Below are 55,483 nucleotides of genomic sequence, written 5' to 3' on the forward strand. Positions count from 1 at the left end.
TGGCGGCGGCCCGCGTGCGCCTCTCCGCCGGGTGGGGCCGGACCGATCCCGCCTTTGCGCGTGTCGTCGGCGACCTCTCCGTCGTTGCCCCGCCGCCGCCGCTGGCGGAACTCGAAGCCTTCGTCGAGCGCAACCCTGACGTGGCTCGGTGGAACGCCGAGATGGCCCTTCGCCGCGCCGATGTGGCCCTTGAAAAGGCGCGCCGCATCCCCAATCCGAGTCTGCTCCTGGGCGTTCGCCGGCTCCGCGATCTGGGCGAGACGGCCCTGACCGCCGGCGTCTCGATCCCCCTCTCGATCTTCGATCGCAATCAGGGGTCGATTCGCGAGACCGAGTACCGGCTCCGGCAGGGGGAGGAGCTCCGGCGCTCCGAAGAGACGCGCGCGCGGCGCATGCTCGCCGAAGCCTACGCGTTGCTGGCCGCCGGTTACGACGAGGTTCGCTCGCTTCGGGAAGCGGTCTTGCCCGCGGCGCGGGAGAACTTTGCCGCCACGCAGGAAGGCTACCGCGAAGGCAAGTTCGACCTCCTCACGGTGCTCGATGCCCAGCGCATCCTCTTTGAAACCACGAACCGGTACGTCGACGCGCTGGCCGTCTATCACGCGGCCCGCGCCGAAGTCGAACGCCTCATCGGCACGCCCCTCTCCGACGTCACAAACCGATAAAAACCCATGAATATGTACGATAGATTGAAGCGGGCGTTTATGCGGCCCTTACTGGCATTCCTGATCCTGAGCGTCGTCGCGCTGACCGGCTGCGGCGGCGACGAACCCCCGCCCGGCGACACCCATGAAGAAGCCGAAGGCGATCACGACGAGACGCCGGTCGTGCGGATGCCGCCCGAAGCGCTGTCGGAGTTTGACATCGAGGTGGCGACGGCGGGCCCCGGAGCGCTCCACCTGACGCTGACGTTTCCCGGTGAGGTAAAGGTCAACGAGGACCATTTCGCCCACATCGTGCCGCGCGTCTCCGGCGTGGTGCATTCGGTGTTCAAGTCCATCGGCGACCGGGTGCGCGCCGGCGACGTGCTGGCCGTCCTTGACAGCCGCGAACTGGCCGATCTGAAGGCGATGTATCTGGCGAACCTCGAACGGCTGGCCATCGCCGAATCGAATTTCCGGAGAGAGGAAACGCTTTTCGGGAAGAAGATCACCTCCGAACAGGAATACCTGGAAGCCCGGCAGGCCCTCGCCGAAGCGCGCATCGCGTTGCGTTCGGTCCGGCAGAAGCTCCTCGCGCTCGGGTTCTCGCAGGCGTACATCGACGCGCTGCCCGAACAGCCGGAACACGCGCTGGTGCACTACGAACTCACGGCGCCGATCTCCGGCGTGGTGGTCGAGAAGCACGTCAGCCGGGGCGAGGCGCTCAATGCCGACGCCGACGCTTTCGCCATCGCCGATCTTAGCACGGTGTGGGTGGACCTGAACGTGTTTCAGAAGGACCTCGACTTCATCCGGGAAGGGCAGCAGGTGGATCTCGTCACCACCGGGGGGCAACTGCGCGCGCAGGGTACGATCTCGTACGTCCGCCCCATTGTGGGGGAGGAGACGCGGACGGCCATCGCCCGCATCGTGCTGCCCAACCCCGACGGGCGGTGGCGGCCCGGCATGTTCGTCAACGGGACGATCACGGTGGACGCCGTGGACGTGCCGTTGTTGACGCCGAAGTCCGCCGTCATCACGATGGGCGGGGAGACCGTCATCTTCGTCGAGACGCCCGAAGGCTTCGTTGCGCGTCCGGTCACCCTCGGGCGGGAGAACGGGACGCACGTGGAAATCACCTCGGGTCTTAAGCCGGGTGAGCAGTACGTCGCGCGCGGCGGTTTTGCGCTCAAGGCCGAACTCGAAAAAGATCAGCTGGGCGAAGGTCACGCCCATTAAGCGAGGAGCACAGGATCATGAACAAACTCATAGAACTATCCTTACGGAGCCGGTTGCTCGTCCTCGTGCTGGCGGTGCTGGTCATGGCGGCGGGCTGGCTCAGTTACCGGCAGTTGCCCGTCGATGCGTTTCCGGACGTGTCGCCTTCGCTCGTGCAGGTCTTTACCCTCACCAGCGGGCTCGCGCCCGAGGAGATCGAGCAGTACGTCACGTATCCCATCGAGACGGCCATGAACGGTCTGCCGAACCTGGAACGGATCCGTTCGGTGTCGAACTTCGGCCTCTCGGTGGTCAACATCTACTTCGAGGACGGAACGGACATCTACTTCGCGCGACAGCTCGTGGGCGAGCGCCTGCAGGAAGCGCGCGACCAGATCCCCGAGGGCTTCGGCGAGCCCGAGATGGGGCCGATCTCCACCGGCATGGGGCTCGTGCTCTTCTATTACCTCGACGACACCACCGGGCAGTATAGCCTCGAAGAACTGCGCACGATGCAGGACTGGATCGTCAAGTACAACCTTCAGACCGTGCCGGGGGTGACGGAGGTGCTCGGCATCGGCGGCTTCGAGAAACAGTTTCAGGTGCAGGTCGACCCCGCGGCGCTCTTGCAGTACGGCGTGACCATCCAGGAACTGCTGGAGATCATCGAGGCGAACAACCTGAACGTGGGCGCGCAGTTCATCGAGCAGAACAGCGAGGAGTTCATCGTGCGCTCGGTGGGCCTGGCGACGGGGCGTTCGGATCTCGAAAACATCGTCGTCAAAACGGTCGACGGCACGCCGGTCTTCGTGCGGGATCTGGCCGAGGTGACCATCGGCGGGGCCATCCGGCGCGGCGTGGAGACGATGGACGGCCGCGGCGAGATCGTAGCCGGCATGGTGATCAAGCTCTTCGGCTCGAACGCCTCGACGGTCATCGGCCGCGTGGAAGAGAAGGTGCGGGAGATCAACGACATTCTGCCCGAGGGGGTGCGGATCGTGCCCTATTACGAGCAAAAGACACTCGTCGAGTCCGCCGTGTCCACGGTCACGAATGCGCTGTGGCAGGGCATCGTGCTGGTGGTGCTGGTGCTGTTCGTCTTCCTCGGCAGCTTCCGCCCGAGCGTGGTGGTGGCGCTGGCGATCCCGTTCTCGGTGCTCTTCGCCATGATCTGGATGAAGCAGTTCGGCATCTCGGCCAACCTGATGTCGCTCGGAGGGTTGGCCATCGCCATCGGCATGATGGTGGACGGGGCCATCGTGATGGTCGAGAACGTGGATCGGATGCTGCGGGAGTCGGCCCCGGGCGAGCCGCGCGTGCACGTGGTGGCGCGGGCGTGCAAGGAGGTCGCCCGGCCCGTGGCCTTCGCCATCCTGATCATCGTCGTGGTCTTTTTGCCGCTGTTCACGCTGCAGGGCGTCGAGGGCAAGACGTTTCGCCCGCTGGCCTATACCGTGGCGCTGGCAATGTTCGGCTCGCTCATCTTCGCCCTGTTCGTGGCGCCGGTGCTTTCGGACATCCTGATGCGTCGCGCGGCGCGGCAGGCCGACGGCTCGAAGCAGAAGCCGGGTCTGGCCGAGCGCGCCCTGGCCTGGGCCATGGAGGCCTACCGCCCGCTGGTGAGCTTCTTCGTGCGCTCGCGGAAGTGGGCCGTCGCGCTGGCGGTGGCGCTGCTCGTGCTCGGCATGGCGATCTTCCCGTTCCTGGGCTCCGAGTTCACTCCCACGCTTCAGGAGGGGACGCTCGTGCTCCGGCTGACGATGGCCCCCTCGATCTCGCTCCGGGAGAGCACCGAGACGACGCTTCGGGTGGAACGCCGTCTGATGCAGATCCCGGAGATCCGCCACGTCGTCAGCCGCATCGGGCGGGGCGAGGTCGGCGCGCACACCGACCCGATCAACAGCGCCGAGATGTACCTCATCCTCGAACCCGAGGACACCTGGCGCTTTGATGACCAGGAAGCGCTGCTCGAAGGCATCCGCCGGGACGTCGGCGAGATCCCCGGCGTGCTGACGAATTTCACGCAGCCCATCCAGATGACGGTGGACGAACTGCTCGAAGGCGTGCGCGCCGAACTGGCGATCAAGCTCTTCGGCGACGACCTCGACGTGCTCAAGGAGAAGGCGGACGAGATCGTGGCCGTCGTGCAGGGGACGTCCGGCGCCGCCGACGTGCAGGCCGACCAGATCAGCGGCACGCCGCAACTCCGCATCCGGGTGGACCGCCAGGCCATCGCCCGCTACGGCGCGAGCGTGGCCGACGTGCAACAGACCATCCGCGCCGCCATCGGCGGCGAGACGGCCGGGCAGATCTTCGAGGGCATCCGGCGCTTCGACATCTACGTGCGCCTCAAGCCCGAGTATCGCGCCACGCCGGAAGCCATCGCGGGTCTGCTCATCCCCACCCCCGGCGGCGCACTCGTGCCCCTGAGCGACCTCGCCGAGATCAACGAAATCATCGGCCCGCGCCAGATCACGCGCGAGAACAACCAGCGCTTCATCACCATCCAGCTCAACGTTGAGGGGCGCGACATCGGCTCTTTCGTCGAGGAAGCGCAGGAGCTGATCCGGCAACGGGTGGATCTGCCGACGGGCTACTTCACGACGTGGGGCGGGCAGTTCCGGCTTCAGCAGGAAGCGAACAAACGGCTGGCCGTGGTCGTGCCGATCACGCTGTTGTTGCTGTTCCTGTTGCTCTACGCCAGTTTCAACTCACTCCGAAACGCGGCGCTGATCGTGCTCAACATACCGCTGGCCCTCGTGGGCGGCATCGTGGCGCTCTTCATTACCGGGCAGAACCTTTCGGTGCCGGCTTCGGTGGGGTTCATCGCGCTCTTCGGCATTGCGCTCGAAAACGGGATGGTGCTCGTGACGTACCTCAACCAACTCATCGAGGACGGCGTGGAAATGAACCGCGCGTCGGTGGAAGGGGCGCTCCTTCGCCTGCGTCCGGTGCTCATGACGGCCCTTACCACGGCGCTCGGGCTCATCCCGCTGCTCTTTTCTTCGGGCACGGGTTCGGAAGTGCAACGGCCCCTGGCGACCGTGGTGGTCGGCGGCCTCGTCACCTCGACGGTCCTTACGCTGCTGGTGCTCCCGGCCTTCTATAAGTGGTTCTCCATCGAGCCGGAACGCGCCCTTCCGGCACACCCGGCCTCCGCCGAATCGGATGCATCGACCGAACCGGACGTTTCCGACGCCTGATCTTCGGAACCCGCGCAGCCGCCCGGCATCCGGTCGGGCGGCTGCGAGGTTCGTTTTATATTCTCGACCAGAAGGTATTCTTTATGAAAGCAATCATTGCCTACATTAAACCGCACAAGCTGGAGGCGGTGACGCTCGCGTTGCATCACGTGGAAGAACTCTCCGGCGTGAGTGTGTCCGACGGCCGAGGCTTCGGGCGCGGTCGCGGCGCCGGCGTCGTTCATGCGATCAAGGAAGGACCGGCGGATTTCATTCCGCACGTGCGTCTCGAGATCGTCTGCCGCGACGCGCTCGTCGAGCCGCTCGTCGAGACCATCCGCCGGGAAGCGCACACCGGACTGCGAGGCGATGGGAAGATTTTTGTGTGGCCGGTGGAAGAAGCCGTGCGGATCTCGACGGGCGAACGGGGAGAGGAAGCGGTCTGAGGGGCTCGCCGGTGGGCTGCGTCGTCATGGGTTCGCCCTTCGTCTCGCCTCAAAGGGCCGACTTCGCGTCATTTTTACACCCATACACCCCTGCAAAACATCCATCCTCCCCCTCCCGTTCGCCAACGGTGAAACGCCTCAAGGTTCAAACGCGATAACGCTCCGATCTCATGCCATCAACGCTCGAACGCATCCCGCACGAAACGCTGGAGGTCCGTGTAGGCGGCCTCGACTGTGAACACGACGCTGCTGCGATCCGGCGCGGGCTGAAGGATACGCCCGGACTGGAGGCCGTCGAGGTCTTTCCGAAGTCGGCGCGGGTGCGGCTCATGTATGATCCGGGGCGAACGACCGGGGAACGGCTGCTCGAGCGGCTCTCGGCGCTCGGGTTCGCGCCGGCGAAAGGGATGGAGACGCCCGCCATGCCGAGCCCGTGGCGCAATCCCAAGGTGTTGTTTTCCCTGGCTTCCGGGGCGTTTCTCCTCGCGGGGTGGCTCGTGGGCTTCACTGCCGCGCCGCCCCTCGTCTCGCACGTGCTGTACGTCGCCTCGCTGCTATCCGGCGGATATTTCTTCGGGCGCGAAGCCGTCGAGGACCTGATTTTCGAGCGTCGTGTGGGAATCGAGCTGTTGATGAGCGTGGCGGCGGTGGTGGCCTCCCTCATGGGCGCCCTGGCCGAGGGGGCGATGCTCGCCTTCCTGTACTCGATCTCGGAGGCTGCCGAAGGGTACACCGAGGAGCGAACCCGTTCGGCCGTTCGGGCGCTCATGGACCTCGCGCCGAAGACGGCCCTCGTGCTCGGAGACGGGCGCGAAGTGGAAACGCCCGTCGAGGAAATCGCCGTCGGCGACGTGTTCCTCGTCCGCCCGGGGGAGGCCGTGCCCACGGACGGACGTGTGAGAGCGGGCCGGAGCAGCGTCAACGAAGCGCCGGTGACGGGCGAGAGCGTGCCGGTGGAGAAAGCGCCCGGGGACGCGGTTTATGCCGGGTCCGTCAACGGGGAAGGGGCGCTGGAGGTAGAAGCGACGAAGGTCTTCGCAGACAACACCATCTCGCGCATCATTCGCATGGTGGAGGAGGCGCAGGAACGGAAGGGCCGGAGCGAGCGCTTCATCGAACGGTTCGGACGAAGGTACAGCCCGGCGGTGCTGCTGCTTGGCATGCTTATCGCCGTGGGGCCGCCCGCGCTCTTCGCCGCCTCGTGGTCCGTGTGGATCCTGCGGGCGACGGTCTTCATTGTGGCGGCGGCGCCGTGCGCGCTCGTCATCTCCATCCCCATCACCATGGTGGCTACCCTGGGGCGCGCCGCAAGGGACGGTGTGCTCGTCAAAGGGGGGATCTACGTCGAGGAGTTGGCGAAGGTGCGCGTGGTGGCTTTCGACAAGACGGGCACGCTGACCTCCGGACGGCCGGAGGTGACCGACGTGCGGGCGTGGGCGGCACATACGGAGCGGGAGGCGCTGGCGCTGGCCGCCGCCGTGGAGCGGCACAGCGAGCATCCGCTGGCGCGGGCCGTCGCACGCCGCGCCGAAGCGGAAGGGGTCGCGCCGACGCCGACCGAAGACTTCCGGGCCCTCACCGGCGCAGGGGCCACGGCGCGCGTGGACGGAAGACGCGTCTTCGTCGGCAGCCCCTCGCTCTTCGCCGAAAGCCTCCGGCTCGACCTCTCCGCCGCCGAGTCGGAGATCCGTCGGCTCCAGGAAGAGGGCAAGACCGTCGTGCTCGTGGGGACGGAGACGGAGCTGTACGGTCTGATCGCCCTCCGTGACAACCTGCGTCCGGATGCGCCGCGCGTCGTCGGGGAGCTCCGACGGCAGGGCATCCGCGTGGCCATGCTCACCGGCGACCACCGGCGCACTGCCGAGGCTATCGCAAGCGAACTGGCCCTCGATGAGGTGTATGCCGGGCTGAAGCCGGATGAGAAGGCGCTGCAGGTGCGGCGCCTGCACGAGCGGTACGGCCACGTCGCCATGGTGGGCGACGGCGTCAACGACGCGCCCGCGCTGGCCGAGGCGACGGTCGGCGTCGCTATGGGCGCCATCGGCACGGACGTGGCGATGGAGACGGCGGACGTGGTGCTCATGGCCGACGACCTCGAAAAGCTCCTCTACGCGCTAAAACTGGCGCGGAAGAACGGCCGCGTCGTGCGGCAAAACCTGTGGCTCTCCGCCCTCGTCATCGGCGCGCTGGTCGTGGGCGCCGTCGCCGGGGTCTTTACCTTGCCGGTGGCCGTCGTCGGCCACGAGCTGAGCGAGTTCGCCGTCATCGGCAGCGGCCTCCGGATGCTCCGCGCGTGAGCATCACACGCTCCGGCATCAACGCGCGTGACGGCTGCCGCCGCCCTCTCCGGGCCTCCCGAGACTGAGGAAGAAGCCTTTCTGAGGCGTCTCCCTCATCGTTCGGCCCGGGCCACACCGATGCCCGAGTCGCCCATGCCGAAGTAGAGCAACCACCGGTTCCGAAAGGACACGAGTCCCTCGATGAAGACCACGTTGGGCGCCTGACCTTCCTGTTCCAGCCGGGTCGAGGGCGCCATGAAGGGCGCCTCGGAGCGCTTGAGAAGACGGGTCGGGTCGGCGGGGTCGAAGAGGGCCTGCGCGTTGACGTAGACGAGGTCGTCGTCGGCGCCGTTGTAGAGCAACAGAATGCCGTCGTCGGTGCGCACCGGCGGAGGACCGGGCTCGACGAGGCGGCCGTCGAACCGCCCGGGTCGGCGACGCAGCACCGGCTCCTCGACGGCGGTCCAGTGCAGCAGGTCCGGTGAATGAGCGGCCCGGATGTCGGTGTCCCCGAAGTACATCCAGTATTCCCCGTTGACGGGGGTGTCGAGGATGGCGCCGGACTTGGTCCAGCCGCGTTCGGGGAAGACCGGGCCGTGTTTTTGCCAGGAGTGGAGGTCCGTCGAGGTCGCCAGAGCCAGGCGGGCCGTCCGACCGTCATAGGCGGTATAGGTGAGATAGAAGGTGTCTCCGATTTTCACGAGGCGGGGGTCTTCGCAACCGCCGGGTCGTTCCCAGTCCTCGGTGGGTTCGAGGACCGGCGCGGGTTCGCGCTCAAAGTGCAGCCCGTCGCGGCTCGCGGCCAGGCCGATGCGCGAGACGCCGTTCCACAGGCCCGCGCCGGTGGTGTCCTCGGCGCGGTAGAGCATCCACACCGTCTCGCCGTCGGTCCACACGGCGGGATTGAAAACATCCTTGGCCTCCCACGTCGTTCCCCGGGGGGCGAGGATGGGGTTTCCGTCGTATTTCTCGAAGGGGCCGATCTGCCAGTCGCCCCGAGACGCCTCACGGCATCCGAGGTTGCTCGAGAGCAGGGCGCCCGAGCAAAAAAGGAGGGCAAGTATACGCATCGGCATCAGAGGTAAGCGGAGAGGGGTCGGTGGGGGCGCGCTCGTTTCGTGCCGCCGCATCCGGGATGCGGAGCCGAAGCTCCGGCCGGCGCACAAAGATAGCCGTTGCACCCGTGAGACGAAACCGCGACGAGGGCATGGCGCCCGCTCGGTTCCCCCTCATCGACTCGGATCGACGCCGTTTCGCCAGGCTTTTCCGCAGAACGCCCTTGCAAAAGGAAGGTCGCTTGCCGGATATTATCCTATATCCGCGATAAGCGATAGGTGATAAGAATATGCAAGCGAAATCCGATCTCTTTACTCCGTCGCTCGCGCATCTGGCGGAACAGGCGAAAGCGCTGGCGCATCCGGCGCGGCTGGCCATTTTGCAGGTGCTTGCCGAGCGGGGCGTATGCATCTGCGGCGAACTGGTGGAGGAACTGCCGCTGGCGCAGGCGTCGGTCTCCCGTCACCTCAAGACGCTGAAGGCGGCGGGCCTCATCCGGGGTGAAGTCGAAGGCCCACGCTCGTGTTATTGCCTCGACCCGGACGCCGTCGCAGCCCTTCGCACGGCGCTGAATGCTTTCTTCGAAGGATTGCCCGCTCCGTCTTCCGAACCGAGCTGCTGCTGAGCCGCCGCGCATATGAATCCCACGACTCCCGTTTTTCGCGCCTATCTGGCGGAGGTCATCGGCGCCTTTGCGCTCGTCTTCGCCGGGACCGGCGCCGTGATCGTCGATGATCTTTTCGGCGGCGGCGTCACGCCGGTGGGGATCGCCGTCACCTTCGGCCTCGTGGTGTTGGCGGTGGTCTGTGCCGTCGGTGAAGTCTCGGGCGCGCACATCAACCCGGCGGTGACGTTTGGCTTCTGGGTGTCCGGGCGATTCTCCGGGCGGCACGTGGGGCCGTACGTGCTCGCGCAGACCCTCGGGGCCGTGGGGGCGAGCCTTTTGCTCAAAGGGCTCTTCCCCGGGCATGAGACGCTCGGGGGGACGCACCCGGCGGGTTCGGCCGGGCAGAGTTTTGCGCTGGAGACCGTGCTCACGTTCCTGCTGATGTTCGTCATCCTTTGCGTCGCCATCGGGGCGAAGGAGAAAGGGCTGATGGCCGGGGTCGCCGTAGGCGCGACCGTGTGCTTCGCGGCGCTCTTTGGGGGTCCCGTCTCCGGCGCTTCGATGAACCCGGCCCGCTCGCTGGCCCCGGCGCTTGTCTCGGGAGCTCTCACGGCGCAGTGGATCTACATCGTCGCGCCGCTCCTCGGGGCCGCGCTCGCCGTGCTCGCCTACCGGGGCGTCTACGGGCGCGCGACCCGCCGGCCCGCTTCCGTTTCCGAAGAACCCCATCCGTGAACCGACATGACCCTTGCCTTTTTCAGCGACGTCCACGCCAACCTCCCGGCGCTCGAAGCCGTCTTTGCCGACCTCGACGCGGATCCGCCGGACATGCTCTTTTGCCTCGGCGATCTCGTGGGCTACGCCCCGTGGCCGAACGAGGTCGTCGCCGCCGTGCGCGCCCGGCGCATCCCGACGATCGCGGGCAACTATGACGAGGGCGTGGGGCTGCGCTCGCCGGACTGCGGGTGCGCATACAAGACGCCGGAGGACGAGGCCCGGGGCGCGCAGTCCATCGCCTTCACGAACGAGGTCGTCACCGGGGAGACGCGGGCCTATCTTCGCGATCTGCCCCGGCATCTCCGCCTCACGTTTCAGCCGCCGCGCCAACCCCGCGCCCCGGAGACGCGTCTCCTCATGGTCCACGGCAGTCCGCGCCGGATCAACCAGTACCTCTTCGAGGATTTTCCCGAGAAGCATTTGCTCCGGATGATGGCCGAGGCGGGTGCGGACGTGATGCTCTTCGGGCACACGCACAGGCCGTATCACCGCGTCCTCCGGTACGAAGCCGACGGCGAGCGGCGGTATCGCCACGCGATCAACATCGGCTCGGTGGGCAAGCCGAAGGACGGCGACCCGCGCGCATGCTACGTGCGCCTCGATCTCGCCGCCGATGCCTCGATGACCGACCCCGAAAGCGTGCGGGTCCGCTTTGTCCGTGTGGCGTACGACGTGGCGCGCGCCGCCCGCGCCGTCGAAGCGAGCCCGCTTCCCGACGCCTTCGCCGAGATGCTTCGGAACGGGGGGTAGTAGCGCCGGGATCAGCCGCCGCCCGGATCCGGCGCGCCTTCGTCCGGGGCGGATCCAACAATAAGCGGGTCTCCGACCATGAGACGGAGACCCGCACAATTGTGTCATGGAAGCGCCGTCGCCGGAAGGGGAACTCCGGGAAGGGCCGACTGCTTGGGAGCGCTTACTTCTTGTCGTTCTTCTGGGCCAGCGCCCGGAGGTACCGGACCAGTTCGTGTACCTGGGATTCGTTCAACTGGCCCTTGAAGCTGGGCATGGCCCCTTTCCCTTCGAGAATCACCTTGAACAGATCCTCATCGCTCCGCGATTTCTGGAATTCGGGGTCCACGAGATTCCGAGGTTTGGGTTGGAGCGCCTTGGCGACGGGTCCGTCGCCTTTTCCCTCATTGCCGTGGCAGGTGGCGCAAAAGGAGGAATAGAGTTTGGCTGGATCTTCCGAACGAAGGACTTCCTGGGTCACCTCAGGGTCCGATGCGGCCAGAAAAGTATCTGCCTTCCGTTCAGAGGCATCCGCCAGTTTCCGCGCCCCGCTCTCCAGAAATTCTTTCACGGCCATCATCTCCTCGTCGGTGAGCCGGGCGGTAATGGTCATGTGCATGACAATCGATTCCCACTGGTCGGCTGTGTACCGAACGGGGGGTTGGGCCGTGTGGCAGTTTCCGCAGGACTGAGACCAGATCTCCACGCCGGTGCGTTCCTGAGCTCGTAGGGTCGACGCCGTCAGGGCAAGCAGGGCAGTCAGGGACAAGATGGAAAAAAAGCGTTTCATGTCAACACCTCCATGCATTAAAAGACGACGTTGAACTGGGTCAGGATGGCATCGTTGTCAACCTTGAAACCCGAGCGTTCGATGTTGTGCTGAAAATCCAGCCGAATTGACGAAGCGGAGGAGAGGTAAAAGTTGATGCCCGCCGCGATGCGCGAGCGATCTCCCGACCGTCCGGGCATATCGACGTAGCCGATCCGCACCACGGGTTCCCAGCGCTGATTGATGCGGTAGGCCGTTTGAAAGTATCCGCCGGTGCGCTTGAGCGTCTTTCCGGTCGTTTCCTGACTGGCATGAACGATCTCTCCGCGCAGTTCGAGTCCGTCGCGGTGGTAGGAAGTATCGAAGCCGAGCAGGGTCAGCTTCAGGTCCAGGCTCGGATCGTTCGAATACCGGCCGTGGTAGACGGAGCCGCCGATATCGAAGCCTTCCGGCGCAAACTCCAGCCCGACGCGCCCGCCGACGGCCTTGTTGTTGTCGGTGCCGCCCGTCTCATACGAATCGTCGATATTGTCGCGCAATCCACGGATATCGCCTCCGGGGTCTCCCATCAGCCCGTTGACTACGAAGACGTCGAAGGTGGCCCTACGGCCGTCGTTGAGGGGGAGGCCGGAGGAAACCCACAGCCCGACGTCGTTATATCCCACCGGCATGACGTGCGTGAATCCCAACGGCCGCCCAACCATCTTGTTGATCCACGTTGGGTGAAGGTCCTTGTTGAAACGACCAAAGGGGACAAGGAATTTGCCGGCCATGATCCGGACGTTCTTCAGGCCGGTGTACGCCAGAAAACCGTATTCGAGCGCAATCTCATCTCCGGCATGTTCGTATTCGACCTCAGCGTTGACGAAGAGGTCCTCATACACTTTGCCGAGCGCAATGAAATTGAAATGGTGGTTGTCGAAAAAGAATTCGGAGTCTCCGTTTCCGAAAGGATTGCCCACGCTAGCTTCAAGATCCGCGTAGCCGGAAAACATCAGTCCCTGGGCCGATGCGCTTGGAAGCGTCAGCATCGTGAGCGCGATTATCGGCAGGACAATCGCAAACCCCCCTCGGATTCCCTGGTAAGAGGTATCCATGACAGTGCCTGTGTGATAGTGAAAGTAAGATCGAAAACGGTTGGGGTGTGGGTGAAACCACGTTTCAGGATAAATACTCGTTTGAACGAGCATTCTCGTTGATAAGAAAAGGATGATAAGCGAGAAGAGGCGTAAGGGTTATGCGCACAGGTCTGAAAGGGATGCTCATTTTTCGTTGTAAGAGAATCCCCGTCGACGAAAGAGAAGAGTGTTAGAGGGAGCGGTGACGGTTGCCCGGGCGCCGGGGGCGAATCATTCCGGGGCAGTCGTTTGCGGCGCTTCGTCCCACGGCCACATGCGTGCTTCGGGGCTGTCCGGATAGCGCCGGATGAGCGCGGCCATCTCGGCGCGGAAGGCGGGGTTGTCCCACGTCTTGAGGTACCGTGCCATGGCGCGTGTAAGCATCACGCCCGGAGCGCGGGGGTGGTCGGGGAAGAGTTTCAGCCCTTCGTCGAGGCGGGCGATCACCTCGTCGTATTTGCCTTTCGGAAGAGCGACGGCGGCCCAGCCGAGACGCATCACGAGGCGGAAGTCCTCGGGCGGGAGGTAGCCGTCGAGGTGGTGATAGGCTTTGCCGTGATAGTCGAGGAAATAGAACGAGGGCGTCCACACGGCGTGGTATCCGGCGCGGATGCGGCGTTCGCGGAGGATATCGAGGCGGAGGGGGACGAACCACTCGGAGAGTTCCGCCTGCACGCCGGGGTCGCGGTAGGTCACGGCTTCGAGCTTGCGGCATCCGGCGCACCGTTCGCGCTCGAACTGAAGCAGGATGGGTTTGCGCTGCCGTCTGGCCTCGGCGGCGGCCGTATCGAATTCGGTGAGCCAGTTCCGTTCGCCGTTGTGCGTTTCCATGGGAGCACTCGTTTTATGTACGGGACGTCATTGCAGGTCAGCGCACGAGGAGGACAGGGCGTTTGCACTTGCGCGCCACCTTCTCGGCCGTGCTTCCGAGGAGCAACTCCTCCGCCAGGTTGGTCCCGCGATGGCCGAGGACCACCAGCGAGGCGCCCACCTCCTCGGCGGCTTTGTTGATCTCGGCGAAAGGAACGCCCACGGGCGTCAGCGTGCGCGTTCGGAAGCCGGCGGCCTTCAGCCGCTCCTCGATGCTCTTCAGGCGGGGAGGCACGTCTCCTCACACTCGCGGATGAGGCGTTCTTCGTCGATCGTCTCCTCGAACATCACGTCGGTATAGGCGATGATGCGGACGTCGATCACGTGCGTCGGCGCCACCTCCTCGACGCCGCACGGCTTCATGCCGAGGACGAAGTCGAGGGCTTTGCCGGCGGTTTCCGAGAAGTCGGTCGGAAGCAGAATGCGCGATATCATGGCAGTGTCCGTTGAGCGCGGTGGGGTTAAAAAATGAGGTTAAAGCTGTAGCCCAGCAGGATGATGGCGACAGCCACGGAGCCGAAAAAGACGCCGAGCAGCCGGGGGGTCATGACCTTTTTCAGGATCAGCGCCTCGGGGAGCGAGAGGCCCACCACACCCATCATGAAGGCCATCGCCGTGCCGAGCGGGATGCCCTTGGCCACGAGCGCCTGCACCACGGGGATGACGCCCGAGGCGCTCGCATACATCGGCACGGCCACGAGCACGGAGATCGGAACCGCCAGCGGATTTGATGGCGAGAGGTATCGTTCGAAGAAGCCCGTCGGCACGAAGCCGTGGATGAACGCGCCCGCGGCGACGCCGGCGAGCACGTACGGCCCGATCTTGCGCATGATGCCGAAGGCCTCGCGGCTGACCGCCCGCGCGAGATCGGGCACCGCCGGCCGGGAAGTCTCCCCGGAAGCGGCGGCTACTTTCTGCCGCGCGATCTCCCACACCCAGTCTTCCACGTACCGCTCCAGTCCGAGCTTCCCCAGCGCCATGCCGAGGACGGTCCCGAGCAGGATGCCGCTGACGGCATAGACGAGCGTCACCTTCCACCCGAACAGACCCAGAAAGAGCGCCAACGCCACCTCGTTCACCAGCGGCGAGGTGATGAGAAAGGAGAACGTCACGCCGAGCGGAATGCCGCCCTGCAGAAAGCCGATGAACAGCGGGATCGAGGAGCATGAGCAGAACGGCGTCACCGAGCCGAAGACGGCGGCGATCAGATGCTCGCCCCCCTTCAGTGTACCGGAGGCGATGAGTCGGCGCACCCGCTCGATCGGGAAGAGTGCGTTGATGAGGCCCATCAGGTGGGTCACGATCAAGAGAAGGAAGCCGATCTTCAGCGTTTCATGGAGGAAGAACTGAAGCGCTGCGGCGGTGTGCGTGGCCGGATTCATTCCGATCCAGTCATATACTAATGTATGGGCAAGGGATTCCCACATAGATTTTTACCGTCTTGCAGATCCGTTTCGGGCTTGAAGGAGAGCCTCAAGGTCACGCACCGAAGGCACGCGCCCGTAGAGCACTACCTGCTCGTCGATGACGAGCGCAGGCGTGCTCATGACGCCGTAGCTCATGATCGACGGGAGGTCCTCGACCTTCTCGACGTCGGCTTCGAGGTTCAGGCGACGAAGGGCTTCGCGGGTGTGCGCTTCGAGGCGCTTGCAGTTCGGGCATCCCGTGCCCAGGACTTTGATGTTCATGGTGTAGAGGGTTGGGTTTAATTATCATATCGAAAAATTTCGATATGATAATTCAAAAAAAAGGGATTACGAGATCGTCGAAAAAACGGCCATGAGGGCTTCCAAACGGGAAAAGGTATCCGGTTCGATGCTATGCCGCACCCACGGTCCTTCCTGTCGGCTCCGGATGAGTCCGGCGTCGCGGAGGATCTTGAGGTGGTGCGAGATGGTCGGTTGCTTGAGCGCGAAGTACCGCTCGAACTCGCACACACAGATCTCGCCGCCCTCCTCGCGGATGAGGTCCACCATACGGAGGCGCACCGGGTGGGCGAGGGCCTTGAGCATGACTACGGAGGCCTGCACGTCCGTCTCGTCCAGGGTGTGACTCCGGGGGCGCACCACACAGCACTGTGCCCCCGGGCGGGGTTGGATCGTGGAGGAAGACATGAGCAGGCGCATAAGGTTTATATCGAAGATTATCGATATAATTATATTCTGCCAGGGCAATACAGTCAAGGGCTTTTGTCGAACATGCGCAACCTTCATGATTTCTTTGCGGGATAGAAGGGGAGGCGTGTGATCAGGGCATAGGGGTTCCCCCAAGGGGAAGGCGGTGGAAAGTCGAGTAGGGTGGGCCTATCTTGTACCCCGAGCGCCGGAGACGACTTCATGAACCCTGCCATTCCCGCTGCACGATGCCGGGAGGTACCCTCTTTCTCACGTTCTTTCGACTGGCATCGCTGCAGCGCCTCGGTCTTCCCGTCAATAAAAATACTGATCATGAGCAAACCACCGAAGCGTTATCTCAAGTTCATCGAAGAGCATAAGGCCATCGGGGCAGCTTATCAGGCGCTCGGCGAAGCCACGACTCAGGCCGGTCCGCTGGGTCCAAAGGAGGTTGCCCTCGTCAAGGTCGGGATCGCCGTGGGAATGCGCCACGAAGGGGCCGTTCACGCGCATGCCCGCAAGGCGCTGGCCGCCGGGTGCACGCCCGAAGAGATCCGCCATGCTGTCGTGCTGGCGACCACCACGCTCGGCTTTCCTGGCATGATGGCGGCCTACAGCTGGATCGACGACGTACTTGATTCAGAGCGAGCCTGACGATGCAACATATTCTTATTATTGACAACCACCCGCTCTCTCGTAAAGGGCTTGCTTCGCTCGTGGCGGGGGAAGAGGGGCTTTCCGTCTGTGGCGAGGCGGGAACGGCCGAGGAAGCCTGGCCAATCCTGGAGGCTCAGCCGCCGGATCTCGTCATCGTAGACATCGCCCTGCCCGGTCAGAAGGGACCGGCGTTGGTCCGTCGTCTTCGAGAGCAATTTCCGGAAGCGCCCCTTCTCATCTTCACCGAGGATACGAGTTGTCTGACGGCGCTCTTTGAGGGAGGGGTCCGGGGCTTTATTCTCAAGCATGGAGCGAAGGTGGAAGAGGAAGTTGTTGAGGGGATCCGCGCCGTGCTTTCGGGGAAATTCTATGCGAGTCCTGAAGTGTGTGGGCATATCCTTTCCTCCCTGGCAGAAGGACTGTCTTTTGCTGCTGTGGATCGGCTGAGCGGGCGCGAACGGGAAGTATTCGAGGGGATCGGTAAAGGAATGAGCCTTCGGGAAATTGCCGAGCGGCTGCAATTGTCTTCCAAAACCATCGATACCTTTTTTCGCCGAGTCAAAACCAAGTTGGAGCTTTCCGAGAATGCGGAGGTCAGGCGTCTGGCTGAGCGGTGGGTCGAAGAGCATGGGGCCTGTGTGTTGGAGCAAGATGTCGAAGAAGACGGTGCTTCATGAACCAGAGCCTCTCGCCATCCACCCCTCCAGGCGCGTCTACCGGCTCCACTTTACCCGGACTAGTAGACTTATTCTCGACCTTTACGATGATCGGGTTGACGTCGTACGGGATGGCGATCCTCCAGAATCTGAAGACCGTCCCGGTTCGGAAAGGCTGGCTGACAGTGGAGGAGTTGGAGGAGGGGTTGGGACTGGTGCAACTCTATCCGGGCCCCATCATGATCGACCTCGTCGCCTATATCGGGTATCGCAAACAGGGGATTGGGGGGGCTTTGTTATCGGTGGTAGGCTTCATCTTGCCGTCGCTGGCATTGATGCTGGCGCTTTCGTGGGCGTATTTTCGGTACGGCTCTGCGCCTCATCTGCAGAGTGTGATGCTGGGGCTCAATGTGATGGTGGTGGCGGTGGTGCTGAACGTCACGCTCGATTTCGGGGCGCGCAACCTGAAGGGGCCGCTCGATGCCACGCTGGCGCTGTTGGCCTTCGGGTTCGGTGTGATGAGCGGCAACATGATCTGGGCCATCGGGATCGGGCTCATCGTTGGGGCCTGGGTGTGGCGGGCCGAGCCGACGGGCATCGAGAAGACGAAGCAACCTTTTTCGTGGCGGCGGGTGTGGCGGGCGGCGCTGCCGGGGCTCGTAGTGATCGTATGGGCGGTATACGCAGTGCTCATGCCCGGCACGCTCCATGCGCTCAATGCCAGCCTATTAAAGGTCGGAGCGGTGGCATTCGGCAACGGCATGACGATCCTGCCTCTTCTCCAACAAGACGTCGTCGACGTGCACGGCTGGTTGACCCCGCAGGAACTGGCTTCAGGCGTGGCGTTCGGGCAGATCACACCGGGGCCGTTCCTCATCACGGCGACGTTCATCGGGTTCAAACTGGGCGGATGGCTCGGTGCGCTGGTTGCGACGGCCGCCATCTTCGCGCCGAGCTTTGCAATGACGATGGTCTTCAGCGAAATTTTCGTCCACGTTCGGCATTTGGGCGCGGTGCGGGGAGCCCTCCGGGGGATCATGGCCGTCTTCGTTGGTCTGCTGGCCACCGTGGTGCTGAGTCTGGGGCGTCACACGTTCGTGCTCCCGGAAGCGTTCGTGCTGGGAGGCGCGGCGCTGGTGCTGGTGCGCTATTACAAATGGGATCTCCTGCGAGTCTTCGGTCTCGGCATGGCGCTCTGGATCGCCTACCTCGCCTGGCTCGGATGGCCCGCGTCGCTTGCGTAAGCGGCGCCCGGAAACTCCCCGCTTGCGCTCCGGCGAAGGCTATTCTTCCGGGACCACCCGGACCACGAGCACGGGGCTGTTCACGGCGCGCATGACCTTCTCGGTGATACTCCCGAGCAATAACCGCTTCTATCCCGCGCGTGCGAGGCCATCACGATCCGGTCGAAGTCGAACTTCTGGGCATACGCCTTGATAGCCGGGGCGACGGCGCTGCCCAAACGCGCCTCCTAATCGGCGGGGACACCCTCGGTGTCGTGCTCGGCCAGGAGCTTGGCAAGCCGGTCGGTGACGATTCTTCCGGGGTTCTCATGCAGCACCCGCTCTTCGGGCATGAGGCGAAGTGGTCCCCAGGTGTCGGCCTCGAGCGTACTCACCACGTGGAGGAGCCGCACCTCGGCCTCGTGTTGACGGGCCAGGCCGAAAGCAAGGGTCAGCGCCCGGTCGGCCGTATCGAATTCGGTGAGCCAGCGCTGTTGCTCCATCATATCGTCGGCTCCGTCAGTTCCATGAGGGTGCGCAGGTAGTTGATGACGTCGTCGCGGCTGAGCAGGCCGACGAGCCGCCCGTCTTCGAGCACCGGCAGCTGATTGACGCCGTCGCGGTCCATCTGCTGAAGGGCCGACCAGAGCTCGGCGTCCGGACGGGTCGTCTTGAGCTTTTCGAGCGGGATCATGGCTTCGGCGACGGCGGTTTCGGGCCAGGCTTCCCGGGGCACGTGCTTGATGCGGTCGAGCGTCAGCAGACCCGCGATTTGCCCGTCCCGCTCGACGATGAGCGCGCGTTGCCCGCCGCCGAGGATGTGCTTGTTGATGATTTCTTCGAGCGTGGCGGCCGCGTCGATGGTCGTGTAGTGGTGGCTCATGACTTCGGAGACCCGGTGCCCGCCGAGCAGGCTCTGGATGCGCTGTTGTTGAATCTGCCCGACGGCGGCGCTTTCGAGAAACCACCCGATGAAGGCGATCCACAGGCCGTCGAAGAGGTCGCCCAGGAAGAGGAACCACACGCCGATCATGATGAAGAAGTAGCCGAAGAAACGGCCCGCGTTGCCGGCGGTGACGGTGGCGCGGCGGAGGTCTTTCGTGCGCGCCCACACGAGCGCCCGGAACACACGCCCGCCGTCGAGCGGAAAGCCCGGCACGAGGTTGAACACCGCCAGCGCGAAGTTGATCAGCGCGAGGTATTGGAACACGGCCAGCACCGGCTCCGATCCGGCGGCGAGCGGCTCGAGCACGAAGAAAAGTCCCGCCAGCGCAAAGCTCACGAGCGGCCCGGCCAGCGCGACCCAGAACTCCACCTTCGCGTTGGGCGGCTCCGTCGTGATCTCGGACACGCCGCCGAAGATGAAGAGCGTGATGCTCCGGACCTTGAGCCGGTAGTGACGCGCCATGAGCGAATGGCCGAACTCGTGCAGCAACACGCTCACGAAAAGCATGATCGTCGTCGCCGCGCCCGTCACCCAGTACAGGTAAGGAGGCCAGTCACTATATTTGAGCGGGAAGTACCCGACCGCGAGCATCCACGTGAAGAGGATGAAGACGAGGAACCATGAATAGTCGAGTCCGACCGGAATGCCGAACATGCGACCCAACGGGATCTTGTTTCGCACCGTGAACCCTCCATATGATGGGATATGCGGGAAGGTTACGGACGAATGATCGCTAAGGCAACCCTCGTCCGGTGCGCGCGACTATGGCCGGTGATGGCATTCCTACCGACCCTTTTGGCCCCGACCCACTGAGACCATGAAGCAGAAAATCGACCGGAAACGGTACCTGGCCAACATGCAGGATGAGATCGACAGCGCGATGCTTTATCGCACGTTCGCCGAGATCGAGTCCGACGAGCGACTGGCGGAGGTGTACCGGCGGCTGGCGGAGGTAGAGGAGCGGCATGCCCGTTTCTGGGCGGATCAACTCCGGAAGGCGGGCGAGGCCGCGCCCCGGATGCGCCCGAGCCGCCGCGCGCGAACGCTGGCGTGGCTGGCCCGGCGTTTCGGGCCGTCGTTCGTGCTGCCGACGATCACGGCGCTCGAAGCCTCGGACAGCGCCGACTACCTCCAACAGCCGGAGTCTCGGGATACGTCGTTGCCCGCAGACGAACGGTCGCACCAGCGCATCTTGCAGGCCATCGAGGCCCGTGTGCCGGGCGGGCTGGAGGGTCCGGCATTGGCGCGCCTCGAAGGGCGGCACCGCGCCATCGGCGGCAATGCGCTCCGCGCCGCCGTGCTCGGAGCCAACGACGGCCTCGTCTCGAACCTGAGCCTCGTCATGGGCGTGGCCGGGGCGGAGCTCTCGAACCAGGCCATCCTCATCACCGGCCTGGCCGGACTGCTGGCCGGCGCGATCTCGATGTCGCTCGGCGAATGGCTTTCCGTGCAAAGCTCACGGGAGTTGTACGAGCATCAGATCGCCATCGAAGGGGAGGAGCTTCGGACGAACCCCGAGGAGGAGGAGCTCGAGCTGGCGCTCATCTATCAGGCCAAGGGACTCTCCGAAGAGGAGGCGCGCAAGCTGGCGAAGGAACTCATCCAAAACGAAGACCAGGCGCTCGATACGCTCGCCCGCGAAGAGCTCGGCATCGATCCGGAGGAGCTCGGCGGTTCGGCATGGGAGGCGGCGGGGATGTCGTTCGTCCTGTTCTCCCTCGGCGCGATCTTCCCGGTGGCCCCCTTTGCGTTCACCTCGGGTTACACCGCCGTGGCGGCCAGCCTGGCGCTCAGCGCAGCGGCCCTTTTCGGCATCGGCGCGGCCATCACGCTCATGACCGGGCGCGGCGTGCTCTACTCGGGGATGCGGCAGATGGCTTTCGGGCTGGCCGCCGCCGCCGTCACGTACGGCATCGGGTGGGTGATGGGCGTCTCCATCACCGGATAGCCGGGCGTCTTCATTTATAGCCGGGGATCACAGAACCGAAGAGGTTCCAGAATGGCCATGCATGAACTGATACAAGCCCTTGTGGCCCTTTTCGCTATCGCCAACCCGCTCGGGGCGGCGCCGGTGTATCTGGGGCTGACGGCGGGGATGGACCGGCGGGACCAGTTGCGCGGAGCCGCGCGGGCGTCGGTGGCCGTCTTCGTCATCCTGGCCGTCTCGGCGGTGGGAGGCAACTGGGTGCTGAGCGCGTTCGGCATCTCGTTCGCCGCCTTCCGCGTGGCGGGCGGTCTGGTCATCGTGCTCATGGGGCTGGAGATGCTCGGCGGCACGCGGACGCGCGCGCAACAGGACCCCGGAAAGGGCGCGCCGAAAGACGATCCGATCATCGTGCCTTTCGCCATGCCGATGATTGCCGGGCCGGGCGCCATCACCACGGTCATCACGCTGACGGCAAGGGGACCGGGGTGGACGGTCCCGGTCCTCGGCGCGGTCGCGGTGCTCGCCGGGTCGCTCTTCGTCTGGCTGTGGGCCACGGTGAAACTGGGCGCGCGCATCGGCAAACACGGACACGGCATTTTGCTTCGCTTCCTCGGACTCATCCTCGTGGCGATGGGCGCGCAGTTCCTGCTCACGGGGCTGAAAACGTTTCTGGCTGCGGGCTGAACCTTCCTTCCTTCCTTCCTTCCTGATAATCCCCTGCATCATGAAAACCGGGCAACACACCTTGTCTCACCAAAAGAACGATTCGAGCAAAAATTCGGGGGCGCTGGGGTTGAAGGAACTCATCGCCATGGGGGTGGGCGGCATGATCGGCGGCGGCATCTTCTCCGTGCTCGGGCTGGCCGTGAGCATCAGCGGCCACGCCGCGCCCATCGCCTTCGCGCTCGGCGGCATCGTCGCCCTGACGGCGGGCTACTCGTACGTCAAGCTGGCGCTGGCCTACCGCGACGACGGCGCGAGCTTCACGTACCTGGAACGCGCCTTTCCCCGGCAGCCGAACGTCGCGGGCGTCGTCGGCTGGACGGTCATCATCGGATACATCGGCACGCTCGCGCTCTACGCGTTCACTTTCGGGGCCTATGGAGCGGAACTCTTCGACATGGGCGGCGCGGCGAACGTGCGGATGGTCCTCTCGGCGAGCATCATCCTGTTCTTCATGCTCGTCAACCTGATGGGGGCAAAGACGAGCGGAGAAGCCGAGGATCTCGTCGTCTATACGAAGATCATCTTGCTCACTCTGCTGGGCATCGCGGGACTGAGCACGGTCAAGCATGCCAACCTTTTTCCGGTGTTCGACAAGGGCGTCACCTCGGTTTTCATGGCGGGCGCGCTGATTTTCGTCGCATATGAGGGGTTTCAGCTCATCACGAACGCCGTCACGGAGACCCGCGAGCCGGAGAAGAACATCCCGCGCGGCATCTACGGCGCGGTCGGGATCGTGGCGTTCATCTACGTCACGCTGGCCGTCGTCGGTGTGGGAAGCCTGCCGCTGGATCAGCTCGTGGCGGCGAAGGAATATGCGCTGGCGGTGGCGGCGGAGCCGGCGCTGGGCAATGCCGGGCGGGTGCTGGTGGCCATTGCCGCCCTCCTGGCGACGGCCTCGGCGATCAATGCGACCATGTTCGGCGCGGCGCGGATGATGGCGGAGATGACGCGCTCGAAAAAGATGCCGCACGCCTTCTCGTTCCGGAACCGCGTCAACGTGCCCTGGGTGGCCGTCGTGGCGCTGACGGCCTTTGCGCTGGCGCTGACGCTCCTCGGCGGGCTCGAACTCATCGCCTCGTTCTCCAGCATGACGTTCCTGCTCGTCTCCATCGGCGTCTCGGTGGCGAACATCCGGCTGCGCAGGCAGACCCACAGCAAGATCGGGCTGATCCTGCCCGGGTTCGTGCTGATGCTGGCAACGGTCACTACGCTGGTCTATTATCTCTGGCACACCGCCCGTCCCACGCTCCTGTGGATCCTCGGCATGTACCTGGCGGTCTTCGTCATGGAGTTTGTCTTCAGCAAACGCGGGCTGCTCTTCAAGAACCGCGGATAGACGTTCCGTGGCGCAAGGGGCCGCGCGTTCCGCAGCGAGGGAAGGCGTCCGGCAAAGAGGCGAAGGCCCACGGAGCGGAGCCCCACGCCGAACGCCCTTGCCCTCGGAAAGAAGCGATCCCCGGCAGGCGCGTTCATGCCTCGGTCACGGCGGTGTGGAGCTTCTTCATGGCGCGGAGCCGCTCCCGCCGGATGAAGCGATACGTGGCCATCTTGACGGCGTCGTTGAAGACGAACCACAACAGCGCGTAAGCCCACATGTACAGCGCGTACGTCCAGCCGATGGGCGTGATGAGGAAGCCGTAAACGGCGATGAGTGTGCCGATGACCCGCGTCGAGAACGTCGCGCTGAAGAGGATCAGCGACGGGTATGGGCGCTTCCAGAACCAGTCGTCGATGCGGGTATTGTAGATCGTCCCGTGCCCGGCGATGACCAGCTTGGCGAAAAGCATCGACTGGATCATCGGCTCGGAGAAGTGGAAGTATTCGAGGAAGAAAAAGAGCAGAAACGATGAGATCACGCCCGTCACGCCGAGCGTAGAGGAGATCGTGAGCATCTCCTTCATGTTCCACCGCACGGGCTTCCGGTCGATCCGGGTATTGTCGTAGGCGATGGCCAGGATGGGGATGTCGTTGAGCAGGGCCAGGATGATGATCATCAGGGCCGTGATCGGATAGAAGTTGAAGACGATGATGCTCAGCGTCATGAAGAGGATGATGCGCAGCGTCTCGGCGATGCGGAAGATGGCATAGCTCTTCATGCGCTCGAAGGTGATGCGCGCCTGCCGGATGGCCTGGTTGATGACGCCGAGGCCCGGGGCCGTCAGGATGATGTCGGCGGCGGCGCGCGCGGCGTCGAGCGCGTTCGAGACGGCGATGCCGCAGTCGGCCTTCTTCAGCGCCGGCGCGTCGTTGACGCCGTCGCCCGTCATGGCCACGATGTGCCCGGCCTTTTGCAGGGACTCCACGATGCGATACTTGTCCTCCGGCGCTACCTCGGCGAAAATGTCGGCCTCCTCCACGAGCCGGATGATCGAGGACTCGTGGGCGTAGACGAACTCCCGGTTGAGTTTTTCGGTGTCGAACTGTTGGCGGACCTCCTCGATCACCTCCTCGGCGAAATGTCGGGCCTCGGCGTCGGATACGTCGGGCTTGAGCCGATGGTAGATGGCGCGGGCCAGCACCGAAGCCAGCTCGAGCAGGCCCGTTCCGGCGCTGCCGCTGAGATCGGCCGACCGCACCGCGCGCGTGCCGAGGCCGAGCTGACGGGCGATCTCTCGGGCGATGGCCGCGTTGTCCCCGGTGATCATCTTCACGTGCACCCCGTATTCGTTGAGGCTTCGAATGACCTCCTTCGAGTCCTCACGCGGCGGATCGAAGAGCGGGATCAGGCCGACGAGCGTGAGCTTCCCGTCGGTTTTCCGGCCTACGAGGAGCGTCCGGTATCCCTTCACGGCCAACGACTCGACGATGCTCTCGATGTGCCGTCGCTCCTGTTCGGGCGGGTTCGCCAGTTCGAGCAGCACCTGAGGAGCGCCCTTCATCACCACGAAACGCTCGCCGTCTTGCTCGATCTCGGCCTCGGTGCGCTTGATGTTGGGGTTGAACGGGGTGAAGTGCACCTGCCGGAAAGGCGTCAGGTCCGTCCCGGGAAAGTGCTCGGAGAAGTACCGGTAGATCGCCAGGTCGATGGGGTCCTTGTTCTCGAGATGCGAGGCGAGCACGGCATAGCGCAGCAGGTCCGCTTCCTCGAAACCCTTGAAGACGACGGGCTTCGACACCTCCAGCTTGTTCTGGGTCAGCGTGCCGGTCTTGTCGCTGCACAGCACGTCGACGCCGGCGAGTTCTTCGATGGCGACGAGACGGCTGACGATGGCCTGCCGCCGCGCCAGGTTGAGCGCGCCCACGGCCATCGTGACGGAAAGCACGGCCGGCAACGCCACCGGAATGGCGGCCACGGTGAGCACGAGGCTGAACCGCAGGATTTCGAGGAACGGCTCGTGACGGAACAGCGCCACCATCAGGATGAGCAACACCAGCGCGATGGTGACCAGGATCAGATAGTTGCCGATCTGAATCACCATCTTCTGGAAATGGCTGCTCTCGTCCCGCTCCGCGCGCGCCACCAGCGAGACCACCGTGTGGAAGTTCGTGTGCGCCCCGGTGTTGACCACTACGGCCAGCATCTCGCCCTGCTTGACGATGGTGTTGGCGTAGGCGACCTCCTCCCGTTTCTTGCCCACCGGCAGCGACTCTCCCGTCAGGGTAGACTGATCGACGAGCAGATAATCACCCTCGACGAGCTGCACGTCCGCCGGGATGATGTCGCCGATCTTGAGCTTGATGAGGTCGCCCGGCACGAGTTCGCGCGTGGGGACGGCCTTGAACCTGCCGTCGCGCAGGACGATGGCCTCGGTGGAGAGTTGCTGTTTGAGCGCCTTGAGCGCGTTGAGCGCGCGGTGCTCCTGAAAGAAGTCGATGAACGCGTTGACGAGAAGCATCACCATGATGATGCCGAAGTCCTCCCACTTTTGCACGAGGGCCGAGAGGATGGCGGCGACCTCGATCATCCACGGGATCGGTCCCCAGAAGCGGCGGAAGATGCGGTGCCACAGAGGCTCTTCCTTTTCTTTGATCTCGTTGTAGCCGTACTCCCGAAGCCGCTTCTTTGCCTCTTCTTCGCTCAGACCGTTCTCTTTGTCCGTCTTCAGGGCGTTGAGGGTCTGGAGGACGGGCTGTCGGGCGTATTCGTCGGTTTTCATGACTTGAACCCAAAGGGTTGCTGCTGAACGATGGATGGATCGGGTCGTCGGGGACGGCCTGGAGGCGTCGTCTCGGGGGCGACCTTCGTGGAAAAGAACCGGGGGCGCGGGCCTTGCGAAGATAAAGACGGGAAAGATTATCTTGGGACGACCAAAGCCTTCGCCGGGGATCGCCGCCGTGTCTTGTAGGGGAATCCCGGTTCCCGGGAGCGGGGCCTTTTTCCGCACCGTGAACGAAAAGCTCCGGGGCGGCGTACCTACGGGCAGTTTCCCGGAACGAGCGGGTCGCCTCGTGGTGGAACGGGCATGCGAACCTGCGAGGCATGGCGCCGGCGTTGTTTCGCATGCGCGGGCGCTAAAGAATCTTTTGTGCCGCCGTCTGCCCTTCGCGTTCGCCCTGTTGTTGTGATATGAACACTATTCTGTTTTTATCGATTGCCGTTCGGTTGATCGGGCTCGGGTGGGCGCTGGTGTTGGTGTGGCGCTTGCGGGACTGGCGCCTGGGACTCCTCGCGGTTTTATATGCCCTGATGGCCCTTCGCCAGACGCTCACGCTGTCGACGGTGTGGGAGGGGACGGCGCTTTTTGCGCCCGGGCGCCTGGTCGAACTCCCGGGACTGCTCGTCAGCCTGTTGATGCTGCCCGTCTTGCTGGGGCTGGAGCGGTTCATCAGGTCGCAGAAGCGCGTGAAAGAGCGGATCGAAGCGGCCGAACAACGCTACCGCAAGCTCTTCGAGTCCGCGCCGATCATGTACGTCAAGACGGAGGATCGCAACGGGGCGTCGTACGTCACGGCCTGCAATGATCGTTTTCTTGAGCATCTCGGATATGCGCGCGAAGAGGTGGTGGGGCAACCGCTGGACCGTTTCTATACGCCCGGTTCGAAGGAGAAGCTTTTCGGAAGCGGGTATCATCGCAGTCTTCAGGGGCTCTCCGTCGAAGAAGAACGCAGCCTGGTGAGACGCGACGGAGGCGTGATCGACACGTTGATGCACGCCGTGCCGGAGTTGGACGAGAGGGGCCGCGTGCGGGGCGTCCTCGCGATGTACGTGGACGTCACCGGGAGGAGGAAGGCCGAGCGCGCGCTCGAGGAGCGCATCGAGCGCATGCGCCTGCTCTACGACGTTACCTCGCAGAGCGGCCGCGACCTCGACCGCCAGTTGAGCGACGCCCTCGAACGGACCGCGCAGCTCCTGGGTATGGAGATTGGCCTCCTGAGCCGCATCGAGGACGGACAATATCACATCGAGGCATGCTTTGCCCCCGGCACGGGGTTGGAGCCGGGGCAATCCTTCGATCTCCGCTATACGTACTGCGAAGCGGTATGGCAAAACGACGAGGTGCTGGCGATCGATCATGCCGGGGCGTCGGCCTATGCCCGGCATCCCTGCTTCGCCTACTTTCACCTGGAGTCCTACCTCGGCGTGGCCGTCAGGATGGGCGAGAAGCGCTATGGCACGCTGAGTTTCTCGAGCACGAAGCCGAAGCGCCCGCCCTTCTCCGAGGCGGATCGCGAGACGATACGGCTCCTGTGCCAGTGGATCGGCTCGATGCTGGAACGCCGGCAGGCGCGCGCGGCGCTGGAGGCCTCCGAAGAGCGGTTCGCCAAAGCCTTCCACGCCAGCCCGGACTCCATCACCATCACCCGGATGCGGGACGGCCTCTTCATCGACGTCAACGAAGGGTTCCACCGCCTGAGCGGATACGCGCGCGAGGAGGTCATCGGCCAAACTTCCGAAGCGCTCGGGATATGGCGGTATGCCGACCGCAGCCGGATGGTGGAGGGGTTGCAACGCGAAGGCCGCGTGCGAGACCTCGAACTCCCGCTGGTCGACAAAACGGGAGCGGTGCACATCTGCCGCGTTTCCGCCGTCGTGATAGAACTCGGCGGAGAACCGTGCCTCGTGGCCATCACGCATGACGTCACCGAACAGAAACGCATCGAACAGGCGCTTCGCCTCCACGAATATGCCATCGCCTCGTCGGTCGAACCCATCGCGTTCGTCGACATGGAGGGCGTGCTCACCTACGTGAACCGCGCTTTCCTGGAAGCGCTCGGATATGCGCGCGAAGAGGAGGTCGTCGGAAAGCGGATCACGGAGTTCCGGGTCGAGCCTTTTCCCTTCGGCGAACTCGAAAAACAGATCAGAGCCGGGGGGTACTGGAAAGGCGAACTCAGCACCGTTCGCTCCGATGGGAAGTGGATAGACATCTATCTGGCGGCCAACCTGATCGTCGACGAAAACGGCAAGCCGCTGGCGATCATGGCTTCCTTCCGGGACATCACCGAATGGAAACGGGCCCAGGAGGACCTGCGGAAGTCGGAGGAGAAGTTTGCCAAGGCGTTCCACGCGAGCCCCGACATCATCGGCATCGCGACGATGGACGAGGGGCGCTTGATCGAGGTGAACGAGGGTTTCGAGCGCCTGACCGGGTATCGTCGCGACGAGGTGCTCGGGTGCACGACCGCCGAACTGGGCCTCTGGGAAAAAATGGCCGATCGGCAAGCGCTCGTCGACCGCATCCGCAGCGGGGAGTTCGTGAGCAACGTCGAGGTGACCTTCCGCACCCGTTGGGGCGAGCTTCGGACGGGCCTCTTCTCCGGCGACCGGATCGAACTCAACGGCCGCTCATGCCTGCTGACCATCACACGCGACATCACCGAGCGCAAGCGCATCGAGGAGCAGCGCGAGGAGCTCGTGCGCGACCTGGAAGCGAAGAACGCCGAGCTGGAACGCTTCGCCTATACGGTCTCGCACGACCTGAAATCACCGCTGGTGACGATCAAGGGCTTCCTCGGCCTGCTCGAGAATGATGCGCTCCGCGGGGACGTGGAAGCGCTCCGCCGGGACGTGGCCCACATCAACAGCGCCGCCGACAAGATGGCCCGGCTGCTCCGGGATCTGTTGGAGCTCTCGCGGATCGGGCGCGTGGTCAACCCGCCGGAGGCCGTCGCCTTGTCGGGTCTGGTGCGCGAAGCCGTGGAGATGCTGGGCGGTCGGCTTGCCGAGCGGGGAGCCGAAGTGCGCGTGCCCGCCCGCATGCCGGAAGTCTTCGGCGATCGGCTGCGGCTGCTGGAAGTGTTTCAGAACCTGATCGACAACGCCCTCAAGTTTATGGGCGATCAGCCGGCGCCGCGCGTGGAGGTGGAGGCGCGCGTCGTAGAGGGCGAGGTGGTGTGCGCCGTCCGGGACAACGGCGTCGGCATCAATCCCCGGTATCTGGAGACCATCTTCGGGTTGTTCAACCGCCTGGACAACAACGTCGAGGGCACCGGCATCGGACTGACGCTGGTGAAGCGGATCGTCGAAGAGCACGGAGGACGCATCTGGGCCGTCTCCGAGGGGGAGGGCCGGGGCGCGACGTTCACCTTCACGTTGCCGCTGCGGTCATGAAAGCAGCGGCCCTTGCGCGCTTCGCTCGCAGCCGCGGGGCTCACGCATGACGCGCCGCCTACGCGAGCCCCTCGTTCGCCCCGGAAGCGGGCGGATCGGTAAGGTTCGGGGGATCGGTCGCGTAGCGCTCCGGGTGTTGCTCAAACGTTCGCCGGCAATCCTCGGAGCAGAAAAGGTACGTTCGCCCCCGGTAGTCCATCCGGGCCGGCGGGTTGTGCCGGTCGATCGCCATGCCGCAAACAGGGTCTTTTTCCATGTCGGGCGCCTCCGAGATTCAGGCGTGGTGAGGGAAGGACGTTCCTACAGGCCGGTCTCGTCGACGGCTCCAGTGCGGATCTTCACCGCCATCTCCACCGGAGAAACGAAGATGATGCCGTCTCCCGGCAAACCCGTGTAGGCGTTCTTTCGAATGAGTTCCACGACGCGATGAACGTCTTCATCCCGGCAAACGACCTCCAGCTTGGCGACGTCCGAATACCGTTCGACGCACTTGATCGAGTATTTGCTCGCGTGCGGGTCCGCGAGTTGCCCGAGCCCCATCACGTCAATGACGGTGATGCCGGTGATCCCGTTTTCTTCCAGCGCCTCGATGACGCTCTCCACCTTCGGGCAACGCAGGTAGGCTTTGACTTCCTTCATGGCAACGCGCTCCGTTGTGTTTCCTGTTCGACGCTCACGTCTCAAGATCGACCCGCCAACCTTAAGCAATCCTTAAATCCGCCTTAAACTTTTTTCAGCGTAAGGCGCGGGAGCTTTGAAGGGACGATCAGGTCACTTTCATCACACCTCGCATGAGTACGTAATGACCGGGAAACGAGCAGATGAACGGATATTCGCCCGGTTCGGAGGGGGCGGTGAAGGTGACCTCAACGGTCTCTCCGGGTTGGGCGAGCGGGGTGTAGAAGAGGATGGCCTCGTCTTCGGGGATGTAGTCGTTGGCGGCGGCGGAGAGGGCGGCCGTCCCGACGCGGTCGATGGCTTCGGCATCGGTGAGGATGACGACGTTGTGAGCGAGCCCCTGCACGGTGGCCTTGTTCTCGAAGACGAGTCGCACGTCCTGCCCGGCCTTGACGCTGAAGGCGGTCGTGTCGAAGCGCAGTTCGTTGCCGACGGAACGGATGACGACCTCGACCGGGTCGGCTTCCGGCGCGGTGAAGGGGGCGGTCGTGAAGGCTGTGATCGCCAGCGCCGCGAGGGCCAAGGCGAGCATCGTCAGGGGGAAACGCGCGTGTCTGTTCATGGACTTCTCCGTTGGGAAAAACATGGCGCGGCCCACGGAAGCACGTTGCGCGAAGTGGAAGCCCGGAAGCCGGGCATTCCCGTGCCTCCGTGAACCGTCGCCATATTCTTGAGGATGAGACAAAGGGGGGTTAGCGGTCGACCCGTCCGTGGGAGACGGCCCACACGTAGGCCGCCACTTGCTGGGCCTGTTCGTCGGTGATGCCGCCGGGGTAGGCCGCCATGGCGGTGCCGGGCACGCCGTTGCGGATCGTCTTCAGGATGTCGGCATAGTCGCCGGAGCCGTTTTTCCATTGCGCGTCGCTCAGGCTGGGCGCGATGGGGCCGCCTTCGAGGTTGGCGCCGTGGCAGGCAAAGCACGTCCCTGCGCCCTGATACACGAGCCGTCCCTTTGCGATGAGGTCGTCGGTGATCTCGGTGGGCGTCTCCAGACCGGAGCGGAGCCGTCCGGGGACGAGGTCGGCGTCGTTCGAGGCGAGCAGGAAGTCGCGCACCAGGCGGGCCTGTTCCCGCGTGAGGTTGGCGCGGGTCTGCATGTGCTGCATGATGATGACCCACTCCCGATCGGTCCGCTCGGCCGGTCCGCGCGGGTTGTGGCAGCGCTGGCAGGTGCGCGAGAAGAGTTCGGCGCCGAGGCCGATGCGCGCCGCCAGCGTGGTGTCGGCGAGGGCGATCTCGTCGCCGGGCTCCGGAAGGACGGGCGTCCGGGAGGCCAGCCCCAGGTAGGCAATCACGAAGAGGATGAGCGAAGAAGCAAACAGTCGCATATCGGTACCTCCGGGTTAAAACCCAAACGCCAGTTGAAGGGCGAGACGGTTGTTGTCGATGTCGATTTCCTCATCGTTGATGAGGTATTCCAGCTTGAGCACGAACGCGGGCTCGAACCAGTAGTCGAGGCCGAGGGCCACCTGTCGCCCGGCGTTCACGAGGGTCTCGCTGCCGGCTTTGCCGTCGAAGAGCTGCGACCAGCGCACGACCGGTTGCCAGGGGCCGTACCGGTAGGCCAGCTGGACCCAGTAGCCGCTGCGCGCGAGCGTCTCGACGAGGCCTTCATTGAGCGCGCCCGTGGCGGAGGCGCCTTTGGCCGCGGCAAGCCCCTCGTGTTCCTCCACCTCCAGAAGGTCCTGCCACGTTCGAATGAACTCGCTGTGGAGCGTAAACTGGCCATGACGACCTTCGAGGTGGAACGCCAGGGCGCTAAAGTTGAGATCTCCCGCGGCGTCGTAGGCGGCCGTCATGCCGGAGACGTTGGCCTCGAAATACGGGGAGATGCTGAAGCCGAGCCGCCCGCCCACCATCTTGTTGTCGTTGTTGTCCGAAGTGTTGCTGCCGAAGGCAAGGCCGCCGGCGTCTCCACCGCTGAGGATGGCCGCTCCCTTTCCCGCGGCGGCGAGCGGTCCGCCTTCATCATGCCCGTCGGCGCTTTCCTCCTCGTCCGGAGCGACGACCGGCCCCTGCGTCACGAACACTTCCGCCGTGACGGTCTGGAAATTCCCCAGGTCGAACGCGCCGCGCAGTTGCACGCCGATGTCCGAGAGGATCGGCAACATGGGGGCCGACGGGGCGGCCGCGGCGCCGTGCGAGCCGTAGACGGCCGGGACGCTCGGCAGCCGGTTGATCCAGGTCGGGTGGAACCGCTCGGAGAAGTTGGCGAAGGGGAGCAGAAACTTCCCGGCCACGAGCGTGAAGTGATCGTTGAGCGAGACGTCGATCTGGGCGTATTCCAGGTCGGTCGACGTGGCGCCTTCTTCGATCTCGAACTCGAACTCTCCCTCGAAGAGAAAGCGGTCGGAGATCTGGAAGAGCATGATCGGGGCGAAGATGGTCGAGAAGTTGTTGGGCGTCTCGCCGTCGGCCAGGAGCACGTTGTATCCGGCCCCGCCGTAGCCGGTAAGCATGAACCCCTGGCGCGGGAAGAAACGGTCGGCATCCGAGGGACCGTCGGCTTCTTGCCCCGAGGCGGGCGTGATGCCCGCCAGCGCATACAGGACGAGCCCGATCCAAAAAGGAAGAAGGTGTGGTAACGGTTGTTTCATGGCGTTCACCGGTTGTGGCTGGAAGGAACGCCGCGTAGATCGGCCGAACCCGGCCGCCCCGCAGCGTCATCGCCGCACGGGGTCCGGGGAGCGAACCTGAACTTGAAAAGAACCACTACGCAGCGGGGGCAAGGTGCCGTCGAGAACCTTAAAATCACCTTAAAGCAACCTGAAATACTTTTCAGGAAAGGGCGATTCGCGGCTTCTTCATCGGTCCCGGAAAACCTGAAGCGAAGGGGAAGGGGGAGCGTTTGACGCCGTTTACCGGGTGTTCCGCCCTCTATCGTTCCACGCGGAGCTTGCGGGCGTTGATGGCGACGATGACCGTGCTCAGCGACATCAGCGCCGCGCCGGCGGCCGGGCCGAGCACGATGCCGTAGCCGTAGAGCACCCCGGCGGCGATCGGGATCGCGAGGATGTTGTATCCGGCGGCCCACCACAGATTCTGGATCATCTTTCGATACGTCGCCTGTGAGAGGCGGAGGATGGCCGGGACGTCCTTCGGGTTGCTCCGCACGAGCACGATGTCCGCCGTCTCGACGGCCACGTCGGTGCCCGCTCCGATGGCGATGCCCACGTCGGCCTGCGCCAGCGCCGGCGCGTCGTTGACGCCGTCGCCGGTCATGGCCACGGTCAGGCCGCGCGCCTGCACCTCCTTCACCTTCTCCGACTTCTCGTGCGGCAGCACCTCGGCGAAGTACTCGTCGAGCCCCACCTCTTCGGCCACCCACTGCGCCACCTTGCGGTTGTCGCCCGTGAGCATCATCGTTCGGATGCCCATGGCCTTGAGCGCGGCGATGGCTTCCCGGGATTCGGGCCGGATGATGTCGGCCAGCGCGACGGCCCCCTGCACCGCGCCGTCGATGACGACGAAGACGACGGTCTTGCCCTGCTCCGAGAGCCGGTCGATGCGGGGATCGTCCACGTCCAGGTTCTGTTCGCGCAGATAGCCGGGGCTGACGACCATGACCTCCCGTCCGTTCACGCGGCCGCGGGCGCCCTTGCCGGGGATGGCCCGGAACGCCTCGACCTCCGGCGGTTGCTCCACCGCGCGCACGATGCCCTGCGCGATCGGGTGCTCGGAGTGCGCCTCGACCGCCGCGGCATAGGCGAGCAGTTCGTCCTCGGCGATCCCGTCGGAGAGCACGAGCGTGTCCGTGACGCCGAACTGCCCTTCGGTCAGCGTGCCGGTCTTGTCGAAGATGATGGCCTTCAGCTTGCGCGCGGCCTCGAAGGCGGTCCGGTCGCGGATGAGCAGGCCGTTGCCGGCGGCGAGCGCCGTGGAGACGGCCACCACGAGCGGCACGGCCAGCCCGAGCGCGTGCGGACAGGCGATGACCATCACCGTGACGGTGCGCTCGAGAGCGAAGGCAAAGTCTTTCCCCACCCATACGTACCAGACGAACATCGTCAGCGCGCCGCCGCCGAGCGCGACCGCCGTGAGCCACACCGCCGCCCGGTTCGCCAGATCCTGCGTCTTCGACTTCGACTCCTGCGCCTCCCGAACCAGGTCGATCACCTGCGAGAGGAAGCTGTCCGCCCCGGTCTTTTGTATGACGATGGTGAGGGCCCCCTCGCCGTTGATGGAACCCCCGATGACGACGTCACCGACGGTCTTGGGTACGGGCATCGACTCGCCCGTGAGCATGGCCTCGTTGACGGAACTCTGCCCGCGGACGACCTCGCCGTCGGCGGGGATCTTCTCGCCGGGTTTGACGAGCGCGTGGTCGCCGGGGTGAAGCTCACTCAACGGCACGTCCACCACGCTGCCGTCGGGCATGACCTTGTGCGCTTCCGAGGGCATCAGCTTCGCCAGTTCCTCCAGCGCCTTCGAAGCGCCCATGACCGATTTCATCTCGATCCAGTGCCCGAGCAGCATCACGTCGATCAACGTGGCGAGCTCCCAGAAGAAGATCTTGCCTTCGAGCCCGAAGACGACGGCGGTGCTGTACACGTACGCCGTGGTGATGGCAATGGCGATGAGCGTCATCATGCCGGGCGTTCGGCCTTTCAACTCCGTGAAGAGCCCTTTCAGGAAAGGCCACCCGCCGTAGAAGAAGACGACGGACGAGAGGACGAACGAGAGCTGCAGGTCTCCGCTGAAGCTGAGCTTGCCGTCCAGCCCCAGGAACCGCTGGATCAGGGGAGAGAGCAGAAGGATGGGGATCGTCAGGATGAGCGAGACCCAGAACCGCCGCCGGAAGTCGGCGACCATCATCGCGTGATGGTCGTGGTGTCCGCCGCCGTGCTTCTCGTGCCCGCCGTGCTTCTCGTGCGCGTGTTCCTTGCCGTCGCCGGTCGTATGCGCGCCGTGTTCGTGAGGGTGCTTTCCGTGTTCGTGTCCGTCGTGACCGTGTCCGGCAACGGGTTCGGTGGATGGGTCGCGTTCCATGTCGGTGTGGGATGAGGGAGGAAAGGGGAAAAGGGACCTGCGGGCGGGGGAAGGGCCGTCCGGATGGACGCGGAAAAAGGATTGGTGTCGAGCGCCTGATCTCGGACGTTGCCCGACGCCGAGGGGGTCAGCCGGTCCCGTCAGCGGATCGCGCCGAGAAAAAGTTGTAGAGCGGGACGAAGACCACACCGACGTAGATGCCGTAGAGGAAGGACTCGGCGAGGCCGAGGAAGAAGCTTCCCCAACTCAGCCACGTGAAGCCCGGCAACAGTTGCATCCAGGACTGATACATGGCCTGTCCCGGGATCAGCAGATCCCAGATCACGCAAAGGAGGTAGGAAAGGGCGAGAAAAGAGCCGAGAGCCAGCCCCACGGGTTTCCAGTGGAGGCGGCTTCGGGTGGGCATTGTTGTCGTTTCCATGGCATTGCCTCCCCGAAAGTTGAGAGATGCGCACAACCGGAGCGGTCGGTCCGTCGCGGGGATCGGGACCCGCACTCGCCACCCGACTCAGGAGCGTACGTGCGGGCCCCGCACCAACCACCGCGACGTGCGACCCGTGTTCGCCCTCTCAAGTTCGCTCTTCGTTCCTTAAAAGAACCTTAAGCGAGGCTTAAAAATCCTTCAGAAAGGGGGCATGCACGGGTTCGTCGTCCGGAGCCCATGCCGCGAGCGAAAGTAGCCGGCGATGCGTGCGGGATCACCGGACCTCGAAGGTCAGCGTCGCCCACTTCGACTCGTAGTCCGCCTCGCCGTCATCGACTCTGGCCATGTGGATGAGCTTCACGTACCAGCGGCCGGCGGCTTCGAGGGGGATGCGCGCCACGCCCGCCTCGTCCGTGCGCGTCTCGACGGCGACCCTGTGCTCGCCATGCTCATCGTGTCCGTGATAGCCCTCATGACTGGCTTCGACGATCTGGTTGGCGACGGGCCGGCCGTCAACGAGGACGAGGACCTCGAACGTGTCGCCGACGCCGAGGGCGTAGGGGTTGTTCACCGGCACGATCTCGGCGGGATACCCGAGGCGATGCCCGTAGGCGTCGGTGCGCCGGTCGCCTACCTGAAAGATGGCCTTGACGTGTTTGGAATACCGCTCCCGCGCATCGAGGTCGAGTTCTCCGTCCCGTTTCCGCGCCTCGAGCACGTCGAGGACGCCGTCGTGCTCGAGGTATTCGTTAAAGTCTTCGGCGGCGAGTGCGATCATGCTGGGGGCGGTCGAGACGCCGACCACGTAGGTGCCGGGGGCGCCCGTCTCGAGGTCGAGGAGCGTCAGCGTGCCTTGCTCGCGCCAGCGGGCGGTGTCGGGGTGCGTCACCACGTCGCCGGGCCCGACGACGCTCACGTCGGTCATGCGGCGACGCGCGATGGCGTTCTCGCTCTTGTCGAACGTGCCGTTGACCAGCGCGATCGTGGCGGTCGAATGGGGTTCGAGGAAATAGGTGTCCAGTTTGATGAAGAGGGTGTGGGCGTTCAGGAGACCGGCGAAAAGAAGAAGGGCCACGCCGGTCAGGAGGGCTTTCTTTTTCATAGGATCGTGGGGTTGGGGATCACGAAGAAAGAGGAAGATGCAGGGTACGGCGCTTTGCATAAAAATACGACAGCCGGGTCGCATCATCTGCAGACCCGGCTGTCGCTAGCCACACATGTTCGGACGGTTTTGCTGCGTTTCCCTTTTCGCCTTTCCAGGTGGGGAAAGACGTCGAGGGATGTGGTTCCAGGTGGGTCTTCCGGTGAGTGGTTGCAAGCCTGCCGCCTGGTCGTCCGAACACCCGCAAGAAAGGGCGGTCAACCTGAAGACTTCCTTAAAAATCTCTTAAATTTTATTAAGGTGTTCCAACGACGGTTGTCTGATTGGCACGGATGCGGTCAGCGCAGCGATTGCACGACGATGAGCCGGAGGAGCACCGTTCCGGAGCCTTCGAGCCGGAGGCCCACGAGGCCGGGGGCGGGAGCGTCGCCGTGCCCGTGTACGACCAGCTTGCCGTCCACGTAGCCGCGAAAGTGCCTTCCGTCGCTGACGACGCGCATGGTGAACCAGCCGCTGCCGGCCTGTTCTTCCTCGTCGAAGATCTCGGTGGCTCCGTCGCGCACCCGCCCCTGGCGCATTTTTCCGTCTTCGAGGGCGAGGAAGTCGTAGTTTCGCGCGTCGCGCACGTGGTGGACGATGCGAACGGAGCCGTCGAACCGGTCGAGGTTGAGCGTCACGTCGCCCTGAATGCTCACGAGGGAATCGCCGGTGACGAAGAGGACGGGGCCGCCTTCGAGGCGCAGGGCCAGTTGCCCGTCCTGTTCCTCCACGTTCAGGTCCTCGGGACTGCCTTCGAAGAAACGGAACGTTTCGGTGAGCGCGCGTCGCGCACCGGCGCCGGGCTCCCATCGCCACGAGCCGTCTTCGGTCGTGACGGGGTGCATGACCATGGCGCCCTCGTCTTCGTGCGCTTCCCCGGGAGCATGCTCGTGGTCCTCCTCTTCGTGCGCTTCCCCGGGGGCATGCTCGTGGTCCTCCTCTTCGTCCGCTTCGTCATGATCGGCGTCGTCATCATGCCGTTCGAGCCCTTCCTGCGAGACGGCCTGCACGCCGATCCCATACCGGAAGACCATTTGCGCGCCCCGGTCTCCGGTCTGGAAAAGCAGAAAAATGCCCCCGGCCCCGATCACGAAGGCGAGGATGTTCAACGCATGTTTTGCGGGGAGTCGCCCCTTGTGGTCGAGCCGAAGCATGGCCAGGCGGGCGAGAGCGAAGAGGCCGAAAAACCAGACGGTTCGCTCGGCCCAGTCGGCGTGGTCGGTGAGGAGCGTCTGGGCGGCGGCGGGCAACAGAACGGAGTCGGCGGCGGCGCGGCCCGTGAAGAACGCCGCGAGCGCGGCGACGGCGCCCAGGGTGAACAGCGCAACGGCGGCGGCACGGACCTCCTCTTGCTTCTTGCGCACAACCAGCGCGGCGGCGTCGAACAGCACGGCGATGGTGAGGAGCGCAATCGGGAAGTGGATGAGGAGCGGGTGAACGTTGGGCGCCCAGTCGGGAAGAGAAAACATTGCGGTGGTTACATATGAGATCGTTAAAAAACAAAGGTATCCGGAGAGCGCATCGATGCAGGAGCTTCTGTGGCGCTCCCCGGATGCCGGATGCGATCAACGCTTTGCGTAGACCGACTGCCGGCCTTTTCGGTCGAAGGCGACGATATCGTATGGTTGCGGTCGCCTGCCTTCCATCCCCGGCGACCCGACGGGCATGCCCGGAACGGCGAGGCCGGTCACGTCGGGCTGCTCCGAGAGCATGCGCCGGATGACGTCGGCGGGCACGTGTCCTTCCACGACGTATCCACCCACCACGGCCGTATGGCACGATCCCAGGCGCGTCGGCACGCCGAAGCGGGCCTTCATGGGCGTGACGTCCGGCATGTCGACCGTCTTCACGGGGAAGCCGTTCTCTCGAAGGTGCTCCGTCCATTGCTCACAACAGCCACAGGTGGGGCTTTTATAGACGGTTACGGTGGGAAGGCCGGCCTCCGAGGGGGTGCAGCCGACGAAGAGCGCCGACGTAATAAGAAGCGTCGGCGCCGTCAGGAGGAAGAACCGTCGTAATCGCATATTCGTTCGGGAACGGGTTATTGGTCTCGTTCGAGGCGTGCTTTTCGCTCCTCGTATTCTTCCGTGGAAATCTCCCCGGCGGCATAGCGCCGCTTGAGGATCTCCAGCGGGGATTCCTTGCGGGAATTCGGGGGAGGACCGGGGGGCGGCGGCGTTTGATTTCTCCAGAGGAGAGACACCAGAATGATGATGACGAGAATCCAGAAGATCCACCAGCCCCAGTGCATGCCCCACATCCATCCGTCATACATGATTTTCTCCGTATTTGAGCGCGCATGCCCGGGAATGACCCCGGGCGTGCGCGCGAAGTCGTGGCTGTCGCGGTGAAACCTATTGCTGGTTCATTCCAGCTTTTTTCTTGCTCTTCATGCCGCCGTGCTTCATGCCGCCTTGCATCATGCCGCCCTGCATCATGCCGCCGCCCATCATGCCGCCGCCCATCATGCCGCCCATGGCTTTCATCATCTCCATCATGGTCATGTTCGCCATCATGTGATGGTGCATCTGCATGGGCGTGAGTTCGGCCAGCTTCTGGCGCTGTTCGGGGGTCAGCAGCGCTTCCATCTTGCGGGCCGTTTCGAAGTCGAGGGCTTTCAGGTCCGCGTGGAGGGTCGCGTTTTCCCGGAGCAACGCCTTCACTCGAGCCGGGTCGGGACTTTCGGCGGCGAGGGCGCTCTTGAGCTGCTCGCCGGTTTTGGCGGCCGTTTTCTTGAGTTCGGCTGCTTGGTTCTCGTAAGCCCGCACGGCGTCTTTCATGCTTGAAACCTGCTCATCCGAGAGGTCGAGCAGGTCCTTCATGGTGGGCAGGGTGTAAATCATGAGCGAGGAGCGTTTGAGCGGGTTGCTCATCATCTGCTTCATCATGTTCATATGCATGTGCATCATGCCCTGCATCATGCCGCCCTGCATCATGCCCTGCATCATGCCGCCCTGCATCATGCCGCCCTGCATCATGCCGCCTTGCATCATGTCGCCCTGCATCATGCCGCCCTGCATCATGCCGCCCTGCATCATGCCGCCCTGCTTCGTGGAATCCGGCTGCCCATGCCGGTGCTGCGCCATGGTAGGGTATGCGCCGGCCAGCATCATGCCGGCAAAAAGGAGTGTGGTCAACATTTTCATGATATTGCCTCCGTATAATCTTTTGAGTCAGGTTTACGCTTGTTGTTTGCCGAACGGGCCGATGCTTTCGGGCGCGGGCGCGGCTTTCTGGATGCGCGGATGCGTTCGGGCTTCGATTGCAGGCTACGGTCGAGAATGAACCAACCTGCCAGGAGTAGAAGGAACCATCCGGCCAATCCAAATGCAATCAGGATCCACGACATTTCGCCCTCACACGCGATCGACACGTTTCGACACACAGGCTTCTCAGCGCTGCGGGGCCAAGATCTAAAAATGAACCTGAAACCTACCTTAAGAAGTCCTGAAAAAAGTTTAAGGCGCGGGGCGGGGCCTCCTCCGGTCGCGTCATCCTTTCGGTGAGCCTGAAACTTTCTTAAGGTAGGAAACATTGCGCGGTGTCGGGAGATGGGAGGAGAACGCAAGATCCAAACAGCGCGAGGCAATTATGTGGCTGCTTCTCATTGAAGATGAAATGCGTCTGGCCGATACGCTCAAGACCGGACTGGAAGAGGAGGGCTACCTGGTCGACGTGGCCTATAACGGCATCGACGGGGAGGCGTTGGCGCTGGCCAACGCGTACGATGCGCTGATCGTGGACTGGCGGCTGCCCGACCGCGACGGCAAAACCGTCATTGTGCATTTGCGGGCTGCCGGGCGGCAGTACCCTATCCTGATGCTTACCGCGCTCGGCGACCTCGAACATCGCGTAGCCGGCCTCGACGCGGGCGCGGACGATTATCTGGCCAAACCGTTCAAGTTCGAAGAGCTGTTGGCGCGGTTGCGCGCGTTGCTCCGGCGGCCGCCGCTCGTGGTGCAGGAACAGGTGGTGCGACTGGGCTCGCTCGAACTCGATACGCGGCGTCGGCAGGCCGTGTTGGACGGCGCCCCGATGGACCTCCGCCCCAAGGAATACGCCTTGCTCGAAGACCTCATGCGCCACCCCGATGAAGTGCTTTCCCGGACGGTTATCGCCGAGCGGGTGTGGGGAGATCCCTTCTACGTGACCGACAACGTGATCGACGTCACCATCTCCAGTCTCCGCCAGAAGCTGGCAAGCGCGCAGGCCGGCTTCAAGGGAAGGCCGGTGTTGCGGATCGAAACCGTGCGCGGCGTCGGCTATCGCCTGACGACCGTTTCGGCAACCTGAGACTACCGACAGACCCCATGAACGCTTCTCTCGTGTCTTCCCCGCTGCGCCTGTCCATCTCGACGCGGCTCACGTTGTGGTACGGCCTGACGCTGCTCGTGCTGATGAGCCTGTTCGCGCTCTACTGCTATTCGAACTTTCACCTGAGCCTGCACCGCGACTTCGACCGGCACCTGGAGCACGAGACGAACGAATTTCTCTCATACGTCAGGCTCGAAGGCGAGCGTCCTGCGCTGGCTTCCCTGGGCAACCTCCATTCGGTAGCCTATCAGACGGACGGGATATACGGCACGTTCATCCGACTTTTCTCGGCAGAAGGGGACGAACTGTATCGGAGTCCGAATTTCCAGGGGCATGATCCGCTTCCGGTCTCGCTCCCCGGGGCCCCGCGCGAGACCTCGAAAAGCATCATCTGGCAGGAGAAGCCGACGCGCGTTCGCTACGTGCCGCTGATCGGCGGGGACGGAGCGTTGAAAGGCTGGCTGGAGGTGGCGGGCTTCGAGTGGTCGCTGCACCAGGAGCTGTACCGGCTCGGACGCGCGCTCTTCGGAGGAATCGTGCTCAGCGTCCTGCTCGCCATCGCAGGAGGCTATCTGCTGGCGCGGCGGGCGCTCCGGCCCGTGGCGGCGCTCACGGGGGCGGCCAAAGAGATCCGGGCTACCGACCTCGGTGCGCGCCTGCCCGAAGACTTCGGCGTGCGCGATGAACTGTCCGATCTGGCAAGGACCTTCAACGGAATGATCGAGCGGATTGAAGCCTCTTTCAAGCGGGAGCGACGCTTCTCCTCCAACGCTGCGCACGAACTCCTGACTCCGCTCACCACCATGCGCAACAGCGTCGAGGTGGCGCTGCGGCGGGCGCGCGATGCGGAGACGTATCAGCGGACGCTCCGCACGGTCCTCATGGACGTGGAGGAGATGAGCGAGACGGTGCGGGGCCTGCTGCAACTCTCCCAGGCCGAACGCCTGGCGGAGATGCCCCGCGAGCCGGTGGAACTGTGCGAACTCAGCCGGGAGCACCTCCGGCGCTTCGAGGATCGGGCCGCCGAGAAGGCGATCCGGCTCGAGGTCTTCGCAGAAAAGGAATGTTTCGTCTCCGCCGACGCGGTGCGGATGGGCGAGGTGCTCGACAACCTGCTCGACAACGCGATCAAGTACACCCCGCCGGGCGGCTCGGTGTGCCTCGAAGTGGAGGGCGACGTCCGCGAGGTGCGGCTGCGCCTCACGGACACCGGCGTCGGCTTTCCTCCGGAACAGGCCGACCAACTCTTCGACCGCTTCTATCGCGCCGACACGTCCGAGGTTCAGGCGGAACGCGGCAGCGGCCTCGGGCTGGCCATCGTGCAGGCGATCGTAAGCGCCTACGGCGGGAGCATCACCGCGCGAAGCGAGGGACCGCGCCGGGGCAGCACGTTCGAAGTGCGCCTCCCGCGCCTCGACGAAGAGGAAGAGGCTTGACGCTCCGACGGCAAGGACAGCCCGGGCGCGAGCCGTCGGTCGAGCCCCTGTCGTCAGTCGAGTTCCTGCTCGGGCGCGTATTGAAAGACCTCCTCCAGCGGCGCCCCGAAGACGGCGGCGATGCGAAAAGCCAGCTCCAGCGACGGCGAGTATTTGGCCGCCTCGATGGCGTGAATCGTCTGGCGCGTCACCCCCGTTCGGTCGGCCAGTTCCTGCTGGGTCATCTCGCCGGCCAGGAAACGCATCTTCCGGATGTTGTTCCGGATCGGACATCGACCCATATCAGCCTCCCATTCGGTAGTAATAGAGCTGCGTCGCCGACCGGATGATCTGCGCCGGGAGAACGATCGCGAGCAGGGCGTGAACCGTCGCAAACGGGATCGCCAGGAACACACGCTCGCCCGCCGCCCGGCTGAGAACGTCGCTCACCCAGACGTTCCCAAGCAGGCTGACGAGCGCGACCATCACGAAGAAATAGGCATTTCGAAAGCCCTTCGCAGCAATGGTGTGGTCGCGTTCGTCCTTTTCCACCCCGCGCGCGCCGACGTACCGGCTGTGTTCCAGAACGATCTCGACGAGGAGGGCGATGCCGATCACCTTCAGGAAGAGTGCTTTCATCTCTCCGGCATATCCGCCGCCGCCCCCGGGTAGTTCAACGATCATCAGCACGTAATACCCCGGCAGGGCGACCGTCGAGAGAAAGGAGGTCCAGGCGTACAGTTCTTGCTTCGACATGGCTCAGTGGGGGGAGCGTTTGTCGGTTCGAGTCCGCTCTTCTTTATGAGATGTCAAAAATAAGTTACCTTGCGTCGAAAACAATCGACACGCGGAACCAATCGAATGCCGGCGCCCGGCCGCCAGAGGCACATGACCGCTTTGTCCTTTATGCCCGAACTTGCAGCCCGTCAGGCACAAAAGGAAGGTCGGGAGAGTTGAGACGCTATCTCGCAAAACCGGCGGCTCCTCAGGGCCGGAACCGCCCTCCATCCCGACGGCTGCGCAGGCAGTGAACCCATGAAGGCGCCGAACCCCATCGATCCGAACGAACCCCGCGCCCGTTCCCCGCAGTGGCGCGACTGGCGCCGGCAGATGCGCAACCGCGTCCACGACGAGGAGACGCTCGGCCGGTACGTCCGCCTCACCGACGACGAGCGCGCCGCCCTCGCCGCGACGAAGGGCGTCTTTCGGTGGAACATCACGCCGTACTATGCGGCCCTCATGGACCCCGACGACCCGGACTGCCCGATCCGGCGGCAGATGACCCCGCGCATGGACGAGGTGGCCCCGGACATCGTCGGCGTGGTCGATCCGCTCGAAGAGGTGGCCCACTCGCCCGTCAAGAACCTGATCCACAATTACCCCGACCGCGTGGCGTTCTGTGTGACGGCGGAATGCGCGATCTATTGCCGGTACTGCCTGCGCAAGCGCATGGTCGGCGACGCCGACTTCATGATGCGGAAGGCGGAGCTTCGGGAGGGGATCGACTACATCGCCGCCCACCCGGAGATCCGCGACGTGCTCCTCACCGGCGGCGACCCGCTCACGCACAACGACGCGCACCTCGACTGGCTGCTCGGCGCGCTTCGGGCGATCCCGCACGTCGAAGTGCTCCGCCTCGGCACGCGCTTGCCCGTGACGCTCCCGTATCGCATCACGCCGGAGCTGTGCGCCGTGCTCGAAAAGCATCATCCGGTGTGGGTGAACACGCATTTCAACCATCCGAAAGAGCTGACCGAGGACGCCGCCGAAGCCGTGGACCGGCTCCTCCGCGCGGGCGTGCCCGTGGGCAATCAGACCGTCCTGCTTCGCGGCATCAACGACGATGCCCCGACCATGAAGGCGCTGTGCGAGGGGCTCGTGCGGATGCGGGTGCGGCCGTATTATCTGTATCAGGCGCAGCTCATCGGCGGGACGGCCCACTTCCGCACGGCCATCGAGACGGGCATGGCGATCATGGAGGCGCTTCAGGGACGGACGACGGGCTTCGCCCTCCCGAAGTACGTCCTCGACACCCCGTTCGGCAAGGTCCCGATGACGCGCTCGTACGTGCTCGGGCGGGCGGGCGATCACGTGGTCATGAATACGCCGAGGGGCCGTCTGTGGGCCGAGCCGAACCCCGTGCCTCCCGGCGACGCGCCCGCCGTGACACTCCCGGCCATCGCGCTCCCCGAAGGCATCGCCACGATCCCCACCGGGGCGCGTGCGTTCGCTCCCGAGGCTGCCCCGGTGGGTCGATGAGGAGCCGGAGAAGACTGCGAAAAAACGTCTCGAATGGCCCGAAAACCCGGCCTTTTGGTTGACTTTCCTCGGGTGCGACGGTAGATTGACAGCATCTCTTGAAGACGATAGTCTTTCCGTTTTGCCCGCTCTTTCCACGGCCCGCGCGATTAGCCGAATGATTCGAGTCCTGACTTCTCTCCTGGCCGTTGTGGCCGCCGTCCTCGCACTCGTTCTGAAACAGCCGCTGCTGTTGGCCGTTGCCGGGGTGATGGTCGTGATCTCGCTGATCTCGTTGATCGTCTTTCTCCGGCGGCGGCGCCGTCGGCAGGCGATCGAACGGTACGTGCGCACGCCCGAGCCGCAGGATGACCTGCGCGCGCTCGGCATTCTGGAGATTCGTCCGAAAGGTGAGGCCGCGCCCGCCCGCGCGGATCTGCCCGTGCCGGCGGAACGTGCGGCGACGGCGCCCGGCAAGGCGCGTGCAGCGGTTTCCTCGACCGAAGCTGAGACGCGCGTCGAAGCCGAGTCGTCGGGCGGCGGCGAGACGGAGGAGCCGGCGGCGGAAGGCGATCTGATGAGCAATGGGGGTGACGATATGTTGATACGGGTGCGGGAACGCGACCCGGCGGCGCATGTCTCCGTCGAGGCGGTGGCCGACGGCTACGACGAGGGGGCGCTTGCCCCGGCCCTCCGCTCGTTGCGCTCGGCGCTGGGGGCGCACACGGTGTGTCTGCTCCGGAAGGAGGAGATCGCCATGCGGTATCATCTCATCGGCGTCGTGAGCCGGAGCAGCTATGCGCGGAGCCACGGCAGCTTCACCGCGCGCGCGCCGCTGATGACGGCGGACATGGTGGAGGCGCCGATGACGGTGCGGAACGTGCACGAAACGGATCTGCCCGCGAAGAGCCTCGGCTATTATTGTGAACCCATTGCCGTGCGGCGCGTGGCCCTGGCCCCCGTGGCGTGCGAGCCTTCGCACGGTCTGTGCTTCCTCCTGGCCGACGCAAAGCGCGAAGATGCCTTCGAGACGCCGCGCGACGAGGCGGTGATGACCCGCTTCGCCGGCGTCTTCGGCGTCCTGCTCGACGGGAGCGCCGCCGAGGCCGAGGCCTTCACCGCGGCGGAGCCTGTGCGCCCGCGCCGGGAGATCGTCGCCGAGGAGATGACGCAGGCCCGCGCCGAAGGCCGACCCCTCGCACTCGCGCTCGCCTACCTCGACGTCTCCACCGGCGCCGAGACGGGCGATGCCGCCGCCGAGGAGGCCCTCCACGCCCGGCTGCACGAAGCCGTTCCCGACGCCCGCATCGAGCGCTTCGGCGAACGGACGTACGGCGTCTTCTACCGCGAGCCCCTCGCCGACATCGAGGCGTGGGCGCTCGGCCTGCAGGCCCGGCTCGACGATGCCTCGCTCCCGGGCGACGTGTTCGTGGGCGTGACCCTGCTCCAGGAGCGGCACGAGACACCGGACGATTTCAAGGCCGAGGCTACGGCGGCTCTGTACGAAGCCTATGAGACCGGCGCATGCACCATCATCGAATCCTGACCCGCTCCCTCATCTCCCCGCGACCATGACGCTCGGAAAAGTTGTCGGCACCGTCTGGGCCACGCGCAAAGACGAACAGCTCATCGGCATGAAGCTGCAGATCGTGCAACAGGTCGGGCTCGACCTGGCGCTCAAGGACAGCTTCGTCGTCGCCGTGGACAGCGTCGGCGCGGGGGTGGGCGAGATCGTGCTCTATGCCACGGGATCGAGCGCGCGGCAGACCGAACTGACGCGAAACAAGCCCGTCGACGCCGTCATTACGGCCATCGTCGACAAGCTCGACGTGTCCGAGACGCCGGCGCTCACCGAAGCCGTGGAAGCATGAACCTCGCTCGTGTGATCGGCAACGTGTGGGCGACGCGGAAGTACCCCACGCTCAAAGGACGGCGCATGCTCTTCGCGCAGCCGCTCACGTTCGGCGGCGCGGAAGCGGGCGAGCCGATCGTCATGCTCGACACCGTCGATGCCGGCGTAGGCGATGTGGTGATCTACGTCTCCTCGACCGAAGCCGCCGTCCCTTTCCGCCCGAACCTCACGCCCACCGACGCGACCATCGTCGGCATCGTCGAGCGCGTGGATCATCTGGGCACGACGTGGCGCACGACGCCCGAAGACGACGAGGCGGCGGGGTGAGCCGCGCCGGTTAGGACTCGGCGATGAGGGGGACGAAGCGGAAGCCGTCGGTCTCGCGGCGCTCGTACTCGTCTTCGCCTTTCCGGATGATGAGGGTCATCGTCTGACCCTGAGGACCGCCGATAGGGATGACGAGGCGTCCGCCCCGGTGCTCCGCGTCGGGGATGCGAAGCTGCCGCAGGAGCGGGTCGGGCGCCTCGGTCGCACCGGCGGTGACCACGATGCCGTCGTACGGGGCAAAGGCGGGCCACCCGAGCGATCCGTCGCCCCAGTGGAGGCGGACGCGGTAGCCGAGGCGCTTGAGCAGGCGCCGGGTGCGGTCGAGGAGCGGCTTGAGGCGTTCGACGGAATAGACCTCGGCCCCCATCTCACACAGCACGGCGGCCTGATATCCGCTTCCGGTGCCGATCTCGAGGATCTTGTCCCCTTTGCGCACGTCGAGGAGCATCGTCTGATACGCCACCGTGAAGGGTTGCGAGATGGTCTGGTTCAGCCCGATGGGGAGGGCTTCGTCGAGGTAGGCGCGTTCGAGGAAGCCCGGATCTACGAAGAGGTGACGGGGCACTTTGCCGATGGCGGCAAGCACCCGCTCGTCCGTGATGCCCTTGCGGCGCAGTTCTTCGACCAGGCGCTCGCGTCGGCGCTGGAATTTCCAGTCGTCTGACCGGGGAGAGGGGGGCTCCATGCTTCGATGCTTCGGCTGGTGAGGGCTGTCGCGGGCGCGCCGGAGGCGTCAGGCCTCGACGGCGGCGACGCGCTCGGGTTCGGCGGCGGCCTGCGGCGAGAGGGCTTCCGTAAGATACGTACGCAGCTCGTTGGCCGTGAGGTTCGTGATCAACTCGCCTCGCTCCGAGACGGAAATATTGCCCGTCTCTTCGGAGACGACCACGACGAAGGCGTCCGTCTGCTCCGTCAGCCCGACGGCGGCGCGGTGGCGCAGGCCGAGCTTCGGGCTGAGCGACATGCTCGTCGAGACGGGCAGGATGCATCGCGCCGCTTCGATGTGGTGGTTGCGGATGATGACCGCACCGTCGTGGAGCGGGTTCTGGGCAAAGAAAATCGTGATGAGCAGGTCCTTGCTCACGCGCGCCCGCAGCTCCTCGCCCGTCTCAATGTAGTTCCGCAACCCGGTCGTCCGCTCGAAAGCGATCAGCGCGCCGATGCGCTGCTTGCTCATCTCCTGCACGGCGCCGACGACCTCGTTCACCATCGCCTCCTGCGCCGGAGAACGCACGAAACGCCGAATCAGCGGGTTCTGTCCCAGCAAAAGCAACACACGACGGATCTCGGGCTGGAAAAGGATGATCAGGGCCAGCACGAACACGTCGCTGATCGAGCCGAAGATGGCCCGGAGGATGGTCATGTTGGCCGCCGTCACGAAAATCTGGATGAGGTAGAGCGCCAGAATGCCGAAGAAGATCTGCACGGCTATCGTGCCGCGCATGAGGAGATAGAGCTTGTACAGAAGGTAGGATACGAGGGCGACCTCCAGGAGGTCTACAAGGCGTATCGGTATGACCCACTGATAGATCGTCAAGGCGAAGGAATTTCGTTGAAGGGTGAGGTGGTCGTACGGTAAGGTAACCTTTGACGAATGCCATGCAAAGCGCGTTCCGGCGAAAGCTGTGTGAGAATGGGGTTCGTGTGAGGGCCGGGGGTGTGGGGGGACAGACCGGGAAGACAGGTAACGGATCAGACCGGGCACATGGGTAACACCGATCTGTGTGTGAAGCTTGTTTTCTCGCTCGTCATAGCGGCGACAGGGGCGCCGACGCGACCGCAGAGCGCCTATCCCTGCATCGTGGCGGCGAGCAGGCGGAGCATCTCCACGGTGGGGCGGACGTCGTGCGTGCGCACGAGCGTGGCCCCCCGCATCACGGCTGCGGCCGTCGCGCCGAGGCTGCCGAAGAGGCGCGCCTCGACCGGGGCGGGCGCGTCCGCACCGCCGAGGATCGCGCCGATGGTGCTCTTCCGCGAGACGCCCACGAGCACCGGACGCCCCAGCCCGAGGAACACGTCGGCGGCGCGCAGGAGCTTCAGGTTCTCGGCAGGCGTCTTCCCGAAGCCGAAGCCCGGGTCGACGATCACGTGCCGGACGCCCGCCGACTCCGCCCGCTCGACCGAGGCGCGGAGTGAGGCGGCGACTTCCGCCGTAACGTCGGCGTACGAATGCGCGTGCGGCATCGCGCCGGGCTTGCCGAGGGCGTGCATGACGACGAGCGGCGCGCCGAAAGCCGCCGCGACTTCCGCCGTCTCGGGGAAATACCGGAGTCCGGTGATGTCGTTCACGAGGTGCGCCCCGGCTTCGAGCGCCGCCCGCGCCACCGCCGGGTGATACGTGTCGATGGAAAGGATCGCCCCGGGAAATCGGGATGCCACGGCCTCGACCACCGGGACCACGCGCGCCGCCTCTTCCTCGGGCGTGAGCACCCGCGCGCCCTCGCCGTACACCTTCCCCCGGGGCCGCGACGACGCCCCGCCCACGTCGATGATCGCCGCGCCCTCTTCGAGCATGGCCTCGACGCGCCGGAGCGCGGCGTCCGTCTCCATGAAAAGGCCGCCGTCGGAGAAAGAGTCCGGCGTGACGTTGAGGATGCCCATCACGTGCGCGCCCTGGGGCAGGCCCGGACGGCAGTCGAGCGGGCGGCCCCGGCAGTCGAGGACGAAACGCTCGGGGGGGAAGGGGGAGGGCTCGGGCATGAGGCGGGAGGGATGGGGGCTCAATGCCGGCCGACTTCGGGCGCCCGACCGAGCGCCGGGGCGAGCGGCGGTCCGACGGGGCGTGTGTTCGTATAGTCGAGTCCGAGGAGCGCGGCCACCGTCGCGGCCACCTGATGCTGGAAATACGGTCCTTCGTCGGCGACCTCTCCGCGCGGAGGCGTATCCGGGCCGAGGACGGCGAGCCAGATGTGCTCGGCGCCCGCGACGTCGCTCCCGTGCGAGGTCCATGCCTCGCCGTCGCCGCGTCCGTGGTCGGTGGTGACCACGAGCGTGGTGCGCCCCCGGTACGGCTCATGCGCCTGCGCCCACGCCCACAGCCCGGCGAGGAACGCATCCGTGCGATGCGCCGCCGCGAGATAGGCGTCATACTTCCCGTCGTGCGCGAAGTCGTCCGTCTCTCCATAGGCGATGTACAAAAGGCGCGGATGGCGCTTTTTCAGGTATTCGAACGCATAATGATGGGTGAAGGCGTCGAGGCGGACGGTGCGCCAGGGGCTCGGGACCTCGCGTTGAAGTTCGTTGAGGAAACGCTCGCGCTCGGTCAGGTCGTCGCCCGTTGCGGGGCGGAAGCCGGCGTTGACGGGGATGCCGCTCCGCATCTCGTTGATGATGTACGGAAAGACGTCCCACGAGCCGAAGGCCGCCACACGGCCTTCGAAATCCGGATGGCGATTCACGTATTCGAGCACCGTCACGTTCGGGTTCGGGACTTTGTCGTTGCTGTCGATGCGCGCGTCGTCGGCGAAGCCGGTGAGGATCTCGTTGTATCCGGGATAGGAAAACCGGTGTCCGTTCGTGACCTCGACCGCGCTCCCGAGGCGGCGGTTGCCGTAGAGTTGTCCTTCCCGCGCCACGACGGACCAGAAAAACGGCAGGAGCGCCTCGCGCCGGGTCTTTGCATCGTCCGCTCCGAAGCGTTCGGCGAGCGCCTCCGGGTCCTCGACGAAGCGATCGTCGCGGAGCAGAGCCGGGTCTGCGCCCGAGAAGAGTTCCTGCCATCGAAGGCCGTCGAGGGTGACGAGGAAGACGTATCGGGTGGCGAGGGTGTCGGCGGGGGCGGGGTGGGGAGCGCTCGCCCGGGCGAACGAGGCGGTCGTGATCGCGAGCGCGAAGACGAGGAGGAGGGGGCTGAATCGGCGCATGGCAAAGGGGCGTGCGGAAAGGAAGAGGGGATCGCTCCATTCTTCTTTCCCCCGACGCGCAGGTTCCCCGAAAGGGGAGCGGCAGGCCCGAAACGGCGTGAGGGAAGCCCCCGCAGAAGGACACCGGAACGTCATCACAGGCGACGGCTTGCCTCTGTGCCCGGAAAAGCCGGAAATTCACGGGTCGCGCGCGAGCGGTTGACCCGACGCCATGCCGCGCGCCTTTCCATGCAACCCATAGCCGAAAAGAGAGGCCTTCCTCATGTTTGACTTCATTACCGAAGAACACGAGTTGATCCAGAAGATGGCGCGCGAGTTTGCGCGGAACGAGATCGCGCCCATTGCCGCGGAGCACGACCGGACGGGCGCTTTCCCGATCGAGACGGTGCGGAAGATGGGGGAACTGGGCTTCATGGGCATCGAGGTGCCGGAGGAATACGGGGGAGCGGGGATGGATTCGCTCGCGTACGTGCTGGCGATGGTGGAGATCTCGAAGGTATGCGCCAGCCACGGCGTCATCATGTCCGTGAACAACTCCCTCTTCGGCGACGCCGTGAACCATTTCGGCTCCGACGAGCAGAAGCGGAAGTACCTCGCGCCCGTGGCGCGCGGCGAGAAGATCGGGGCGTACAGCCTCACCGAGCCGATGAGCGGCAGCGACGCCGGCACGATGCGCACCCGCGCCGTGCTCGACGAGGCCGGCGCCCACTACGTCATCGACGGGCTCAAGTCATGGGTCACTTCGGCGCCGGTGGCGGACACCATCGTGCTCTTTGCCATGACGGCTCCGGAGAAGAAGCACCGGGGCATCACGGCGTTCCTCATCGAGACGGACCGGCCCGGTTTCAAGCGCGGGCGGACGGAGCCGAAGCTCGGCATCCGGGCCAGCGCGACGAGCGAGATCGTCTTCGAGGGATACGAGTGTCCCGTGGAGAACCGGCTCGGGGAAGAAGGGCAGGGCTTCAAGATCGCCATGCGCGTGCTCGACGCCGGGCGCATCGGCATCGCCGCGCAGGCGCTCGGCATCGCCGAGGCGGCCTTCGAGGCCAGCGTAGACTATGCCCGCGAGCGGGAGGCCTTCGGCCGGAAAATCGGGCAGTTTCAGATGATCCAGCAAAAACTCGCCGACATGAAGGTCAAGGTCGACGCCGCCCGGTTGCTGACCTATCAGGCGGCGCTCGCCAAGCGGGAGGCGCTCGAGACCGGCGGGCGCTTCACGATGGAGTCGAGCGTGGCCAAGCTCTTTGCCAGCGAAGCCGCCATGTGGGTGACCACGCAGGCGATCCAGCTCCATGGCGGCATCGGGTACAGCAAGGAACTGCCCCTCGAACGCTATTTCCGCGACGCGAAGATCACCGAGATCTACGAGGGCACGAGCGAGATCCAGCGCCTCGTCATCGCGCGCATGCTGACGGGACTCCGGTGAGTGGGCTCCCTTCGCTCGCCGTCATGGGCTCGTGTTCGCTCGCCGTCAAGGTCATACCCCCACACCCCCATACACAATTCGCATCGCGGGACGGGTAACTTCCCGTTTTCGCCCGGAGCTTAAAAATGATCTGCCGCCCGGGCGCAGGTCGGCGCGAGATTTCTTCTTTTGGACGTTAATGATCATGTCTCCCGGGAGCGTCGTCGCACCGATGCGGACGGCCTTCTCCCGGGGGTCCTTTTGCGATGAAAAACCTCCTGGCTTCGGCGATGCGCGCGCTCCCGGTCGGGCCGTTGCGCACGATAGATCGGTTTGCGGCGACGCCGATGGAGACGCAAGAGACCCTGTTGCGGGATTTGCTGCGACGGGCGGCGCACACGGAATGGGGGCGACGCTTCGGGTTCGACGAAGGGGCGCGGGCCTCCGACGTCGTGGAAACGTATCAGGCGCGTGTGCCGCTGCATACGTACGAGGCGTTCCGGAACGATGTGGCGCGCCTCCGCAAGGGGACGCCCGACGTCGTCTGGCCGGGTGTCTTTCGACATTTTGCCGTGTCGAGCGGGACGGCTTCGGCAGGCAAAATCATCCCCGTCAGCGAGGAGATGCTCGTCAAAAATCGTCGGTTCAGTATGGGCTCGGCGTTTCAATACCTGGCCGAGAGCGGGAACCCGCGTTTCTGGCTGGGCAAGTTTTTGAGTGTGCCGGGGCGCATCGAAGACGACCCGGAGCATCCCGGGACGCTCATCGGCGAGGTGAGCGGCCTGCAGGCCGAGTTCGCGCCCGCCTTCGTGCGCCGTTTCTATCAGGCGGTTCCGAACGAGGTGTTGTATCTGCCGAACTGGGAAGACAAGCTCGCCGCCATCGTCGACCGGACGGTGGACGCGGACGTGCGCGCCGTTGCGATGGTGCCCTCGTGGGCGCTCGTGCTCTTTCAAATGGTGATCGAACGGCACAACCGGAAGCGCGGGAGGCGTGCGCGGACGCTCGGCGAGGTGTGGCCGAACCTGCAGGTGTTCTTCTCGGGCGGCGTTGCGCTGCGCTCGTACCGGCATCTGCTGGAAACGCTGATCGGTCGGCCGGAGGTGCACTTCTGGGAGCACTACGGCGCTTCCGAAGGCTTCTTTGCGCACCAGTCGACGCTCGAGGACGAGGCGATGATGCTTCACCTCGACAACGGCGTTTTCTACGAGTTCGTGCGCATGGAGGAGCGGGCGGCGGACGCTCCGCGCCGGCACACCGTGGCCGACGTGGAGACCGGTGTGCGTTATGCGCTCTACGTGACTACGTGCAGCGGGCTCTGGGCCTACGACGTGGGCGACGTGGTGCGCTTCACGCAGCTCGACCCGCCGAAGATCGTGGTGACCGGGCGCACGAGCGAGATGCTCGACCGGTACGGCGAAGCGGTTTTCGGCGAAGAGGCCCGCGACGCGCTTCGGCACGCGTGCGCGCAGACCGGAGCGCAGGTGCGCGATTTCCACGTCGCTCCCCGTCTCGCCGCCCTCGACCGGCTGCCGGCTCACGAATGGCTCGTCGAGTTCGAGGCCGCGCCCGCTTCGCTGGAGCCGTTCGCAGAGGCCGTAGACGTCTATTTGCAACGGGTCAACCGGCATTATCGGATCCGCCGGGAAGCGCGCGTCTTCGATCCGCCGCAGATCGTTCCGTTGCCTTCGGGCGTCTTTTTCGAATGGTTGAAAAGGAGCCGGAAACGCGTGGGCGCGCAGAGCAAAGTGCCCCGCATGAGCGAGGAACGCGACGTAGCCGAAAGCGTTCTTGCCCTGGTCGGAAACAATAAATAGGAGTTTCTCATAAGCTTGCTGGAAATATTGAATTGGCGGGAACAACGGGCCGAACGGGCGCGTGCACGAACGCCAATTTCTGACGCCCGACACTCCGGCTAAAAGGCATGTTCGGGCCGGCCGTATCCAGATCAGGAAACAGCGAGGAGCGCCTCGACGAAGAAGACTGCTACAAACAACCAAACCGCCGAAGGTCTATGTATGTCCCCCGCCAGCAACGGATGCTGGATCAGTATCTCCAGGAGATCGGTCAGATCCCTTTGCTGACTCCTGACGAGGAAGTCGAACTGGCACGCCGGATCAAGCAGGGCGATCAGGATGCGTTGCACCGGCTCACGCGCGCCAACCTCCGTTTCGTGGTATCAGTCGCGAAGAAGTATCAGGGCCAGGGGCTGACGCTCGCCGACCTGATCAACGAGGGCAATTATGGGCTGATCAAGGCGGCGCAGCGGTTCGATGAGACGCGCGGCTTCAAGTTCATCTCCTACGCGGTCTGGTGGATTCGTCAGGCCATCCTGCAGGCGCTGGCCGAGCAGAGCCGCGTCGTGCGCCTGCCGCTCAACCGCATCGGCACCATCTCGAAGATCCGCAAGACGAGCGCCAAGCTGGCGCAGACCCACGAGCGGCAGCCGAACATCGAGGAGCTGGCGAAGGAACTCGACGTAGACGTGGAGAAGGTGCGTGAGGCCATGCAGCACACGGGCCGTCACCTCTCGATGGACGCGCCGTTCAACGAGGACGACGACAACAGCCTCCTCGACGTGCTGCCCAACGACGAGAACACCTCGCCCGATGAGACGCTCATGGACGAGTCGCTCAAGATCGACATCGAGCGGGCCCTGAGCATGCTCCACCCGCGCGAGGCGGAAATCACGCGGCTTTATTTTGGCATCGGCCGAGAACATCCGCTCACGCTCGAAGAGATCGGACAGCGTTTCGGCCTGACCCGCGAGCGCGTGCGTCAGATCAAGGAAAAGGCGCTCCGCAAGCTCCGCCAGAAGCATCGCCGCGAAGAATTGCAGATGCACATCGGCTGAGCTTTTTTCATGCTTCCGGTTTTTCAAGAGCGTCTCCGTTTTCGGGGGCGCTCTTTTTTTTGAGAGTTGACGCGAGCCGCAGGGGAGCCGTTGACACGAGCCGCAGGGGAGCCGATGACACGAGCCGCAGGGGAGCCGATGACGCCTACCCCTTGACCAGCTTTCGCAGGTCCCGGACGGCGCGGTCGAGCCCCACGAGCACGGCGCGGGCGATGACGGCGAAGCCGATGGACACCTCGGAGACGTGCGGGACGAGGCGCCGGAACAGCGGGTAGTTCGCGTAGTCGAGGCCGTGCCCGGCGTGAACGCTCAGCCCGAGCGTGTGCGCCTGCCGGGCGGCTGCGGCCAGGCGCTCGCCGACGGCGGCGCGGGTTTCCGGCGTCGGCGCGTTGGCGAAGTCGCCCGTGTGCAGCTCGATGGCATTGGCGCCCACCTCCCGCGAGGCTTCGATCTGATCGGGCTCGGGGTCGACGAAGAGCGCCACCTCCCGGATGCCCGCGTCGAAGAGGCGCGGGATCGTCTCGCGCAGCCGCGCCCGATGCCCGACCAC

56 protein-coding genes (1 of these 56 cut by a window edge) are annotated in these 55,483 nt (G+C 64.8%); 24 read left to right on the top strand and 32 right to left on the bottom strand.

Annotated features, from left to right (window positions below; translation table 11 throughout):
• The 5 genes from AC1HIY_RS12680 to AC1HIY_RS12700 form a co-directional block, all read left to right on the top strand.
• On the top strand, positions 1–665 hold a 665-nt coding region (locus AC1HIY_RS12680; RefSeq protein ID WP_479577114.1), incomplete at its 5' end, for a TolC family protein.
• Between the two features lie 39 nt (positions 666–704).
• A complete protein-coding gene (locus AC1HIY_RS12685) occupies positions 705–1,880 on the top strand; it encodes an efflux RND transporter periplasmic adaptor subunit (RefSeq protein WP_479577115.1) in 1,176 nt (391 codons plus the stop codon).
• A gap of 17 nt (positions 1,881–1,897) precedes the next feature.
• A complete protein-coding gene (locus AC1HIY_RS12690) occupies positions 1,898–5,062 on the top strand; it encodes an efflux RND transporter permease subunit (RefSeq protein WP_479577116.1) in 3,165 nt (1,054 codons plus the stop codon).
• A gap of 83 nt (positions 5,063–5,145) precedes the next feature.
• Positions 5,146–5,487, top strand: coding sequence for a P-II family nitrogen regulator (locus AC1HIY_RS12695; protein WP_479577117.1), 342 nt, complete (start codon positions 5,146–5,148; stop codon positions 5,485–5,487).
• Between the two features lie 170 nt (positions 5,488–5,657).
• A complete protein-coding gene (locus tag AC1HIY_RS12700; RefSeq protein WP_479577118.1) occupies positions 5,658–7,784 on the top strand; it encodes a heavy metal translocating P-type ATPase in 2,127 nt (708 codons plus the stop codon).
• Positions 7,785–7,879: 95 nt separating this feature from the next.
• On the opposite strand, the gene AC1HIY_RS12705 is transcribed toward AC1HIY_RS12700, so the two are convergent.
• Positions 7,880–8,836 (bottom strand): glycoside hydrolase family 130 protein, encoded by a 957-nt coding sequence (locus AC1HIY_RS12705; protein WP_479577119.1) that lies wholly within the window; start codon positions 8,834–8,836, stop codon positions 7,880–7,882.
• Between the two features lie 275 nt (positions 8,837–9,111).
• On the opposite strand from AC1HIY_RS12705, the gene AC1HIY_RS12710 reads away from it, so the two are divergent.
• Genes AC1HIY_RS12710 through AC1HIY_RS12720 form a run of 3 tightly spaced genes read left to right on the top strand, consistent with a single transcriptional unit; the run spans position 9,112 to position 10,956 of the window.
• Positions 9,112–9,447 carry an ArsR/SmtB family transcription factor gene (locus AC1HIY_RS12710; protein ID WP_479577120.1) on the top strand — a complete coding sequence of 112 codons (336 nt, stop codon included), beginning with the start codon at positions 9,112–9,114 and terminating at the stop codon, positions 9,445–9,447.
• A gap of 12 nt (positions 9,448–9,459) precedes the next feature.
• Positions 9,460–10,164 carry an MIP/aquaporin family protein gene (locus AC1HIY_RS12715; protein ID WP_479577121.1) on the top strand — a complete coding sequence of 235 codons (705 nt, stop codon included), beginning with the start codon at positions 9,460–9,462 and terminating at the stop codon, positions 10,162–10,164.
• 6 nt (positions 10,165–10,170) lie between these two features.
• Entirely contained in the window at positions 10,171–10,956 is a 786-nt protein-coding gene (locus AC1HIY_RS12720; RefSeq protein WP_479577122.1) for a metallophosphoesterase family protein, read from the top strand.
• 163 nt (positions 10,957–11,119) lie between these two features.
• On the opposite strand, the gene AC1HIY_RS12725 is transcribed toward AC1HIY_RS12720, so the two are convergent.
• From AC1HIY_RS12725 to AC1HIY_RS12760, 8 genes are all read right to left on the bottom strand, one after another.
• A complete protein-coding gene (locus AC1HIY_RS12725) occupies positions 11,120–11,725 on the bottom strand; it encodes a c-type cytochrome (protein WP_479577123.1) in 606 nt (201 codons plus the stop codon).
• 17 nt (positions 11,726–11,742) lie between these two features.
• Positions 11,743–12,894 carry a hypothetical protein gene (locus AC1HIY_RS12730; protein ID WP_479577124.1) on the bottom strand — a complete coding sequence of 384 codons (1,152 nt, stop codon included), beginning with the start codon at positions 12,892–12,894 and terminating at the stop codon, positions 11,743–11,745.
• Between the two features lie 159 nt (positions 12,895–13,053).
• The gene (locus AC1HIY_RS12735) at positions 13,054–13,653 is read right to left on the bottom strand and encodes a thioredoxin family protein (protein WP_479577125.1); all 600 of its coding nucleotides are present in this window, start codon (positions 13,651–13,653) and stop codon (positions 13,054–13,056) included.
• A gap of 37 nt (positions 13,654–13,690) precedes the next feature.
• Positions 13,691–13,927: a universal stress protein gene (locus AC1HIY_RS12740; protein WP_479577126.1), complete on the bottom strand. Its 237-nt coding sequence runs from the start codon at positions 13,925–13,927 to the stop codon at positions 13,691–13,693.
• Positions 13,912–14,127, bottom strand: coding sequence for an adenine nucleotide alpha hydrolase family protein (locus AC1HIY_RS12745; RefSeq protein WP_479577127.1), 216 nt, complete (start codon positions 14,125–14,127; stop codon positions 13,912–13,914). Before AC1HIY_RS12745 ends, AC1HIY_RS12740 begins: the two co-directional genes overlap by 16 nt.
• A gap of 26 nt (positions 14,128–14,153) precedes the next feature.
• The gene (locus tag AC1HIY_RS12750) at positions 14,154–15,119 is read right to left on the bottom strand and encodes a permease (RefSeq protein ID WP_479577128.1); all 966 of its coding nucleotides are present in this window, start codon (positions 15,117–15,119) and stop codon (positions 14,154–14,156) included.
• Between the two features lie 6 nt (positions 15,120–15,125).
• Positions 15,126–15,380, bottom strand: coding sequence for a thioredoxin family protein (locus tag AC1HIY_RS12755; protein ID WP_479577129.1), 255 nt, complete (start codon positions 15,378–15,380; stop codon positions 15,126–15,128).
• Positions 15,381–15,446: 66 nt separating this feature from the next.
• Positions 15,447–15,806, bottom strand: coding sequence for an ArsR/SmtB family transcription factor (locus AC1HIY_RS12760; protein WP_479577130.1), 360 nt, complete (start codon positions 15,804–15,806; stop codon positions 15,447–15,449).
• 222 nt (positions 15,807–16,028) lie between these two features.
• Between AC1HIY_RS12760 and AC1HIY_RS12765 the strand changes: the two genes are divergently transcribed.
• The 3 genes from AC1HIY_RS12765 to chrA are packed head-to-tail and all read left to right on the top strand — an operon-like array spanning position 16,029 to position 18,363.
• The gene (locus AC1HIY_RS12765; protein ID WP_479577131.1) at positions 16,029–16,460 is read left to right on the top strand and encodes a carboxymuconolactone decarboxylase family protein; all 432 of its coding nucleotides are present in this window, start codon (positions 16,029–16,031) and stop codon (positions 16,458–16,460) included.
• Positions 16,461–16,462: 2 nt separating this feature from the next.
• Positions 16,463–17,140, top strand: a complete 678-nt coding sequence (locus tag AC1HIY_RS12770; protein WP_479577132.1) for a response regulator transcription factor — start codon at positions 16,463–16,465, stop codon at positions 17,138–17,140.
• Entirely contained in the window at positions 17,137–18,363 is a 1,227-nt protein-coding gene (chrA, locus tag AC1HIY_RS12775; protein ID WP_479577133.1) for a chromate efflux transporter, read from the top strand. The genes AC1HIY_RS12770 and chrA overlap by 4 nt, the downstream gene beginning before the upstream one ends.
• Positions 18,364–18,402: 39 nt before the next feature.
• Here the strand turns inward: chrA and AC1HIY_RS12780 are convergent, their stop codons facing one another.
• The 3 genes from AC1HIY_RS12780 to AC1HIY_RS12790 all read right to left on the bottom strand — a co-directional run bounded on the left by AC1HIY_RS12780 (position 18,403) and on the right by AC1HIY_RS12790 (position 19,969).
• Positions 18,403–18,483 (bottom strand): hypothetical protein, encoded by an 81-nt coding sequence (locus AC1HIY_RS12780; RefSeq protein ID WP_479577226.1) that lies wholly within the window; start codon positions 18,481–18,483, stop codon positions 18,403–18,405.
• Between the two features lie 107 nt (positions 18,484–18,590).
• The gene (locus AC1HIY_RS12785; protein ID WP_479577134.1) at positions 18,591–18,848 is read right to left on the bottom strand and encodes a universal stress protein; all 258 of its coding nucleotides are present in this window, start codon (positions 18,846–18,848) and stop codon (positions 18,591–18,593) included.
• The gene (locus AC1HIY_RS12790) at positions 18,845–19,969 is read right to left on the bottom strand and encodes a site-2 protease family protein (protein ID WP_479577135.1); all 1,125 of its coding nucleotides are present in this window, start codon (positions 19,967–19,969) and stop codon (positions 18,845–18,847) included. Before AC1HIY_RS12790 ends, AC1HIY_RS12785 begins: the two co-directional genes overlap by 4 nt.
• A 136-nt stretch (positions 19,970–20,105) precedes the next feature.
• Here AC1HIY_RS12790 and AC1HIY_RS12795 point away from each other — a divergent pair, with 136 nt between their 5' ends.
• The 3 genes from AC1HIY_RS12795 (at position 20,106) to AC1HIY_RS12805 (ending at position 23,277) form a co-directional block, all read left to right on the top strand.
• Positions 20,106–21,236, top strand: a complete 1,131-nt coding sequence (locus tag AC1HIY_RS12795) for a VIT1/CCC1 transporter family protein (protein ID WP_479577136.1) — start codon at positions 20,106–20,108, stop codon at positions 21,234–21,236.
• Positions 21,237–21,293: 57 nt separating this feature from the next.
• Positions 21,294–21,899, top strand: a complete 606-nt coding sequence (locus tag AC1HIY_RS12800) for a MarC family protein (RefSeq protein ID WP_479577137.1) — start codon at positions 21,294–21,296, stop codon at positions 21,897–21,899.
• A gap of 61 nt (positions 21,900–21,960) precedes the next feature.
• Complete coding sequence (locus tag AC1HIY_RS12805; protein WP_479577138.1) at positions 21,961–23,277, top strand: APC family permease; 1,317 nt, start codon at positions 21,961–21,963, stop codon at positions 23,275–23,277.
• A gap of 133 nt (positions 23,278–23,410) precedes the next feature.
• On the opposite strand, the gene AC1HIY_RS12810 is transcribed toward AC1HIY_RS12805, so the two are convergent.
• Entirely contained in the window at positions 23,411–26,038 is a 2,628-nt protein-coding gene (locus tag AC1HIY_RS12810; protein ID WP_479577139.1) for a plasma-membrane proton-efflux P-type ATPase, read from the bottom strand.
• Positions 26,039–26,448: 410 nt separating this feature from the next.
• On the opposite strand from AC1HIY_RS12810, the gene AC1HIY_RS12815 reads away from it, so the two are divergent.
• On the top strand, positions 26,449–29,433 hold the full coding sequence (locus tag AC1HIY_RS12815) for a PAS domain S-box protein (RefSeq protein ID WP_479577140.1): 2,985 nt from the start codon (positions 26,449–26,451) through the stop codon (positions 29,431–29,433).
• 58 nt (positions 29,434–29,491) lie between these two features.
• Here the strand turns inward: AC1HIY_RS12815 and AC1HIY_RS12820 are convergent, their stop codons facing one another.
• The 12 genes from AC1HIY_RS12820 to AC1HIY_RS12875 all read right to left on the bottom strand — a co-directional run bounded on the left by AC1HIY_RS12820 (position 29,492) and on the right by AC1HIY_RS12875 (position 39,778).
• Positions 29,492–29,689, bottom strand: coding sequence for a YHS domain-containing protein (locus tag AC1HIY_RS12820; protein ID WP_479577141.1), 198 nt, complete (start codon positions 29,687–29,689; stop codon positions 29,492–29,494).
• 44 nt (positions 29,690–29,733) lie between these two features.
• Positions 29,734–30,072, bottom strand: coding sequence for a P-II family nitrogen regulator (locus tag AC1HIY_RS12825; protein WP_479577142.1), 339 nt, complete (start codon positions 30,070–30,072; stop codon positions 29,734–29,736).
• Between the two features lie 127 nt (positions 30,073–30,199).
• Positions 30,200–30,673, bottom strand: coding sequence for a plastocyanin/azurin family copper-binding protein (locus AC1HIY_RS12830; RefSeq protein WP_479577143.1), 474 nt, complete (start codon positions 30,671–30,673; stop codon positions 30,200–30,202).
• Positions 30,674–30,803: 130 nt separating this feature from the next.
• Positions 30,804–31,439, bottom strand: coding sequence for a c-type cytochrome (locus AC1HIY_RS12835; RefSeq protein ID WP_479577144.1), 636 nt, complete (start codon positions 31,437–31,439; stop codon positions 30,804–30,806).
• Positions 31,440–31,454: 15 nt separating this feature from the next.
• A complete protein-coding gene (locus tag AC1HIY_RS12840) occupies positions 31,455–32,708 on the bottom strand; it encodes a hypothetical protein (protein WP_479577145.1) in 1,254 nt (417 codons plus the stop codon).
• Positions 32,709–32,988: 280 nt separating this feature from the next.
• Positions 32,989–35,100 carry a heavy metal translocating P-type ATPase gene (locus AC1HIY_RS12845; RefSeq protein WP_479577146.1) on the bottom strand — a complete coding sequence of 704 codons (2,112 nt, stop codon included), beginning with the start codon at positions 35,098–35,100 and terminating at the stop codon, positions 32,989–32,991.
• 127 nt (positions 35,101–35,227) lie between these two features.
• On the bottom strand, positions 35,228–35,521 hold the full coding sequence (locus AC1HIY_RS12850; protein ID WP_479577147.1) for a DUF5676 family membrane protein: 294 nt from the start codon (positions 35,519–35,521) through the stop codon (positions 35,228–35,230).
• Between the two features lie 277 nt (positions 35,522–35,798).
• Positions 35,799–36,626, bottom strand: coding sequence for a DUF4198 domain-containing protein (locus AC1HIY_RS12855; RefSeq protein ID WP_479577148.1), 828 nt, complete (start codon positions 36,624–36,626; stop codon positions 35,799–35,801).
• A 338-nt stretch (positions 36,627–36,964) separates the two neighbouring features.
• Positions 36,965–38,134, bottom strand: coding sequence for a DUF2231 domain-containing protein (locus tag AC1HIY_RS12860; protein WP_479577149.1), 1,170 nt, complete (start codon positions 38,132–38,134; stop codon positions 36,965–36,967).
• Positions 38,135–38,230: 96 nt separating this feature from the next.
• A complete protein-coding gene (locus AC1HIY_RS12865) occupies positions 38,231–38,689 on the bottom strand; it encodes a DUF411 domain-containing protein (protein ID WP_479577150.1) in 459 nt (152 codons plus the stop codon).
• A gap of 17 nt (positions 38,690–38,706) precedes the next feature.
• Entirely contained in the window at positions 38,707–38,940 is a 234-nt protein-coding gene (locus AC1HIY_RS12870; protein WP_479577151.1) for an SHOCT domain-containing protein, read from the bottom strand.
• 79 nt (positions 38,941–39,019) lie between these two features.
• Entirely contained in the window at positions 39,020–39,778 is a 759-nt protein-coding gene (locus tag AC1HIY_RS12875) for a Spy/CpxP family protein refolding chaperone (RefSeq protein ID WP_479577152.1), read from the bottom strand.
• Between the two features lie 478 nt (positions 39,779–40,256).
• Between AC1HIY_RS12875 and AC1HIY_RS12880 the strand changes: the two genes are divergently transcribed.
• Both AC1HIY_RS12880 and AC1HIY_RS12885 read left to right on the top strand, forming a co-directional pair.
• Complete coding sequence (locus tag AC1HIY_RS12880; protein WP_479577153.1) at positions 40,257–40,958, top strand: response regulator transcription factor; 702 nt, start codon at positions 40,257–40,259, stop codon at positions 40,956–40,958.
• 17 nt (positions 40,959–40,975) lie between these two features.
• On the top strand, positions 40,976–42,415 hold the full coding sequence (locus tag AC1HIY_RS12885) for an ATP-binding protein (protein ID WP_479577154.1): 1,440 nt from the start codon (positions 40,976–40,978) through the stop codon (positions 42,413–42,415).
• Between the two features lie 53 nt (positions 42,416–42,468).
• Here AC1HIY_RS12885 and AC1HIY_RS12890 read toward each other — a convergent pair whose 3' ends face one another.
• Together AC1HIY_RS12890 and AC1HIY_RS12895 are read right to left on the bottom strand one after the other, a co-directional pair.
• Positions 42,469–42,696, bottom strand: coding sequence for a helix-turn-helix transcriptional regulator (locus AC1HIY_RS12890; RefSeq protein WP_479577155.1), 228 nt, complete (start codon positions 42,694–42,696; stop codon positions 42,469–42,471).
• A 1-nt stretch (position 42,697) separates the two neighbouring features.
• Positions 42,698–43,150: a hypothetical protein gene (locus AC1HIY_RS12895; protein ID WP_479577156.1), complete on the bottom strand. Its 453-nt coding sequence runs from the start codon at positions 43,148–43,150 to the stop codon at positions 42,698–42,700.
• A 279-nt stretch (positions 43,151–43,429) separates the two neighbouring features.
• Between AC1HIY_RS12895 and AC1HIY_RS12900 the strand changes: the two genes are divergently transcribed.
• The 4 genes from AC1HIY_RS12900 to AC1HIY_RS12915 all read left to right on the top strand — a co-directional run bounded on the left by AC1HIY_RS12900 (position 43,430) and on the right by AC1HIY_RS12915 (position 46,811).
• Complete coding sequence (locus AC1HIY_RS12900) at positions 43,430–44,653, top strand: KamA family radical SAM protein (protein WP_479577157.1); 1,224 nt, start codon at positions 43,430–43,432, stop codon at positions 44,651–44,653.
• Positions 44,654–44,810: 157 nt separating this feature from the next.
• A complete protein-coding gene (locus tag AC1HIY_RS12905; RefSeq protein WP_479577158.1) occupies positions 44,811–46,178 on the top strand; it encodes a hypothetical protein in 1,368 nt (455 codons plus the stop codon).
• 25 nt (positions 46,179–46,203) lie between these two features.
• A complete protein-coding gene (locus AC1HIY_RS12910; RefSeq protein ID WP_479577159.1) occupies positions 46,204–46,503 on the top strand; it encodes a EutN/CcmL family microcompartment protein in 300 nt (99 codons plus the stop codon).
• Positions 46,500–46,811 carry a EutN/CcmL family microcompartment protein gene (locus AC1HIY_RS12915; protein WP_479577160.1) on the top strand — a complete coding sequence of 104 codons (312 nt, stop codon included), beginning with the start codon at positions 46,500–46,502 and terminating at the stop codon, positions 46,809–46,811. The genes AC1HIY_RS12910 and AC1HIY_RS12915 overlap by 4 nt, the downstream gene beginning before the upstream one ends.
• A 10-nt stretch (positions 46,812–46,821) precedes the next feature.
• Here AC1HIY_RS12915 and AC1HIY_RS12920 read toward each other — a convergent pair whose 3' ends face one another.
• The 4 genes from AC1HIY_RS12920 to AC1HIY_RS12935 form a co-directional block, all read right to left on the bottom strand.
• Positions 46,822–47,496, bottom strand: a complete 675-nt coding sequence (locus tag AC1HIY_RS12920; protein WP_479577161.1) for a protein-L-isoaspartate(D-aspartate) O-methyltransferase — start codon at positions 47,494–47,496, stop codon at positions 46,822–46,824.
• Positions 47,497–47,544: 48 nt separating this feature from the next.
• Positions 47,545–48,348, bottom strand: a complete 804-nt coding sequence (gene cdaA / locus AC1HIY_RS12925; protein ID WP_479577162.1) for a diadenylate cyclase CdaA — start codon at positions 48,346–48,348, stop codon at positions 47,545–47,547.
• Between the two features lie 251 nt (positions 48,349–48,599).
• Complete coding sequence (gene folP / locus AC1HIY_RS12930; protein ID WP_479577163.1) at positions 48,600–49,511, bottom strand: dihydropteroate synthase; 912 nt, start codon at positions 49,509–49,511, stop codon at positions 48,600–48,602.
• Between the two features lie 20 nt (positions 49,512–49,531).
• Positions 49,532–50,674, bottom strand: a complete 1,143-nt coding sequence (locus AC1HIY_RS12935) for an alkaline phosphatase family protein (protein WP_479577164.1) — start codon at positions 50,672–50,674, stop codon at positions 49,532–49,534.
• Between the two features lie 262 nt (positions 50,675–50,936).
• Between AC1HIY_RS12935 and AC1HIY_RS12940 the strand changes: the two genes are divergently transcribed.
• From AC1HIY_RS12940 to AC1HIY_RS12950, 3 genes are all read left to right on the top strand, one after another.
• The gene (locus AC1HIY_RS12940; RefSeq protein ID WP_479577165.1) at positions 50,937–52,100 is read left to right on the top strand and encodes an acyl-CoA dehydrogenase family protein; all 1,164 of its coding nucleotides are present in this window, start codon (positions 50,937–50,939) and stop codon (positions 52,098–52,100) included.
• Between the two features lie 245 nt (positions 52,101–52,345).
• A complete protein-coding gene (locus AC1HIY_RS12945; RefSeq protein ID WP_479577166.1) occupies positions 52,346–53,896 on the top strand; it encodes a GH3 auxin-responsive promoter family protein in 1,551 nt (516 codons plus the stop codon).
• A 197-nt stretch (positions 53,897–54,093) separates the two neighbouring features.
• Positions 54,094–54,933, top strand: coding sequence for a sigma-70 family RNA polymerase sigma factor (locus tag AC1HIY_RS12950; RefSeq protein ID WP_456428550.1), 840 nt, complete (start codon positions 54,094–54,096; stop codon positions 54,931–54,933).
• Between the two features lie 145 nt (positions 54,934–55,078).
• Here AC1HIY_RS12950 and AC1HIY_RS12955 read toward each other — a convergent pair whose 3' ends face one another.
• On the bottom strand, positions 55,079–55,483 hold the 3' portion of the coding sequence (locus AC1HIY_RS12955) for a pyridoxine 5'-phosphate synthase (RefSeq protein ID WP_479577167.1). It continues 318 nt past the right edge of the window; the window shows 405 of its 723 coding nt (coding positions 319–723); its start codon lies off the right edge, out of view; the stop codon is at positions 55,079–55,081.

It is taken from the genome of Rhodocaloribacter sp. (assembly GCF_056451265.1).

Excerpts from the sequence above, each read along its gene's own strand:
- AC1HIY_RS12685 (WP_479577115.1), top strand. The coding sequence starts at position 705 with ATGCGGCCCTTACTGGCATTCCTGATCCTGAGCGTCGTCGCGCTGACC.
- AC1HIY_RS12690 (WP_479577116.1), top strand. The coding sequence starts at position 1,898 with ATGAACAAACTCATAGAACTATCCTTACGGAGCCGGTTGCTCGTCCTC.
- AC1HIY_RS12695 (WP_479577117.1), top strand. The coding sequence starts at position 5,146 with ATGAAAGCAATCATTGCCTACATTAAACCGCACAAGCTGGAGGCGGTG.
- AC1HIY_RS12700 (WP_479577118.1), top strand. The coding sequence starts at position 5,658 with ATGCCATCAACGCTCGAACGCATCCCGCACGAAACGCTGGAGGTCCGT.
- AC1HIY_RS12705 (WP_479577119.1), bottom strand. The coding sequence starts at position 8,836 with ATGCGTATACTTGCCCTCCTTTTTTGCTCGGGCGCCCTGCTCTCGAGC.
- AC1HIY_RS12710 (WP_479577120.1), top strand. The coding sequence starts at position 9,112 with ATGCAAGCGAAATCCGATCTCTTTACTCCGTCGCTCGCGCATCTGGCG.
- AC1HIY_RS12715 (WP_479577121.1), top strand. The coding sequence starts at position 9,460 with ATGAATCCCACGACTCCCGTTTTTCGCGCCTATCTGGCGGAGGTCATC.
- AC1HIY_RS12720 (WP_479577122.1), top strand. The coding sequence starts at position 10,171 with ATGACCCTTGCCTTTTTCAGCGACGTCCACGCCAACCTCCCGGCGCTC.
- AC1HIY_RS12725 (WP_479577123.1), bottom strand. The coding sequence starts at position 11,725 with ATGAAACGCTTTTTTTCCATCTTGTCCCTGACTGCCCTGCTTGCCCTG.
- AC1HIY_RS12730 (WP_479577124.1), bottom strand. The coding sequence starts at position 12,894 with ATGCTCGTTCAAACGAGTATTTATCCTGAAACGTGGTTTCACCCACAC.
- AC1HIY_RS12735 (WP_479577125.1), bottom strand. The coding sequence starts at position 13,653 with ATGGAAACGCACAACGGCGAACGGAACTGGCTCACCGAATTCGATACG.
- AC1HIY_RS12745 (WP_479577127.1), bottom strand. The coding sequence starts at position 14,127 with ATGATATCGCGCATTCTGCTTCCGACCGACTTCTCGGAAACCGCCGGC.
- AC1HIY_RS12750 (WP_479577128.1), bottom strand. The coding sequence starts at position 15,119 with ATGTGGGAATCCCTTGCCCATACATTAGTATATGACTGGATCGGAATG.
- AC1HIY_RS12755 (WP_479577129.1), bottom strand. The coding sequence starts at position 15,380 with ATGAACATCAAAGTCCTGGGCACGGGATGCCCGAACTGCAAGCGCCTC.
- AC1HIY_RS12760 (WP_479577130.1), bottom strand. The coding sequence starts at position 15,806 with ATGTCTTCCTCCACGATCCAACCCCGCCCGGGGGCACAGTGCTGTGTG.
- AC1HIY_RS12765 (WP_479577131.1), top strand. The coding sequence starts at position 16,029 with ATGAACCCTGCCATTCCCGCTGCACGATGCCGGGAGGTACCCTCTTTC.
- AC1HIY_RS12770 (WP_479577132.1), top strand. The coding sequence starts at position 16,463 with ATGCAACATATTCTTATTATTGACAACCACCCGCTCTCTCGTAAAGGG.
- chrA (WP_479577133.1), top strand. The coding sequence starts at position 17,137 with ATGAACCAGAGCCTCTCGCCATCCACCCCTCCAGGCGCGTCTACCGGC.
- AC1HIY_RS12785 (WP_479577134.1), bottom strand. The coding sequence starts at position 18,848 with ATGATGGAGCAACAGCGCTGGCTCACCGAATTCGATACGGCCGACCGG.
- AC1HIY_RS12795 (WP_479577136.1), top strand. The coding sequence starts at position 20,106 with ATGAAGCAGAAAATCGACCGGAAACGGTACCTGGCCAACATGCAGGAT.
- AC1HIY_RS12800 (WP_479577137.1), top strand. The coding sequence starts at position 21,294 with ATGCATGAACTGATACAAGCCCTTGTGGCCCTTTTCGCTATCGCCAAC.
- AC1HIY_RS12810 (WP_479577139.1), bottom strand. The coding sequence starts at position 26,038 with ATGAAAACCGACGAATACGCCCGACAGCCCGTCCTCCAGACCCTCAAC.
- AC1HIY_RS12815 (WP_479577140.1), top strand. The coding sequence starts at position 26,449 with ATGAACACTATTCTGTTTTTATCGATTGCCGTTCGGTTGATCGGGCTC.
- AC1HIY_RS12820 (WP_479577141.1), bottom strand. The coding sequence starts at position 29,689 with ATGGAAAAAGACCCTGTTTGCGGCATGGCGATCGACCGGCACAACCCG.
- AC1HIY_RS12825 (WP_479577142.1), bottom strand. The coding sequence starts at position 30,072 with ATGAAGGAAGTCAAAGCCTACCTGCGTTGCCCGAAGGTGGAGAGCGTC.
- AC1HIY_RS12830 (WP_479577143.1), bottom strand. The coding sequence starts at position 30,673 with ATGAACAGACACGCGCGTTTCCCCCTGACGATGCTCGCCTTGGCCCTC.
- AC1HIY_RS12835 (WP_479577144.1), bottom strand. The coding sequence starts at position 31,439 with ATGCGACTGTTTGCTTCTTCGCTCATCCTCTTCGTGATTGCCTACCTG.
- AC1HIY_RS12840 (WP_479577145.1), bottom strand. The coding sequence starts at position 32,708 with ATGAAACAACCGTTACCACACCTTCTTCCTTTTTGGATCGGGCTCGTC.
- AC1HIY_RS12845 (WP_479577146.1), bottom strand. The coding sequence starts at position 35,100 with ATGGAACGCGACCCATCCACCGAACCCGTTGCCGGACACGGTCACGAC.
- AC1HIY_RS12850 (WP_479577147.1), bottom strand. The coding sequence starts at position 35,521 with ATGGAAACGACAACAATGCCCACCCGAAGCCGCCTCCACTGGAAACCC.
- AC1HIY_RS12855 (WP_479577148.1), bottom strand. The coding sequence starts at position 36,626 with ATGAAAAAGAAAGCCCTCCTGACCGGCGTGGCCCTTCTTCTTTTCGCC.
- AC1HIY_RS12860 (WP_479577149.1), bottom strand. The coding sequence starts at position 38,134 with ATGTTTTCTCTTCCCGACTGGGCGCCCAACGTTCACCCGCTCCTCATC.
- AC1HIY_RS12865 (WP_479577150.1), bottom strand. The coding sequence starts at position 38,689 with ATGCGATTACGACGGTTCTTCCTCCTGACGGCGCCGACGCTTCTTATT.
- AC1HIY_RS12870 (WP_479577151.1), bottom strand. The coding sequence starts at position 38,940 with ATGTATGACGGATGGATGTGGGGCATGCACTGGGGCTGGTGGATCTTC.
- AC1HIY_RS12875 (WP_479577152.1), bottom strand. The coding sequence starts at position 39,778 with ATGATGCTGGCCGGCGCATACCCTACCATGGCGCAGCACCGGCATGGG.
- AC1HIY_RS12880 (WP_479577153.1), top strand. The coding sequence starts at position 40,257 with ATGTGGCTGCTTCTCATTGAAGATGAAATGCGTCTGGCCGATACGCTC.
- AC1HIY_RS12885 (WP_479577154.1), top strand. The coding sequence starts at position 40,976 with ATGAACGCTTCTCTCGTGTCTTCCCCGCTGCGCCTGTCCATCTCGACG.
- AC1HIY_RS12890 (WP_479577155.1), bottom strand. The coding sequence starts at position 42,696 with ATGGGTCGATGTCCGATCCGGAACAACATCCGGAAGATGCGTTTCCTG.
- AC1HIY_RS12895 (WP_479577156.1), bottom strand. The coding sequence starts at position 43,150 with ATGTCGAAGCAAGAACTGTACGCCTGGACCTCCTTTCTCTCGACGGTC.
- AC1HIY_RS12900 (WP_479577157.1), top strand. The coding sequence starts at position 43,430 with ATGAAGGCGCCGAACCCCATCGATCCGAACGAACCCCGCGCCCGTTCC.
- AC1HIY_RS12905 (WP_479577158.1), top strand. The coding sequence starts at position 44,811 with ATGATTCGAGTCCTGACTTCTCTCCTGGCCGTTGTGGCCGCCGTCCTC.
- AC1HIY_RS12910 (WP_479577159.1), top strand. The coding sequence starts at position 46,204 with ATGACGCTCGGAAAAGTTGTCGGCACCGTCTGGGCCACGCGCAAAGAC.
- AC1HIY_RS12915 (WP_479577160.1), top strand. The coding sequence starts at position 46,500 with ATGAACCTCGCTCGTGTGATCGGCAACGTGTGGGCGACGCGGAAGTAC.
- AC1HIY_RS12920 (WP_479577161.1), bottom strand. The coding sequence starts at position 47,496 with ATGGAGCCCCCCTCTCCCCGGTCAGACGACTGGAAATTCCAGCGCCGA.
- folP (WP_479577163.1), bottom strand. The coding sequence starts at position 49,511 with ATGCCCGAGCCCTCCCCCTTCCCCCCCGAGCGTTTCGTCCTCGACTGC.
- AC1HIY_RS12935 (WP_479577164.1), bottom strand. The coding sequence starts at position 50,674 with ATGCGCCGATTCAGCCCCCTCCTCCTCGTCTTCGCGCTCGCGATCACG.
- AC1HIY_RS12940 (WP_479577165.1), top strand. The coding sequence starts at position 50,937 with ATGTTTGACTTCATTACCGAAGAACACGAGTTGATCCAGAAGATGGCG.
- AC1HIY_RS12945 (WP_479577166.1), top strand. The coding sequence starts at position 52,346 with ATGAAAAACCTCCTGGCTTCGGCGATGCGCGCGCTCCCGGTCGGGCCG.
- AC1HIY_RS12950 (WP_456428550.1), top strand. The coding sequence starts at position 54,094 with ATGTATGTCCCCCGCCAGCAACGGATGCTGGATCAGTATCTCCAGGAG.